General features: G+C 71.2%; 57 protein-coding genes (2 of these 57 only partly in view). 37 read left to right on the top strand and 20 right to left on the bottom strand.

The window, feature by feature from the left end; all coding sequences use genetic code 11:
* The 3 genes in view from G401_RS0109965 to G401_RS44660 are tightly spaced (at most 55 nt apart) and all read left to right on the top strand, a layout consistent with a single transcriptional unit that may run on beyond the window.
* Positions 1-238: the 3' end of an acyl-CoA dehydrogenase family protein gene (locus tag G401_RS0109965; protein ID WP_027342395.1), read on the top strand. The gene continues 914 nt to the left of window position 1, outside the view; the window shows 238 of its 1,152 coding nt (coding positions 915-1,152); its start codon lies off the left edge, out of view; the stop codon is at positions 236-238.
* A 55-nt stretch (positions 239-293) separates the two neighbouring features.
* The gene (locus G401_RS0109960) at positions 294-1,331 is read left to right on the top strand and encodes a zinc-binding dehydrogenase (protein WP_027342394.1); all 1,038 of its coding nucleotides are present in this window, start codon (positions 294-296) and stop codon (positions 1,329-1,331) included.
* Positions 1,332-1,381: 50 nt separating this feature from the next.
* A complete protein-coding gene (locus G401_RS44660; protein WP_034591198.1) occupies positions 1,382-1,825 on the top strand; it encodes an Lrp/AsnC family transcriptional regulator in 444 nt (147 codons plus the stop codon).
* A gap of 168 nt (positions 1,826-1,993) precedes the next feature.
* Here the strand turns inward: G401_RS44660 and G401_RS0109950 are convergent, their stop codons facing one another.
* Both G401_RS0109950 and G401_RS0109945 read right to left on the bottom strand, forming a co-directional pair.
* Positions 1,994-4,396, bottom strand: coding sequence for an ATP-binding cassette domain-containing protein (locus tag G401_RS0109950; RefSeq protein ID WP_034591061.1), 2,403 nt, complete (start codon positions 4,394-4,396; stop codon positions 1,994-1,996).
* Positions 4,397-4,484: 88 nt separating this feature from the next.
* A complete protein-coding gene (locus tag G401_RS0109945; RefSeq protein ID WP_027342392.1) occupies positions 4,485-5,048 on the bottom strand; it encodes a histidine phosphatase family protein in 564 nt (187 codons plus the stop codon).
* 133 nt (positions 5,049-5,181) lie between these two features.
* Here G401_RS0109945 and G401_RS0109940 point away from each other — a divergent pair, with 133 nt between their 5' ends.
* The 4 genes from G401_RS0109940 to G401_RS0109925 all read left to right on the top strand — a co-directional run bounded on the left by G401_RS0109940 (position 5,182) and on the right by G401_RS0109925 (position 7,653).
* Entirely contained in the window at positions 5,182-5,448 is a 267-nt protein-coding gene (locus G401_RS0109940) for a DUF6458 family protein (protein ID WP_027342391.1), read from the top strand.
* A 100-nt stretch (positions 5,449-5,548) separates the two neighbouring features.
* Positions 5,549-5,977 (top strand): MarR family transcriptional regulator, encoded by a 429-nt coding sequence (locus G401_RS0109935; RefSeq protein ID WP_027342390.1) that lies wholly within the window; start codon positions 5,549-5,551, stop codon positions 5,975-5,977.
* Entirely contained in the window at positions 5,977-6,588 is a 612-nt protein-coding gene (locus G401_RS0109930) for a hypothetical protein (protein WP_027342389.1), read from the top strand. The genes G401_RS0109935 and G401_RS0109930 overlap by 1 nt, the downstream gene beginning before the upstream one ends.
* 171 nt (positions 6,589-6,759) lie before the next feature.
* On the top strand, positions 6,760-7,653 hold the full coding sequence (locus G401_RS0109925) for a phosphotransferase family protein (RefSeq protein ID WP_034591196.1): 894 nt from the start codon (positions 6,760-6,762) through the stop codon (positions 7,651-7,653).
* A 145-nt stretch (positions 7,654-7,798) separates the two neighbouring features.
* On the opposite strand, the gene G401_RS0109920 is transcribed toward G401_RS0109925, so the two are convergent.
* Together G401_RS0109920 and G401_RS0109915 are read right to left on the bottom strand one after the other, a co-directional pair.
* The gene (locus tag G401_RS0109920) at positions 7,799-8,392 is read right to left on the bottom strand and encodes a LysE family translocator (RefSeq protein WP_027342387.1); all 594 of its coding nucleotides are present in this window, start codon (positions 8,390-8,392) and stop codon (positions 7,799-7,801) included.
* Positions 8,389-9,111, bottom strand: a complete 723-nt coding sequence (locus tag G401_RS0109915; protein WP_027342386.1) for a metallophosphoesterase — start codon at positions 9,109-9,111, stop codon at positions 8,389-8,391. The genes G401_RS0109920 and G401_RS0109915 overlap by 4 nt, the downstream gene beginning before the upstream one ends.
* 73 nt (positions 9,112-9,184) lie before the next feature.
* Here G401_RS0109915 and G401_RS0109910 point away from each other — a divergent pair, with 73 nt between their 5' ends.
* On the top strand, positions 9,185-9,832 hold the full coding sequence (locus G401_RS0109910) for a CGNR zinc finger domain-containing protein (RefSeq protein ID WP_245601672.1): 648 nt from the start codon (positions 9,185-9,187) through the stop codon (positions 9,830-9,832).
* 33 nt (positions 9,833-9,865) lie between these two features.
* Here G401_RS0109910 and G401_RS44655 read toward each other — a convergent pair whose 3' ends face one another.
* Complete coding sequence (locus G401_RS44655; RefSeq protein WP_034591060.1) at positions 9,866-11,248, bottom strand: KamA family radical SAM protein; 1,383 nt, start codon at positions 11,246-11,248, stop codon at positions 9,866-9,868.
* 199 nt (positions 11,249-11,447) lie between these two features.
* On the opposite strand from G401_RS44655, the gene kdd reads away from it, so the two are divergent.
* The 12 genes from kdd (at position 11,448) to G401_RS44645 (ending at position 24,338) form a co-directional block, all read left to right on the top strand.
* Positions 11,448-12,482 (top strand): L-erythro-3,5-diaminohexanoate dehydrogenase, encoded by a 1,035-nt coding sequence (kdd, locus tag G401_RS0109900; RefSeq protein WP_027342384.1) that lies wholly within the window; start codon positions 11,448-11,450, stop codon positions 12,480-12,482.
* 4 nt (positions 12,483-12,486) lie between these two features.
* Positions 12,487-14,115: an amidohydrolase gene (locus tag G401_RS0109895; protein ID WP_027342383.1), complete on the top strand. Its 1,629-nt coding sequence runs from the start codon at positions 12,487-12,489 to the stop codon at positions 14,113-14,115.
* Complete coding sequence (kamD, locus tag G401_RS0109890) at positions 14,108-15,667, top strand: lysine 5,6-aminomutase subunit alpha (protein ID WP_034591059.1); 1,560 nt, start codon at positions 14,108-14,110, stop codon at positions 15,665-15,667. The genes G401_RS0109895 and kamD overlap by 8 nt, the downstream gene beginning before the upstream one ends.
* Positions 15,664-16,410, top strand: coding sequence for a lysine 5,6-aminomutase subunit beta (gene kamE / locus G401_RS0109885; RefSeq protein ID WP_027342381.1), 747 nt, complete (start codon positions 15,664-15,666; stop codon positions 16,408-16,410). The genes kamD and kamE overlap by 4 nt, the downstream gene beginning before the upstream one ends.
* Entirely contained in the window at positions 16,407-16,793 is a 387-nt protein-coding gene (gene kal / locus G401_RS0109880; RefSeq protein WP_027342380.1) for a 3-aminobutyryl-CoA ammonia lyase, read from the top strand. The genes kamE and kal overlap by 4 nt, the downstream gene beginning before the upstream one ends.
* A gap of 1 nt (position 16,794) precedes the next feature.
* A complete protein-coding gene (locus tag G401_RS0109875) occupies positions 16,795-18,045 on the top strand; it encodes a glutamate mutase L (protein WP_027342379.1) in 1,251 nt (416 codons plus the stop codon).
* Between the two features lie 62 nt (positions 18,046-18,107).
* Positions 18,108-19,763 carry a serine/threonine-protein kinase gene (locus G401_RS0109870; protein ID WP_027342378.1) on the top strand — a complete coding sequence of 552 codons (1,656 nt, stop codon included), beginning with the start codon at positions 18,108-18,110 and terminating at the stop codon, positions 19,761-19,763.
* Positions 19,764-19,861: 98 nt separating this feature from the next.
* The gene (locus tag G401_RS0109865; RefSeq protein WP_027342377.1) at positions 19,862-20,209 is read left to right on the top strand and encodes a YciI family protein; all 348 of its coding nucleotides are present in this window, start codon (positions 19,862-19,864) and stop codon (positions 20,207-20,209) included.
* Between the two features lie 59 nt (positions 20,210-20,268).
* Entirely contained in the window at positions 20,269-21,936 is a 1,668-nt protein-coding gene (lnt, locus tag G401_RS44650; RefSeq protein WP_084556997.1) for an apolipoprotein N-acyltransferase, read from the top strand.
* The gene (locus tag G401_RS0109855; protein ID WP_027342376.1) at positions 21,933-22,727 is read left to right on the top strand and encodes a polyprenol monophosphomannose synthase; all 795 of its coding nucleotides are present in this window, start codon (positions 21,933-21,935) and stop codon (positions 22,725-22,727) included. Before lnt ends, G401_RS0109855 begins: the two co-directional genes overlap by 4 nt.
* A gap of 74 nt (positions 22,728-22,801) precedes the next feature.
* Positions 22,802-23,296: an FxsA family protein gene (locus G401_RS0109850; protein ID WP_027342375.1), complete on the top strand. Its 495-nt coding sequence runs from the start codon at positions 22,802-22,804 to the stop codon at positions 23,294-23,296.
* A gap of 109 nt (positions 23,297-23,405) precedes the next feature.
* A complete protein-coding gene (locus G401_RS44645) occupies positions 23,406-24,338 on the top strand; it encodes a hypothetical protein (RefSeq protein ID WP_051366421.1) in 933 nt (310 codons plus the stop codon).
* Positions 24,339-24,398: 60 nt separating this feature from the next.
* Here the strand turns inward: G401_RS44645 and G401_RS0109840 are convergent, their stop codons facing one another.
* Complete coding sequence (locus G401_RS0109840) at positions 24,399-24,737, bottom strand: RNA polymerase-binding protein RbpA (protein ID WP_027342374.1); 339 nt, start codon at positions 24,735-24,737, stop codon at positions 24,399-24,401.
* Positions 24,738-24,919: 182 nt separating this feature from the next.
* Between G401_RS0109840 and G401_RS0109835 the strand changes: the two genes are divergently transcribed.
* Positions 24,920-26,404, top strand: a complete 1,485-nt coding sequence (locus tag G401_RS0109835) for a peptide MFS transporter (protein ID WP_034591057.1) — start codon at positions 24,920-24,922, stop codon at positions 26,402-26,404.
* Between the two features lie 4 nt (positions 26,405-26,408).
* A complete protein-coding gene (gene aroH, locus G401_RS0109830) occupies positions 26,409-26,795 on the top strand; it encodes a chorismate mutase (protein WP_027342372.1) in 387 nt (128 codons plus the stop codon).
* Positions 26,796-26,908: 113 nt separating this feature from the next.
* Here the strand turns inward: aroH and G401_RS0109825 are convergent, their stop codons facing one another.
* From G401_RS0109825 to G401_RS0109815, 3 genes are read right to left on the bottom strand one after another with little or no spacing between them, the layout of a single operon-like run.
* The gene (locus tag G401_RS0109825; RefSeq protein ID WP_051366443.1) at positions 26,909-27,700 is read right to left on the bottom strand and encodes an ABC transporter permease; all 792 of its coding nucleotides are present in this window, start codon (positions 27,698-27,700) and stop codon (positions 26,909-26,911) included.
* Positions 27,700-29,301, bottom strand: a complete 1,602-nt coding sequence (locus G401_RS0109820; protein ID WP_027342370.1) for an ABC transporter permease subunit — start codon at positions 29,299-29,301, stop codon at positions 27,700-27,702. Before G401_RS0109820 ends, G401_RS0109825 begins: the two co-directional genes overlap by 1 nt.
* A complete protein-coding gene (locus G401_RS0109815; RefSeq protein WP_027342369.1) occupies positions 29,298-30,245 on the bottom strand; it encodes an ABC transporter ATP-binding protein in 948 nt (315 codons plus the stop codon). The genes G401_RS0109820 and G401_RS0109815 overlap by 4 nt, the downstream gene beginning before the upstream one ends.
* 145 nt (positions 30,246-30,390) lie before the next feature.
* Here G401_RS0109815 and G401_RS0109810 point away from each other — a divergent pair, with 145 nt between their 5' ends.
* Positions 30,391-31,503: a sensor histidine kinase gene (locus G401_RS0109810; RefSeq protein WP_245601671.1), complete on the top strand. Its 1,113-nt coding sequence runs from the start codon at positions 30,391-30,393 to the stop codon at positions 31,501-31,503.
* Positions 31,504-31,516: 13 nt separating this feature from the next.
* Entirely contained in the window at positions 31,517-32,188 is a 672-nt protein-coding gene (locus G401_RS0109805; RefSeq protein WP_027342367.1) for a response regulator, read from the top strand.
* Positions 32,189-32,340: 152 nt separating this feature from the next.
* Here G401_RS0109805 and G401_RS0109800 read toward each other — a convergent pair whose 3' ends face one another.
* Positions 32,341-33,348 carry a WD40/YVTN/BNR-like repeat-containing protein gene (locus tag G401_RS0109800; protein WP_245601670.1) on the bottom strand — a complete coding sequence of 336 codons (1,008 nt, stop codon included), beginning with the start codon at positions 33,346-33,348 and terminating at the stop codon, positions 32,341-32,343.
* Between the two features lie 244 nt (positions 33,349-33,592).
* Here G401_RS0109800 and G401_RS0109795 point away from each other — a divergent pair, with 244 nt between their 5' ends.
* Both G401_RS0109795 and G401_RS52545 read left to right on the top strand, forming a co-directional pair.
* A complete protein-coding gene (locus tag G401_RS0109795; RefSeq protein WP_051366419.1) occupies positions 33,593-34,009 on the top strand; it encodes an FKBP-type peptidyl-prolyl cis-trans isomerase in 417 nt (138 codons plus the stop codon).
* A 63-nt stretch (positions 34,010-34,072) separates the two neighbouring features.
* Positions 34,073-34,984 (top strand): GNAT family N-acetyltransferase, encoded by a 912-nt coding sequence (locus G401_RS52545; RefSeq protein WP_051366418.1) that lies wholly within the window; start codon positions 34,073-34,075, stop codon positions 34,982-34,984.
* A gap of 1 nt (position 34,985) precedes the next feature.
* Here the strand turns inward: G401_RS52545 and G401_RS0109785 are convergent, their stop codons facing one another.
* Both G401_RS0109785 and G401_RS0109780 read right to left on the bottom strand, forming a co-directional pair.
* Positions 34,986-35,480, bottom strand: coding sequence for a hypothetical protein (locus tag G401_RS0109785; protein WP_027342364.1), 495 nt, complete (start codon positions 35,478-35,480; stop codon positions 34,986-34,988).
* A gap of 61 nt (positions 35,481-35,541) precedes the next feature.
* Complete coding sequence (locus G401_RS0109780) at positions 35,542-36,981, bottom strand: DUF1996 domain-containing protein (protein WP_084556995.1); 1,440 nt, start codon at positions 36,979-36,981, stop codon at positions 35,542-35,544.
* A 371-nt stretch (positions 36,982-37,352) separates the two neighbouring features.
* Between G401_RS0109780 and G401_RS0109775 the strand changes: the two genes are divergently transcribed.
* The 3 genes from G401_RS0109775 to G401_RS0109765 all read left to right on the top strand — a co-directional run bounded on the left by G401_RS0109775 (position 37,353) and on the right by G401_RS0109765 (position 40,931).
* Positions 37,353-38,783, top strand: coding sequence for an MFS transporter (locus G401_RS0109775; protein ID WP_051366417.1), 1,431 nt, complete (start codon positions 37,353-37,355; stop codon positions 38,781-38,783).
* A gap of 292 nt (positions 38,784-39,075) precedes the next feature.
* Positions 39,076-39,588, top strand: coding sequence for a SigE family RNA polymerase sigma factor (locus tag G401_RS0109770; RefSeq protein WP_027342361.1), 513 nt, complete (start codon positions 39,076-39,078; stop codon positions 39,586-39,588).
* Complete coding sequence (locus G401_RS0109765; RefSeq protein WP_157545530.1) at positions 39,585-40,931, top strand: WD40 repeat domain-containing protein; 1,347 nt, start codon at positions 39,585-39,587, stop codon at positions 40,929-40,931. Before G401_RS0109770 ends, G401_RS0109765 begins: the two co-directional genes overlap by 4 nt.
* Positions 40,932-40,960: 29 nt before the next feature.
* On the opposite strand, the gene G401_RS0109760 is transcribed toward G401_RS0109765, so the two are convergent.
* Positions 40,961-41,392, bottom strand: a complete 432-nt coding sequence (locus G401_RS0109760) for a VOC family protein (protein WP_027342359.1) — start codon at positions 41,390-41,392, stop codon at positions 40,961-40,963.
* A gap of 62 nt (positions 41,393-41,454) precedes the next feature.
* On the opposite strand from G401_RS0109760, the gene G401_RS0109755 reads away from it, so the two are divergent.
* Entirely contained in the window at positions 41,455-42,423 is a 969-nt protein-coding gene (locus G401_RS0109755) for a helix-turn-helix transcriptional regulator (RefSeq protein WP_034591053.1), read from the top strand.
* 12 nt (positions 42,424-42,435) lie between these two features.
* On the top strand, positions 42,436-43,011 hold the full coding sequence (locus tag G401_RS0109750; protein ID WP_027342357.1) for a dienelactone hydrolase family protein: 576 nt from the start codon (positions 42,436-42,438) through the stop codon (positions 43,009-43,011).
* 179 nt (positions 43,012-43,190) lie between these two features.
* Here the strand turns inward: G401_RS0109750 and G401_RS0109745 are convergent, their stop codons facing one another.
* Positions 43,191-43,637 (bottom strand): group II truncated hemoglobin, encoded by a 447-nt coding sequence (locus G401_RS0109745; RefSeq protein WP_027342356.1) that lies wholly within the window; start codon positions 43,635-43,637, stop codon positions 43,191-43,193.
* A 117-nt stretch (positions 43,638-43,754) separates the two neighbouring features.
* Between G401_RS0109745 and G401_RS44635 the strand changes: the two genes are divergently transcribed.
* Positions 43,755-45,032, top strand: coding sequence for a serine hydrolase domain-containing protein (locus G401_RS44635; RefSeq protein WP_034591052.1), 1,278 nt, complete (start codon positions 43,755-43,757; stop codon positions 45,030-45,032).
* A 31-nt stretch (positions 45,033-45,063) separates the two neighbouring features.
* Here G401_RS44635 and G401_RS44630 read toward each other — a convergent pair whose 3' ends face one another.
* A complete protein-coding gene (locus G401_RS44630; RefSeq protein ID WP_051366442.1) occupies positions 45,064-46,323 on the bottom strand; it encodes an MFS transporter in 1,260 nt (419 codons plus the stop codon).
* A 105-nt stretch (positions 46,324-46,428) separates the two neighbouring features.
* Between G401_RS44630 and G401_RS0109730 the strand changes: the two genes are divergently transcribed.
* The gene (locus tag G401_RS0109730) at positions 46,429-46,668 is read left to right on the top strand and encodes a DUF6343 family protein (RefSeq protein ID WP_027342355.1); all 240 of its coding nucleotides are present in this window, start codon (positions 46,429-46,431) and stop codon (positions 46,666-46,668) included.
* Positions 46,669-46,693: 25 nt separating this feature from the next.
* Here the strand turns inward: G401_RS0109730 and G401_RS52540 are convergent, their stop codons facing one another.
* Complete coding sequence (locus tag G401_RS52540) at positions 46,694-47,557, bottom strand: LysR family transcriptional regulator (RefSeq protein WP_051366416.1); 864 nt, start codon at positions 47,555-47,557, stop codon at positions 46,694-46,696.
* 107 nt (positions 47,558-47,664) lie between these two features.
* Here G401_RS52540 and metE point away from each other — a divergent pair, with 107 nt between their 5' ends.
* Together metE and G401_RS0109715 are read left to right on the top strand one after the other, a co-directional pair.
* Positions 47,665-49,815, top strand: coding sequence for a 5-methyltetrahydropteroyltriglutamate--homocysteine S-methyltransferase (gene metE, locus G401_RS0109720; protein WP_027342354.1), 2,151 nt, complete (start codon positions 47,665-47,667; stop codon positions 49,813-49,815).
* 195 nt (positions 49,816-50,010) lie between these two features.
* Positions 50,011-50,661, top strand: a complete 651-nt coding sequence (locus G401_RS0109715; protein WP_027342353.1) for a DUF402 domain-containing protein — start codon at positions 50,011-50,013, stop codon at positions 50,659-50,661.
* A 16-nt stretch (positions 50,662-50,677) separates the two neighbouring features.
* On the opposite strand, the gene G401_RS0109710 is transcribed toward G401_RS0109715, so the two are convergent.
* Together G401_RS0109710 and G401_RS0109705 are read right to left on the bottom strand one after the other, a co-directional pair.
* Positions 50,678-51,883, bottom strand: a complete 1,206-nt coding sequence (locus tag G401_RS0109710; RefSeq protein ID WP_027342352.1) for an ROK family transcriptional regulator — start codon at positions 51,881-51,883, stop codon at positions 50,678-50,680.
* A 125-nt stretch (positions 51,884-52,008) separates the two neighbouring features.
* The gene (locus G401_RS0109705; protein ID WP_027342351.1) at positions 52,009-52,719 is read right to left on the bottom strand and encodes an SDR family NAD(P)-dependent oxidoreductase; all 711 of its coding nucleotides are present in this window, start codon (positions 52,717-52,719) and stop codon (positions 52,009-52,011) included.
* A 105-nt stretch (positions 52,720-52,824) separates the two neighbouring features.
* Here G401_RS0109705 and G401_RS0109700 point away from each other — a divergent pair, with 105 nt between their 5' ends.
* A complete protein-coding gene (locus tag G401_RS0109700; protein WP_027342350.1) occupies positions 52,825-53,301 on the top strand; it encodes a TIGR00725 family protein in 477 nt (158 codons plus the stop codon).
* A gap of 165 nt (positions 53,302-53,466) precedes the next feature.
* Complete coding sequence (locus tag G401_RS0109695; RefSeq protein ID WP_157545528.1) at positions 53,467-53,757, top strand: hypothetical protein; 291 nt, start codon at positions 53,467-53,469, stop codon at positions 53,755-53,757.
* 189 nt (positions 53,758-53,946) lie between these two features.
* Here the strand turns inward: G401_RS0109695 and G401_RS0109690 are convergent, their stop codons facing one another.
* Together G401_RS0109690 and G401_RS0109685 are read right to left on the bottom strand one after the other, a co-directional pair.
* Positions 53,947-54,513 (bottom strand): GerMN domain-containing protein, encoded by a 567-nt coding sequence (locus tag G401_RS0109690; RefSeq protein WP_027342348.1) that lies wholly within the window; start codon positions 54,511-54,513, stop codon positions 53,947-53,949.
* Positions 54,510-55,584: the 3' portion of a sensor histidine kinase gene (locus G401_RS0109685; RefSeq protein ID WP_027342347.1), read on the bottom strand. Its footprint extends 440 nt past the window's final position; only the last 1,075 of its 1,515 coding nucleotides appear in the window; the start codon falls outside the window, past its right edge; its stop codon occupies positions 54,510-54,512. The genes G401_RS0109690 and G401_RS0109685 overlap by 4 nt, the downstream gene beginning before the upstream one ends.

The following is a 55,584-nucleotide window of genomic DNA, read 5'->3' as shown; positions in this document are numbered from 1 at the left end:
CGCCGCGCGGCTCAAGGACGCGGGGCTGCCGTACTCGACCGAGGCGGCCCAGGCCAAGCTGTTCGCGACCGACACGGCGATGAAGGTGACGACGGACGCGGTCCAGGTGCTCGGCGGGGCCGGATACGTGGCCGACCACCCGGTCGAGCGGTACATGCGCGAGGCGAAGGTCCTGCAGATCGTCGAGGGCACCAACCAGATCCAGCGCATGGTCATCGCCCGGGCGCTGTCCCGGTAGGGCACTTGCGGCGTATCGGGGGGATCGACCTGGGTCGACGAAATAGCATGATCCCATGCGCGCTGCCGTGATTCACGGGCCGGTGGACATCCGGATCGACACCGTTCCCGACGCCCGGATCCTCGAGCCCACCGACGCCGTCGTCCGCGTCACCCACGCCTGCATCTGCGGGTCCGACCTGTGGGCGTACCAGGGGGTGGCGAAGCGGCAGCCCGGTCAGCGGATCGGGCACGAGTTCGTCGGCGTCGTGGTCGAGGTCGGCGGCGCGGTCACCACCCTGAAGGTCGGCCAGCCCGTCGTCGCCCCGTTCGTGTGGTCCGACGGCAGCTGCGTCTACTGCCGCGAGGGCCTGTTCACCAGCTGCGTACGCGGCGGGTTCTGGGGTTCGGTCGGTTCGGACGGCGGCCAGGCCGAGGCGGTCCGCGTCCCGTACGCGGACGGCACCCTGGTCGCCCTGCCCGACGGGCTGTCCGACGAGGACCACGTGAAGATCCTGGCGCTGTCGGACGTGATGTCGACCGGGCACCACGCGGCGATCAGCGCCGGTGTCCGGCCGGGGGCCACGGTCGCCGTGGTCGGGGACGGCGCCGTCGGGCTGTGCGGGGTGCTCGCGGCGCAGCGGCTCGGCGCCGGGCGGATCATCGCGCTCGGCCGGCACGCGGCGCGTACGGACATCGCACGGCGGTTCGGCGCGACCGAGGTGGTCCCCGAACGCGGGGACGACGCCGTCGCGGTGGTACGCGATCTCACCGCCGGCGAAGGGGCGCACGCCGTCATCGAGGCGGTCGGCACCGAGGAGTCGATGCGTACCGCCATCCGGATCGCGCGGCCGGGCGGGGTGGTGGGGTATGTCGGCGTACCGCACGGCGGTTCGGCCGGGGTGGACGTCAGCACCATGTTCGACAGCAACATCGGCCTGCGCGGCGGGGTCGCCCCGGCCCGCAAGTACATCCCCGAACTGCTGAAGGACGTGCTCGACGGGAAGCTGGACCCGTCGGCCGTCTTCGACACCACGGTCGACCTGGCGGGCGTCCCCGGCGGGTACGCCGCGATGAACGAGCGTACGGCGCTGAAGGTGCTGGTGCGGCCATGACGCAGGCGGGCGCTGGCGCCTCCGTGCCCCGGACCACTATCGTTTCGGCCGTGGAGGAGACCGACCGGGCCATCGTCGCGGCCCTGACCGCGGACGGCCGCATGTCCTATACGGACCTCGCGGAGAAGGTCGGCCTGTCCGTGTCCGCCGTGCACCAGCGGGTACGCCGGCTGGAGCAGCGCGGCATCATCACCGGGTACGCGGCGAAGGTGAACTTCGAGGAGATCGGCCTGCCGCTGACGGCGCTGATCGCCATCCGGCCGTTCGACGCCGCGCAGCCCGACGACGCGCCGGAGCGGCTGGCGCACCTGCCCCAGATCGACTCGTGCTGGTCGGTCGCGGGGGAGGACTTCTACCTGCTCCTGGTACGCGTCGCGTCGCCGAGCGAGCTGGAGAAGCTGCTCGCCGAGATCCGCACGGCCGCCAACGTGATCACGCGGACCACGGTGGTGCTGTCGACCCCGTTCGAGCAGCGTCCCCCGGCCGTCGGCTGACCCGCTACCGCGCCCGATCCGCTACCCCGCCTGACCCGGCCCGGCCGGGCTGCCGGCTCGCCATGATCCCGTTTGGATCAGGTATATCCACGTAATCTTGGCCCAAGATTCGGGTGATTTCCCTGATCCAAACGGGATCATGGCCGCCGCAACGAGACGTGGCGGGGGCTAGCGGCGCTTGCGGGCAGGCTTGGCCGCCGGTGCGCCCACGTACTCGGCGAGGTGCTCGCCGGTCAGCGTCGACCGGCCCGCCACGAGATCCGCGGGCGTCCCCTCGAAGACGATCCGGCCGCCGTCGTGTCCCGCTCCCGGGCCGAGGTCGATGATCCAGTCCGCGTGCGCCATGACCGCCTGGTGGTGCTCGATGACGATGACCGACTTGCCGCCGTCCACGAGCCGGTCGAGCAGGCCGAGCAGCTGGTCGACGTCGGCCAGGTGCAGGCCGGTGGTCGGCTCGTCGAGGACGTAGATCCCGCCCTTCTCGCCCATGTGCACGGCCAGTTTGAGCCGCTGCCGCTCGCCGCCGGACAGGGTGGTCAGCGGCTGGCCGATCGTCAGGTAGCCGAGGCCGACGTCGGCGAGCCGGTCGAGGATCGCGTGGGCGGCCGGCGTACGCGCGTCGCCGTCGGCGAAGAACTCCTCGGCCTCGGTCACCGGCATCGCCAGCACCTCGCTGATGTCCTTGCCGCCGAGCTTGTACTTCAGCACCGACGCGTCGAACCGCCTGCCCTCGCACTCCTCGCAGACGGACGAGACCCCGGCCATGATCCCGAGGTCGGTGTAGACGACCCCGGCGCCGTTGCAGCCCGGGCAGGCGCCCTCCGAGTTGGCGCTGAACAGGGCGGGCTTGACCCCGTTGGCCTTCGCATACGCCTTGCGGATCGGGTCCAGCAGGCCGGTGTAGGTCGCCGGGTTGCTGCGGCGCGAGCCGCGGATCGCGGCCTGGTCGACCGTGACGACACCGTCCAGCGGGGACACCGACCCGGTGATCAGGGAGCTCTTGCCGGATCCGGCGACGCCGGTCAGCACCACGAGAGCGCCGAGCGGGATGTCGACGTCGACGTCCTGGAGGTTGTGCAGGTTCGCCCCGCGGATCTTCAGGGCGCCGGACGGCGTACGCGTCTTCTCCTTGAGCCGGGCCCGGTCGTCGAGGTGCCGGCCGGTGAGCGTCCCGCTCGCGCGCAGCCCCTCGACCGTGCCCTCGTAGCAGACCGTGCCGCCGCCGGAACCGGCCCCGGGACCGAGGTCGACGACGTGGTCGGCGATGGCGATGGCCTCGGGCTTGTGCTCGACGACGAGGACCGTGTTGCCCTTGTTGCGCAGCCGGATCAGCAGCTCGTTCATCCGCTGGATGTCGTGCGGGTGCAGCCCGATCGTCGGCTCGTCGAACACGTAGGTCACGTCGGTCAGCGACGACCCGAGGTGGCGGATCATCTTGGTACGCTGCGCCTCCCCGCCCGACAACGTCCCCGAGGACCGGTCGAGGCTCAGGTAGCCCAGGCCGATCTCGACGAACGAGTCGAGCGTGTCGCCCAGCGCCGTCAGCAGCGGGGCGACGGAGGGCTCGTCGAGGTCGCGTACCCAGGCGGCGAGGTCGCTGATCTGCATCGCGCACACGTCGGCGATGTTCAGCCCCTTGATCTTCGAGGCGCGGGCCCCGGCGGCCAGTCGCGTACCGCCGCAGTCGGGGCAGGTGCCGAAGGTGATGGCGCGTTCGACGAAGGCGCGGATGTGCGGCTGGAGCGAGTCGACGTCCTTCGACAGCATCGACTTCTGGATCTTGGGGATCAGGCCCTCGTAGGTGAGGTTTATGCCGTCCACCTTGATCTTCGTGGGCTCCTTGTAGAGCAGGTCGTTGAGCTCCTTCTTCGTGTACTTGCGGATCGGCTTGTCGGGGTCGAAGTACCCGCAGCCGGTGAAGATGCGGCCGTACCAGCCCTCCATGCTGTAGCCGGGGATCGTCAGCGCGCCCTCGTTCAGCGACTTGGCGTCGTCGTACAGGGCGGTCAGGTCGAAGTCGCTGACCGAGCCGCGGCCCTCGCAGCGCGGGCACATGCCGCCGGCCCGGGTGAAGTTCTCGCGGGTGGTCGTGGAGTTGCCGCGCTCCACGGTGATCGCACCGGTCGCCCGCACCGACGGGACGTTGAACGAGTACGCGTTCGGCGAGCCGGCGTGCGGCGTGCCCAGCCGGCTGAACAGGATGCGCAGCATCGCGTTGGCGTCGGTGGCGGTGCCGACGGTCGAGCGCGCGTCGCCCCCCATCCGCTCCTGGTCCACGATGATCGCCGTGGTGAGCCCGTCGAGCACGTCGACGTCGGGGCGGGCCAGCGTCGGCATGAACCCCTGCACGAAGGCGCTGTACGTCTCGTTGATGAGGCGCTGCGACTCCGCCGCGATCGTGCCGAACACCAGCGAGCTCTTGCCCGAACCGGAGACGCCGGTGAACACCGTCAGGCGCCGCTTCGGCAGTTCGATGCTCACGTCCCGCAGGTTGTTCACGCGGGCGCCGTGGACCCGGATCCGGTCGTGGCTGTCGGGCTCCTGGGGCGCCGGGGCCTTCTTCGCGGTCATCGCTTCTCCATCCGTCACGTGCCCCGATGCTAAACGGGCGGCCGGCGTACGGGCTTCTCGAATCCTGACCGGCTGAGCCGCCGAGGGGCTACGCGTTCCACTGCAGGAGGGTCGGGGTGTCGCGCTCGTAGCCGAGCACGCTCAGCGTCGCCGTCTCCAGCTTGAACAGCGCCCCGTCCCGCGGCGGCAGGCCCAGCCAGCGCGCCGTCACCACGCGCAGGAAGTGCCCGTGCGCCACCAGGCAGACGTCCGCCGAGGACAGCACCGGGCGTACGCGGTCGAGGACCCGGTCGGCCCGCGTCGCCACCTGCGCCGCCGTCTCGCCGCCGGGCGTCGTGCCGCTCCAGATCGTCCAGGCCGGGTCGTGCTCGCGGATCTGCGCGGTGGTCAGGCCCTCGTAGTCGCCGTAGTTCCACTCCGCCAGGTCGCCGTCGGTGACCACCGGCGCCAGGCCCGCGAGCACGGCCGTTCGCTGCGCACGCGTACGCGGAGAGCACAGCACGAGTCCGAAGGAGCGGCCGGCCAGGCGGCCGGCAAGCAGTGCCGCCCGGCGTTCCCCGTCCGGGGTCAGGTCGAGGTCGGTGACGGACGTGTGCCGGCCGGCGGCGGACCATTCGGTCTCTCCGTGCCGGACGAGGACGATCTCCCGCATGCGTACCAGTGAACCAGGATTGCGGGGGTTCACCCGGATGGATCAGTTTCCTAGGACGCTCTACGGGGTGTGAGAGCCGACCGGATCGGGTAGAGGCACCGGCAGAAGAGGACCCCCTCAAAGGAGACTTGCCGTGGGTATCGGAGCCAGCATCTTCCTGATCGCGCTCGGTGCGATCCTGACCTTCGCCCTCGACGTCCACGTCGGGTGGCTGGACCTCGACGTGGTCGGCTGGATCCTCATGGCCGCCGGCGCGGTCGGCCTCATCCTGACGATGACGGTCTGGAACAGCCGCCGGACGACCCGGGTCGTGACGCAGCCCGCGCCGAACGCGTACCCGGCCCAGCCGGCCGAGTACGAGGTGGAGGAGCGGCGGGACATCGTGCCGCCCCGTCCGTGAGTGACTGGGCTGTCCGGCTGCCGCGGCCGACCCGACCGCGGCAGCCCGCTGTCATTTCGGGGACTGCGGTGATTTGCCCGCCCGCCTTAGGGTGTGCAGGATGAACAACACTCCTGAGCAGGTCGCCCGTCGTCTGGGCACCTCCCGGCGGCGGGTCGTCTCCGCCGCGCGGCGGCTCGGGGTCGGCCGGATCGCCGCCGGCCAGTGGCTGTTCTCCGGCCCCGACTTCGAGCGGCTGGCGGCCGAGCTGGGCGTGGACGTCGGCGGGCCGCTGCCGAGGGCGCAGATGCGCGTACTCGCGGAACTGTCATTGCGGCCGCACGGCCTGGTGTCGGCGCGGGCGGTCGCGGTGGCCTGCGGTCTGGCCCCGGCGACCGCCAGTGCGGCGCTGAAGGCGCTGGTGGCCGACGGGCTCGTGGTGGTACGCGACGCGGTGTTCCACGTGGATGTGCTGCACCCGCGGTGGCTGGAGCTGCGCCCGTCCGTCCGCCAGGTACGCCAGCCGGTGCCGGACGCGGAGGCCGCCTGATGGACCGCCTCCCGCCGTGGCTGCGCGACGTGCTGACCATCGAGCAGGCGCGCCGGTGGCGGGTGCTGGCCGCGACGCCGGACGAGACGGGGGAGCGGCCGATCGTGGCGGGGCGCAGCGCCCTGGTCGCGTTGCTGCGCCATCGGGTCTGCGACGAGCTGACCTTCGCGGCCGAGGGCGATCCGCTGCTGCGCGAGCCCTCGACGGTGTGCGGTCTCCCGGTCGAATCGCTGGACGACGCGGTCGCGCGCGTCCTGGCCGCCCTGCCGTACGCGACCGCCGCCGAACTCCCGCCGCTCTTCGGCGACCTGGCCGCGGTGGAACGCCTGACGCCGCTGCGGGTCGAAGAGGGTCTGATCCTGCTCGGACTCGCGTACGACCACGTCGACCCGGCCGCCGTGGTCGACACGTTCGCCCGGGCCGGCGACGACTACTGGCTGCGCCGGCTGCCCGAACTGCGCGCGTCGCTGGTCAACCGCGGCTACGTGCACCGGACGCCGGGCGGCCCGCCGGGGGCCAGGGCGCTGACGATCGGCACCGACGGCCAGGTCTGGGTGCCGCCGCATCAGCGCGACGGCCACGAAGTCGGCGGCTACTGGCGCCGCCGCTGACCCCATTCCCACGTCCGTCCCACCCCGCCCCACCGCCCGGTCCAAGATCCCGTTTGGATCAGGTTTTCGCACGTAATCTTGGCCCAAGATTCGGGTGATTTCCCTGATCCAAACGGGATCATGCCGTGCCTGGACCGGCCGAGCGCGGGGGTGGCGCCTACGATCCAGGGCGTGACGGTCGCGTACGGGTTCGGGATCGAGGACGAGCTGCATCGGGTACTGCGCGGCCGGCCGCCCGCCGACGCGCTGGCCTGGGTCGAGCAGCAGCTCGGTGCCCGCGTCGAGCAGGTCGAGCCGCTCGAAGGCGGCCGCTCCGCGGCGGTGCACCGCCTCTTCCTGGCCGGCGGCCGCGAACCGGTCGTGCTGCGCCGCTACGTCCGCGACTGGGTACGCGACGAACCAGAGATCCCCGTCAACGAGGCCCACGTGCTGCGCTTCCTGACCGGGCACCCGGCCATCCCGGCCCCGCACCTGCTCGCGGCTGATCCGCTGGGCGCGGAGACGGGCGTACCGACGACGGTCATGACGAGCGTGCCGGGCTCGGTCGTGTGGCATCCCGACGACCTCGAATCGTGGCTGCGGCGGCTGGCCGAGCTGCTGCCGGTCATCCACGGTGTCCGCGTACCGGCCGACGCGGGGCTGGCCGAGTGGGCGCCCTACGGACCCGAGATCCCGTTCCCGCCGCCGTGGTCCCGCCATCCTTCCGCGTGGCAGGCGGCGTTGTCCGCGTACGAGGGGCCGCGGCCGGAGTTCGAGCGGGTCTTCGTGCACCGCGACTACCACCCGGGCAATCTCCTGTGGACGGACGGCGAGATCACCGGAGTCGTGGACTGGGTGTCGTCCTGCGTCGGTCCGGCCGAGGAGGACGTCGCGCACTGCCGGATCAACCTCTGCTACCAGTTCGACATGTCGGTGGCGGACCGGTTCCTCGATCTCTGGCTGTCGGTGACCGGCCGCGACTCCTGGAACCCCTACCACGACCTGGTCAACGCCGTCTCCATGGTGGAGAACGACCCCGACCCCAAGGCCGACGAGTTCATCGCCGCCGCCATCCGCAGGTCCTAGATTCAAGATCGAATTCATGTCCCGGGTTCGTCGATCTCACCTCCGCTCCTCCCGCGGGAGACCGTTCCGGCCCTGGGGCCTCCACTGCCAGGTGAGTGGGGCGACGCATCGTCCACCGTCGCCCAGTCGCCCTCACCATGACACGTCAGGTGGTGGCGGCGCGGAGGCCCAGGACGATGAGGATCGCGGCGGTCGTGCGGCGTACCCAGACGGTGAAGGTCGCCGAGCGGATCGCGTGGCCGACGCGGACGATGACCGCCGTCCAGCCGAGCAGCCAGACCGCGATGAGCAGCGCGTGCGCCGTGGCCAGGAGGAAGATCTGCGGTCCGAGCGGCCGGCGCGGGTCGACGAACTGCGGAACGAGGGTCAGGTAGATCGAGGCGGCCTTCGGGTTGAGCACGTTGCCCAGCAACGCCTGCGGGTACGCGCCCCGTGGCCGCCACCGCGCGCGAGGGGCTGGCCGGGGCGTACGCAGGGTCCACAGGCCCAGCGCGACGAGGTAGATCGCGCCGGCGACGCGTACGGCGGAGAAGAGTTCGCTGGAACGCATGACGATCGCGGAGAGGCCGGCGACGGCGAGGGTGGCGTGCAGGTAGAGGCCGGTGACGGTGCCGAGGATGACCGGCAGGCCGTGCCGCGCGCCGCCCGGCGCCACGCGCTGCGTGAGCAGGGCGAGGCTGGCGCCGGGGGTGGCGATGACGGGCAGGACGGCCAGCAGGAAGCCGGCGACGTTCCTCATCGGACGATGCGGAAGTGGGTGATGAGCTGGTCGCCGTCGAGCAGGTGGAAGGCGACGGCCGGGTCGGCGTCGAGGTCGGCCAGGCCTTCGCCTTCGAACGGCAGGCGCAGCGTCCAGGTCACGGCGGGGGAGACGATCAGCGGGCGGCCGTGGTAGGTCGTGGCGGCGGCGGTGTGGGCGTGTCCGGTGAGGATCGCCGCGACGTGCGGGTGGTTGTCGAGGATCCGGTCGAGGTCGGCGGCGTTCTGCAGGGTGCTGCCGTCGGGGATCGGGTGGCCCACCTTCACCGGCGGCTGGTGGAAGGCCAGCAGCGCGGGCCCGTCGGCCGCGGCGAGCTGCTCGTCCAGCCAGGACAGGGTCTCGGGGGCGAGGAAGCCGGGATCCTCGCCCGGGATCGACGCGTCGATCATGAGGATGAGCGCGTCGCCCACGCGGTGCGCGCTGTTGACCGGCGCGTCGCTCGCCGCCTCGTTCAGCAGCCCCTTCCGGTACGCCGGCCGCGCGTCGTGGTTGCCCGGGCAGTGCAGGACGGGGAACGGCAGGTCGAACAGCGCGGCCGCCTCCTCGTACTCGGCCGGGGAACCGGTGTCGGCGATGTCGCCCGTGACGAGCAGCGCGTCGATCGGCAGGCGGCGCAGGTACGCCATGGTCCGCCGGGCGCGCTCCGTCGCGCGCTCGGTGCCGTCGAGGTGCAGGTCGCTGATCTGGGCCAGCAGCATCGGGATCTCCTGTGGGGTGACTAACGGTAAAGAATGCATTTGCCGTTAGGGACCGTAGCGTATCCTCGGTCCCGTGATCAAGTCCGAATCGATCGCGGAATCGACCGTGGAGCCGCCGGTGGAGCCGCCCGCGGAGCCGCCCGTGCCGGGGCTGGCGCTCGCCTTCGCGTCGACCATCCGGCACGACGGGCACGGCGGTGTCGCCGACGACCTCGCCGACCCGGCCGCGCTGCCGGGCTGGGCCGCGGGGGTCGGATTCGACGGCGTACCGGGGTCGGCGGAGGCCCAGGCGGCCGTGCTCTCGATACGCGCCGGAACCCGGGCCCTGTTCGCGTACGCGGTGCGGCCCTGGCCGGCCAGCCGGGCGGACGCGCACCGGCTGCTGCCGCTGGCCGAGGCGGTCGACCGGATCAACACGGCCGCCGCGCAGGTCCCCGTGACCGTGCGGCTGGACTGGGACGACGAGCGGCCGGCGAGCGTACTGGAGGGCGGCGCGGCCGATCCGGTGGTCGCGTTGACGGCGGCGCTGGCCCGGGCGACGATCGCGTTCCTGGCCGGTCCCGACCGGGAGAATCTGCGCGCCTGCCAGGCTCCGCGCTGCGTGCGCTACTTCGTGAAGGGGCACGGGCGGCAGGAGTTCTGCAAGCCGTCGTGCAGCAACCGGGCCCGGGTCGCCCGGCACTACGCCCGCCACCAGGCGGAGGGACAGGTGGACGAATAGAAGAGGGGCGGCCCGCCGGGCCGCCCCTCTTGCTCACGCGTTCTGTTCTTCGGCCTGCTTGCGCCACCACCGCCGGCCGGACTCGGGCAGCGTGTCGATCGGGTCGTAGTACGCGTACCGCTTGGTGAGCGCGTCGGACTCCTCGGCCTCGATGGACGTCCGGTAGTTCTTCGTCCAGTACGAGATGCCGTTCTCCCGGTCGTACTCGGTGACCATGTGCACCCACCGCTTGCCGACGAACGGGACGTCGCAGACGATGCGCGGGGTCGCGTACCCGGGCAGGTAGCCCATGATGTCGTGCTGCAGGCGCTGCGCGTGCGCGACCGAGACCCGCCAGTGCTCGGCGTGCGGGATCATGTCGCACATGTAGAAGTAGTACGGCAGGATGCCGGCCTCGCCCTGCAGTGCGAAGCACAGGTCCAGCAGGTCGTGGGTCTGCGCGTTGACCCCGCGCATGAGCACGCCCTGGTTGCGCACGTCGCGTACGCCGACCTCCAGCATCGTGCGGGCGGCCTTCGCGACGATCGGCGTCAGCGAGTTGGCGTGGTTGACGTGCGTGTGGATGGCCAGGTTGACGCCGCGGCGGCGGGCGGTGCGGGCGACCCGCTCGACGCCCTCGACGACGTCGGGCTGCAACCAGTGCTGGGGCAGGCCCATCAGCGCCTTCGTGGCCAGCCGGACGTCGCGGATCGTCTCGATCTCCAGCAGCCGCATGAGATACGCCTCGAGCTGCTTCCACGGCACGTTGGCCACGTCGCCGCCGGAGACGACGACGTCGCGTACACCGGGGTGGGCCTTCAGGTACGCGATGTGCGCGTCGTACCGGTCGACCGGCTTGAGCTCCAGCTTGAGCTTGCTGACCGCGGGGGTGGAGTTGCCGACGAGGTCCATGCGGGTGCAGTGGCCGCAGTACTGCGGGCAGGTCGACAGCAGCTCGGCGAGGACCTTGGTGGGGTAGCGGTGGGTGAGGCCCTCGGCGACCCACATGTCGTGCTCGTGCAGCGAGTCGCGGGTGGCGTGCGGGTGCGACGGCCAGTCGGCGAGCCGGTCGGAGGCGACCGGGATCATGTAGCGGCGTACCGGATCGGCATAGAACGCATCGGTGTACGTCTGTCCCTCGGGCGCTCCGTGCGGGACCATGGTGTTGAGCATCTGCGGCGGGACGAGCATCGACATCGTCGCCAGGTTCTGCTGGTCGGTCTCGAGGTCGGCGTAGAACCGGTCGTCGACCAGGTCGCCCAGGACCGCGCGCAGCTGCCGGACGTTCTTCACGCAGTTCACCCGCTGCCACTGGGCGGACTCCCACTGCGCGGCCGTCACGTCCCGCCAGCCGGGCAGCCGCGTCCAGTCGGGCTCGACGAGCGGCACGCGGCGGTACTCGTACGGCTGGCCGGCGTCGGTCGGCACCTCGGACATCGGAACTCCTGTCTGCGCGGCGGGGCCCTGGGTGTGGAACCCCTCGGGGTGGCCTCTGGGTGACGGAGCCACGTTACTGGATTATTTTTCGTCTAGGAACTATTCTGCCGGAGAATTTCCTTTGCCGCATGTCGAACACAGGCGGTTGTCCGAATCATGAGCGCCCGTCCCGCGAGCGCCCACAGCTAGGGAGTCCCGCATGACCTCGCCGGTCGGGCTGCATCGCGTACTGGAACCGGGCGGCGTGCTGCCCCAGGCGGCCTGGCGGCTCTCCACCGACCCCGAGATCGGCCCCGACGAGGTACGCATCGCCGTCGAGAAGCTCAACCTCGACGCGGCCAGCTTCCGTCAGCTGCTCACCAAGCACGACGGCGACGGCAGCGCGGTACGCGACGAGGTGCTGGAGATCGTCGCGACCCGGGGCAAGATGCACAACCCGGTGACGGGCTCGGGCGGCATGCTCATCGGCACCGTCGAGGCCGTCGGACCGCGGTCGCCGCTCGGGCTGGCGGTCGGCGACCGGGTCGCCACCCTGGTCAGCCTCACGCTGACGCCGTTGGCGATCACCGACGGGCTGGCGCGCTGGGACGGGCTGAGCGAGCAGGTGCCCGCGACCGGGCACGCCATCCTGTTCGGGCGGTCGATCGCGGCGAAGCTGCCCGACGATCTCGACCCCGAGCTGGCCCTGGCCGTGCTCGACGTCTGCGGCGCCCCGGCCCTCACCGAGCGCGTCGTCGCCGGCTACGTCACCGGTGATCCGGCCCGCAGGCCCGTCGTGGCGGTGCTCGGCGGCGCGGGCAAGTCCGGCTCGCTGTCGCTGGCGGCCGCCCGCCGGGCCGGTGCCCAACGCACGATCGGCCTCGTCCCGAACGAGCTGGAGGCCAAGCGGCTGGCCGAGTCCGGCCTGGCCGACGTCGTCGCCGTCGCCGACGCCCGCGACCCGGTCGCGCTCGCCGAGGCGGTCGGCCGCGCCGACGTCACGGTGGTCTGCGTCGACGTGCCCGGCTGCGAGCACGGCGCGATCCTCGCCACCGCCGACGGCGGCACCGTCGTCTTCTTCTCGATGGCCACGAGCTTCGCCGCCGCCGCGCTCGGCGCCGAGGGGCTCGCCGCGGACGTCACCATGATCGTCGGCAACGGTTACACCCCGGGCCACGCCGCCCTCGCCCTGGAGCTTCTGCGTACCGAACCCGGCGTGCGCGGAATGTTCGAAGCCCGGCTCGCGGCAGACTGAGCACATGACATCTCACGCCTCTCTGTACGTGAACGCGGCGATCCGCACGCCCGCCCTCCCCTCGCACGCCACCGAGAGCGCGCTGCTGGTCCGCGACGGCGTCGTCGCCTGGGTCGGCAGCGCCGCCGACGCGCCCGCCGCCGACGAGGTGATCGACTGCCGGGCGATCGCGGGTGACGACGCCCTGCTCGCCCCGGCGTTCGTGGACGCGCACGTCCACGCCACCGACACCGGGCTCGCGCTGCGCGGGCTCGACCTGTCCGGCGTACGCTCGGCGGAGCAGCTGCTCGACGCGGTCTCCGCGTTCGCCGCGGGGCTGCCCGACGCCGCGGTCGTGCTCGGGCACGGGTTCGACGAGTCGACGTGGCCGTCCCTGGAGCAGCCGCCGGCGGCCGAGCGGCTCGCCCGGGCGAGCGGCGGCCGGGCGGTCTACCTGTCCCAGGCGTCCATCCACTCCGCCCTGGTCACACCCGACCTGCTCAAGCTCGCCGAGGGTGCGCCCGGCTACGACGAGTCCGGCTGGGTACGCCGCGACGCCCACCACGTCGTCCGCGAGGCCGCGTTCGGGCAGATCACGGCCGACCAGCGGCGTACGGCGCAGCGGGCCGCCCTCGAACACGCGGCGTCCCTCGGGATCGCGGCCGTGCACGAGTGCGGCGGCCCCGGCACGTCGTCCGAAGAGGACTTCACCGACGTCCTCTCCCTGAGCGGGGCCGGGCTGCCCGAGGTCTACGGCTACTGGGGCGAGCTGGGTGGCGCCGCCAAGGCCGTCGAGCTGGGCGCCGTCGGCGCGGGCGGCGACCTGTACGCCGACGGCGCGCTGGGCTCGCGTACGGCCCACCTGTCGGCGGACTACCTGGACGAGCACGGCTGCGGCTTCGGCTACGTGACCGCCGAGCAGGTCCGCGACCACCTCCTGGGGTGCCACGCCCTGAGACCTCGCGATGAGCGCTCGCGCGAAGAGCCAGGAGTTCATTCCGCCCGGCCTTTGCAGGGTGGCTTCCACGCGATCGGGGACGCCGCGATCGGCACGGTCCTCGAAGGCTTCGCGATGGCCGCCGCCAAGCTCGGCCACCTCGGCGTCAGCGGCGCGGAGGTGCTGCGCGAGGCCCGGCACCGCATCGAGCACGCCGAGATCGTCGACAAGGCGATGATCGGGAAGTTCGTCGAGTACGGGATCACGGCCAGCATGCAGCCCGCCTTCGACCGGCTGTGGGGCGGCGAGCACCAGATGTACGCCCAGCGCCTCGGCGTCGCCCGGTCGCTGGCCAGCAACCCGATGGGGCAGATGCACGCGGTCGGCGTGGCCCTGGCGTTCGGCTCCGACTCACCGGTCACCCCGCTCGACCCGTGGGGCTCCGTACGCGCCGCCGTCAACCACTTCAACCCCGTGCAGCGGATGAGCGCGAAGGCGGCGTACGCGGCCCACACCCGGGGCGGCTGGCGGGCGGTGCACCTGGACGACGACGGCGTACTCGCGCCCGGGCACGCGGCCACCTTCGGGATCTGGTCGGCGCCCGGCGGACTCGTCGGCACCCTGCCCGCCCTGCTGCCCGAACTGCCGGACGAACCCCTGCCGGAGCTGCCGGTCTGCCGGCGTACCGTCCTTCGTGGAGAGAAGATTTATGGGTAAGTTGCACCTCGACAACGACGTCGTGGCCAAGGCCCGGGCCCTCGCCGAGCGCGCCGGCCGGCCGGTCGTGGACCTCGCCCGCAGCCACACCACCGTCTCGGTGGAGCGGGCCGTCCTGCGGCTGGCCGGGATCTCCGGCGCCGACGCCGAAGGCATCCCGTGGGCGAACCGGCTGGTGGACGCCGTGCGTACCGACATCGGGCTCGGGCACGGCGTCGCGTCGCCGGTCTTCGACGCGATGCTCACCACCGGCGAGTCAGATCTCACCGTGCTGGCCCAGAAGGCCGCGGCGGGCAGCGTGCGTTTCCGCGTACCCGAGAAGAAGGACGCGACGGCGGCGAGGCGGGCCGCGGACCGGGCCGTGAAGACGGGCATCGCGACGATCGACCGCAACCGGCGGCAGCGCGACCAGATGATCAAGAAGTACGGGGACCCGAAGCAGCGGCCCTGGATCTACCTGATCGTGGCGACCGGCGACATCTACGAGGACATTCCGCAGGCGCAGGCGGCGGCGCGGGCCGGCGCGGACGTGATCGCGGTGATCCGCTCGACCGGGCAGTCCCTGCTCGACTTCGTCCCCGAGGGCGCGACCCGCGAGGGCTTCGCCGGCACGTACGCGACGCAGGAGAACTTCCGCCTGATGCGGGCGGCCCTGGACGAGTCGTCGAAGGAGCTCGGCCGCTACGTACGCCTCACCAACTACGCGTCCGGCCTCTGCATGCCGGAGATCGCGGCGCTGGCCGGCCTGCAGCGGCTGGACATGATGCTCAACGACTCGATGTACGGCATCCTGTTCCGCGACATCAACCCCATCCGCACCTTCGTCGACCAGCGGTTCTCCCGGCAGGTCCACGCCCGCGCGGGGATCATCATCAACACCGGCGAGGACAACTACCTCACCACCGCCGACGCGGTCGACGAGGCCCACACGGTGACCGTGTCGCAGCTGCTCAACGAGTACTTCGCGCACGAGGCGGGACTCGCCGACTGGCAGCTGGGCCTCGGCCACGCGTTCGAGATCAACCCGGACCTGCCCGAGTCGTTCCGGCTGGAGCTGGCCCACGCGCTGCTGGCCCGGGAGCTCTTCCCGGACGCGCCGCTGAAGTGGATGCCGCCGACCAAGCACATGACCGGCGACGTGTTCCGCGGCAACCTGCTCGACGGCTTCTTCAACCTCGTCGGCACGATGACCGGCCAGGGCATCCTGCTCGTCGGCATGATGACCGAGGCCGTGGTGACCCCGTGGCTGTCCGACCGCGACATCGCCCTGCAGAACGTCCGCTACGTGCTCAACGCGTGCCGCGGCCTGCACGAGGACTTCGTCCCGGCGCCCGGCGGGTTCATCCAGCAGCGCGCCCACCAGGTCCTGGACGAGGCGACCGAGCTGCTGGAGACCATCGAGCGCAAGGGCCTGCTGACCGCCATCGCCGAGGGCGCCTTCGGGATCATGAAGCGCCCCGCCGACCGGGGCAAGGGCCTCGACGGCGTCGCGAAGCACGAGGACGGCTACTACAACCCGGCGACCGTCCTCCTGGAAGGAGCGGCGCAGTGAGCACGATCGTCCGCCCGTACGGGGACATGACCGGCGACGGCATGGTGCAGACGTCCTTCACGCTGCCGATCCCGCACGACAAGAAGGCCGAGGGCGCCGCCCTGCAGCTGGCCGCGAAGATGGGCCTCGACCCGGCGATGCTGGTGCACGCCAAGCAGATGGGGGAGGGCTTCACCTTCTTCGTCGTCTACGGCCGGGTCAACCACCTCGTCGAGCTGGACAAGGTCCAGGTGGTCGAGCGCGACTTCCCGCTGCTGACCGCGAAGGAGGTCAACACGCTGGTCAAGAAGAAGCTGCGGCGCAAGCTGTCCGTCGTCGGCGCGTGCATCGGCACCGACGCGCACACCGTGGGCATCGACGCGATCCTCAACGTCAAGGGGATCGCGGGCGAGAAGGGCCTGGAGTACTACCGGGAGCTGAAGGTCGTCAACCTCGGCGCCCAGGTGACCGTGCCCGACCTCGTCGAGGCCGCCCGCAAGGAGAAGGCCGACGCCGTCCTCGTCTCGCAGGTCGTCACGCAGCGCGACGCGCACCTGCACAACACCCGCGAGATGACCGCCGCGTTCCGCGAGGCGCTGCCGGCGCACAAGCGGCCGCTGCTCATCGTCGGCGGCCCCCGCTTCGACGAGCTCATGGCCGACGAGCTCGGCGTCGACCGCATCTTCGGCCGGGGAACGACCCCCCGCGAAGTCGCCTCGTTCCTGGTGCACAAGATCATCGAGAAGGGCTCGGAGAAGAAGTGACCGTCGGACTGTCCGTCACCCACCGCCGCTACGTCCCCTACAGCCACGCGCACTACGCGGGCAACCTCGTCGACGGTGCGTACGCGCTGGGGTTGTTCGGGGACGTGGCGACCGAGGTCTGCATCCGCACCGACGGCGACGAAGGGCTGTTCGCGTCCTACTCGGACGTGCAGTTCAAGGCTCCGATGCGGGCGGGCGACGTGCTGGAGGTCACCGCGACGATCACGCGGATGGGCACCCGCAGCCGCACGATCGACTTCACGTGCGTCGTGGTCTGCCGGGGGCGTACCGACCTGGGGGAGTCCGCGGCCGAGGTCCTGGCCGACCCCATCCTCGCGGTCAGCGCCACGGGCACGGTCGTCGTCCCCGCCAAGGCCTCCTGACGTGCTGGTCGCCTGTGTCGACGTCGGCTCGACCTACACCAAGGCCGCCCTCGTCGACACCGGCGGCGGGCTGGTCGCGACGGCCTCCCATCCGACCACCATCGGCACCGACGTCCTGCGCGGCCTCGAAGCGGCCGTCGACGGGTGGGCCTACGACGAGATCCGCGTCTGCTCGTCGGCCGGCGGCGGGCTGCGGCTCGCCGTCCTCGGCTACGAAGCCCTCGTCACCGCGACCGCCGGGCACAAGGTCGGACTCTCCGCCGGGGCCAAGGTCGTCCACGTGGGCGCGGGCCCGCTGGCCTCGCTGAAAGACCTCCGCGCCGCGCGCCCCGACGTCGTCCTCCTGGTGGGCGGCACCGACGGCGGCGACGAAGAGACGATCACCCACAACGCCGGGTTGCTCGCCCGGGCCCGCTTCCGCGTACCGGTGGTCCTGGCCGGCAACGCCGAGGTACGCGAAGCCCTGCACTCGCTGCTGTCCAGCGCCGGAGTCCCGGTCGTCTCGACGGCGAACGTGCTGCCGCGCATCGGCGTACTGGAGCCGGGTCCGGCCCGCGCGGCGATCCGCGAGGTGTTCCTGAAGCACGTCATCGGGGGCAAGAAGCTCTCGCGCGGGCCGCGGTTCGCCTCGCTGGTGCGCATGGCGACCCCCGACGCGGTGCTGCGCGGCGTCGAGGTGCTCGGCGACACCCTCGGTGCGGACCTGCTCGTGCTCGACGTCGGCGGGGCGACCACGGACGTCTACTCGGTGCTGACCCCCGACGCGGCCCGGGCCGAGGTGGCGGGAACGTTGTGGCGCAGCCGGACCGTCGAGGGCGATCTCGGGATGCGGTGGAGCGCCCCGGGCGTCGTGGAGGCCGCCGCCGCGGAACGGATGATCCAGCCGTCGCCTTCGCTGCTGGACGGCGCTTGCGCTCGGGCGGCCGATCCCGCCTTTCTCGCCCCTCCCGGCGATCCCGACGAGGTGGAGATCGCCACCCTCGCGGCGAAGATCGCGCTGCGCCGGCACGCCCGCAGCGGCCCTGATCTGCGCGACGTCCGCCTCGTCATCGGCTCGGGCGGGATCCTGCGGCACTCGCCGCCGGAGGCCGCCCGGCAGATCCTCGCGGCCGCGCTGACCGACACGGCGGGGGGCTGGGCGTTGCCGCGGGCGCCCCGGGTCGCGGTCGACTCGGCGTACGTGCTGGCGGCGGCGGGACTGCTGGCCGACGATCACCCGGACGCGGCGGTCGCCCTGCTGACATCAGTGTGACGTATCGCCCCTTGCGTCCGGCTTGAGTGTTCGTTCCGGCGGGCATGGGTAAGGATCGGGATATGCCGACGAGTCCCTCCACCCTGATCGCCGACCGCTACCGTCTCGTCCGCCAGCTCGGCCAGGGCGGCATGGGGCGCGTCTGGCTCGGCACCGACGAGGTGCTCGGCCGCGAGGTGGCGGTGAAGGAGCTCGTCCCGCCGGCCGGGATGACCGAGGCGGAACGCCAGGACCTGCGCGCACGCTCGATGCGCGAGGCCCGCGCGGTCGCCCGGCTCAACCACCCCAACGTGGTACGCATCTTCGACGTCGTCGCCGAACCGGACGGCGATCCCTGGATCGTGATGGAGTACGTCTCCGGGCACTCGCTGCAGGACGAGAAGCTGATCAGCCCCCAGCGGGCCGCCGAGATCGGGATCGGCCTGCTCGGCGCGCTCGGTGCCGGGCACCGGGCCGGGATCGTCCACCGCGACGTGAAACCGGCCAACGTGCTGCTCTCCGACGACGGGCGCATCCTGCTCACCGACTTCGGGCTGGCGACCGTGCCCGGCGACCCGTTCGTCACGCGTACCGGGGCGGCGATGTTCGGCACGCCGGCGTACATCGCGCCGGAACGCGTACACGACCTGGACGTCGGGCCGCCGTCGGACCTGTGGTCGCTGGGCGCCACCCTCTACGCGGCCGTCGAGGGCCGGGCCCCGTACGCGCGCTCGACCCCGATGGCGACGCTGACGGCGCTGGCGACCGAGCCCCTCCCGCCGCCGGTCCGCGCCGGTGCGCTCGAACCCGTGCTCAGCGGGCTGCTGCGCAAGGACCCCGCCCAGCGGATGGGCGCGGCCGAGGCGGAGCGCCTGATGCGCGCGGTCCGGGCGGGAACGGCGCCGACCCGGCCGATGACGATGCCGATGCCGGTCGCGGGATCCGCGCCCCGGCCCGCGACCGCACCGCCGACCCGCGTCACCGGCAACGCGCCCGTCTCCCCGTACGCCGCCGGGGTCGCCCGCCCGCCGGCCCGCCCCGCCGAGCGGCCGGTGACCGTGGTGCCGCCACCCCCGGCCCGGCCGAAGAAGACCTCACCGCTGGCCTGGCTCGCGGTCGCGGCGGTCGTGCTCATCGTCGGCGCGCTCGTGCTGGCGGCCCTGCACCCGTGGACCACGCGGACGCCGACCGGGCAGCCCGGCGCGACCAAGTCGCCCGCCGCCGCGCACCGGTCCTCGCCCGCCCGCAAGCCCTCGGCCTCCCCGTCGCCGTCGCCGGTGGTGCAGAGCCCGAGCTTCCAGGTGCCGCCCGGCTGGCAGCTGGTCAGCGACGACAGCGGCTTCTCGATACCCGTGCCGGACGGCTGGCAGGAGGGCCACGACGACGGCGGCCGCCCCTACTGGAAGGGCCCGGACGGCACCTTCCTGCTCGTCGACCAGACCCGCCACCCGAAGTCCGACCCGGTCAAGGACTGGGAGAACAACGAGAAGGCCCGCGCCGACGACTACACCGACTACGAACGCGTACGCCTGGAACGGGTCGACTACTGGGTCAAGGCGGCCGACTGGGAGTTCACGTACACGGCCGACGACGGTCCGCGGCACGTGCTCAACCGGGGGTTCGTGACGGCGCCGGACCAGGCGTACTCGATCTACTGGAGCGCGCCGGCGGACCGCTGGGACCAGCACCGCGCGGACCTCGACGTCGTCTTCCAGGGGTTCGTACCGGCCCGCTCCTGAACCCGGAAGAATTTTTCCGCGCGACCTGTCCGGTACGCGTCCGGCCGATCGTCACCCTGGTGAGATTCCGAATGAGGATTCCGCATGAGGAGGCACCGATGAAGTACATGATGTTCGTCTGCGTCGACGGCGAGCCGGACACCGACACCGCCGACGAGCCCGACATCGACGTGTGGGTCGCCGAGAACAACGCCAAGGGCCGCCGCCTGCAGGGGCACGTCCTGGGCCCGAAGAGCGCGGCGACGACGGTGCGCGTACGCAACAAGCAGCTGCTCATCTCGGACGGCCCGTTCGCCGAGACCAAGGAGCTGATCGTGGGCTACGACGTCATCGAGTGCGCGGATCTGGACGAGGCGATCGAGGTCGCCCGGACGCACCCGATGGCCCGCGGCGGGCGGATCGAGATCCGGCCGTTCGCCGACTTCGAACAGGACAACCCGCTGTAAAGAGCCCGGAACGGGGGGCGGGCCGCGGTGGGGGCGCCGCGGCCCGCGTACTCTCCGTCATGCGTCCAGGGGCGCCGGGTAGGGTTTCGGCCGTGACCGCAGCCGTTGCCCCGCCGCAGGCGCCGACCCAGGAGGCGTCCCCGCCGCCCGCCGCGCCGCGACCCGTGCCCTACTGGGCCGGCCTCGCCCTGTCGGTGCTGGCCGGGGGCGCGCTGCTGCTGTCCTTCCCGTCGTACGGCCTGTGGTGGCTGGCCCCGGTCGGCGTCGCCGCGTTCGCGCTGGCCACACACCGGCGCCGGGCGCGTACGGGGGCGCTGTTCGGGCTCGTCACCGGGATCGTGTTCTTCGGGCCGCTGCTCGACTGGACGAGCACCAACGTCGGCCCCGGCCCGTGGATCCTGCTCGTCGCACTGCAGGCCGCGTTCTTCACCCTGCTCGGGTTGGCGCAGGCCGTGCTCAGCCCGGTCGTCGACCGCCGCCGGTGGAGCTGGCCGCTCGTGCTCGGCGTGCTCTGGGTCGCCCAGGAGGCGCTGCGCGGGCGTACGCCCTTCGGCGGCTTCCCGTGGGGACGGCTCGCGTTCAGCCAGGCGGACTCCCCGGCGCTGCGGCTGGCCTGGCTGGGCGGCGCCCCGCTGGTGTCGTTCGCCGTGGCGGTCGCCGGCGGCCTGCTCGTCCTCGCGATCCACTCCGCACGCCGGCCGGCCCTCGCGGCCGGCACGGTGCTCGGCGCCGCCGCCGTGCTGGCCGCCGGGTACGCCGTCCCGCTGAGCGAGCCCGGGACCACCCCGGTCACCGTGGCGATCGTGCAGGGCAACGTGCCCCGGCTCGGACTCGACTTCAACGAGCAGCGCAAGGCGGTTCTCGACAACCACGTGCGGGGCACGGTCGAACTGGCGAACCGGGTCGACCGCGGCGAGCAGCCCCGGCCCGACCTCGTCATCTGGCCGGAGAACTCCAGCGACATCGACCCGCTGACCAACCCGGACGCCGCCGACGCGATCGACCGGGCGGCGCGGGCGATCGGCGTACCGATCCTGGTCGGGGCGGTCATGGCCGGCGCGACCGAGCACACCGCCCGCAACGTCGGCCTGGTCTGGGAGGCCGGCCGCGGGGTCACCGGCAGCTACCAGAAGCAGCATCCGGTCCCGTTCGCGGAGTACCTGCCGATGCGCTCGATCGTCGAACCGATCGCCGAGCTCATCACGAGCAAGGCCGGCCTGCTGAGCTCCGACTTCCAGCCCGGCGACAAGCCGGGCGTGCTGACCGTGGGCCCGGCCCGGGTCGGCGACGTGATCTGCTTCGAGATCGCGTACGACGGGATCGTGCACGACACGGTCACCTCGGGCGCGCAGCTGCTCGTCGTGCAGACCAACAACGCGACGTTCAACGTCGACGAGGCCCGCCAGCAGCTGGCCATGGTCCGGCTGCGGGCCGTCGAGCACGGCCGCGACTCCCTCATGGCCTCGACGGTCGGCATCTCCGGCTTCGTGGACACCTCCGGGCGCGTACACCAGGCCTCGCAGTTCTTCACGCCCGACGCGATGGTGCGTCAGCTGCACGAGTCCACCGCCCAGACGCCGGCGACGCGGCTGTCGTTCTGGCCGGAGGCGATCTTGAGCGCGGTCGCGGCGGGTTTGCTGCTCGCCGCGGCCTTTCGACCGGTTCGCGGCCGTCTGCGGCGGTACGCTGACCGGCGTCGTACGGAGTCAACGGAGGAGATCGGGTGAGTGGGACGGAAGCCGGCGGATACCCCGGCGTCGGACGGGTCGTGGTGGTCATCCCGACCTACAACGAGGCCGACAACGTCCGCCTGATCACCGGCCGCGTACGCGCGGCGGTCCCGGACGTCGACATCCTCATCGCCGACGACAACAGCCCCGACGGCACCGGTGCCATCGCCGACGAGCTGGCCGCGGCCGACCCGAACATCCACGTCCTGCACCGCAAGGGCAAGGAGGGGCTGGGCGCGGCGTACATCGCCGGGTTCGGCTGGGCCCGCGAACACGGCTACGACGCCGTCGTGGAGATGGACGCCGACGGCTCCCACGCCCCCGAGCAGCTTTCCCTGCTGCTCGACGCGCTCAAGGACGCCGACGGCGTGATCGGCTCCCGCTGGGTCTCCGGCGGCAGCGTCGTCAACTGGCCGCTGCGCCGCGAGATCCTCTCCCGCGGAGCCAACATCTACACCCGGATGGCCATGGGAATGCCGGTCAAGGACGCGACCGGCGGCTACCGCGCGTACCGGATGGAGCTCCTGGAGAAGATCGACCTGGGTTCCGTGGCCTCGGCGGGCTACTGCTTCCAGGTGGACATCACGCGGCGCGCGCACCGCGCGGGCTTCAAACTGACCGAGGTGCCGATCCGGTTCGCCGAGCGTGAGCACGGCGTCAGCAAGATGAGCGGCAACATCGTCGGCGAGGCGCTGTGGCGGGTGACGGTGTGGGGCGCCCAGGACCGCACCGCGGCGGTCAAGCGCCTGTTCACCGGCAAGCGGGCCGGCGCCGAACAATGGCCGTGACGGCGGCCACCGCTTCGCTGTGGGCGCAGGCCCGTCCTCGGCTGACGGTGGCCTGCCGAAGGTAGGCTTGGGCCGTGCGATCTCGTTGGCGTTTCGTCCCGCTGGCCCTGCTGCTCCTGGCGGCGGTCGAGATCACCGTGTTCGTCCTCGTGGCGCAGTGGATCGGCGTGCTTTGGGCACTCCTGCTCGCGATCGCCTTCACCGCGGCCGGCCTGTTCCTGCTCGGCCGCGAGGGACGCCGCGGCTGGCGACGCTTCCGTGACGCGGCCCGCGGCGGCACACCCGCCGGCCGGGAAGCCGCCCACGGCCTCACCGGGGTGTTCGCGGCGCTGCTGCTGATCATTCCCGGCTTCGTGTCCGGCATCACCGGCCTGGTCCTGCTCATCCCGCCGGTCCGCCATCTCGCCGCCGGCCGCGTCCAGGCGGCCACGGAGAAGCGGGTCTCGCCCAGCATGGCCGGTGACCTGTTCGGACCGCGGCAGGTGCGGGTCCAGCGGCCGCCCAAGCCGGGTACGCCCGAAGCGGCCAGCACGCCGGACGAGGTCATCGAAGGCGAGATCGTCGACTGATCCCGGCCGACTTCACCGGTCGACTGAGGACGGTCAGGCAGATGAGATGACCGCCCGCGGGTGACCCGTGAATTCGGACAAGTGTTACTTGCTTCGTTAGTGTCGTCCGATGCAGCAGTGGGAGACGAAGCTCGGCGAACGACTGACGCGCCGTCAGCGCATGGACAAGTACGGCGGCGGCGAGCAGGGCGGTATTGAGCCGTCCGCGCAGACTCCGAATGTGTTCGTCTACTCAGACCCGCCCAAGGGCCTCAAGTACGGCTACACCGATGGCTGGGACGTCGACGACGACCTCTTCCTGTACACCGGTGAAGGAAAGCACGGGCCGCAGACGATGACTGACGGCAACAAGGGGCTCCTTCAGCATCATGCGGCGAAGAGGGCTGTGCGGTTGTTCGTCGCCGACGGCTACGTGGACGGCACCAAGACCCGGCTACATCGCTATATCGGTGAGTTCGAAGTCGATCAGACGCTGCCCTACACCATGGGGCGAGCCCGGGACGAAGACGGGGCCATGCGCGACGTCTTCGTGTTCCGCCTTCGGCCGGTCGGGGACACCGAGCTTCGTGCCGAAGACCGTAGCGTCGTGATCGACCGTTCGACCCAGTCCGAGGTGGTACGCGTACCGCTCGAGGCCGGCAACGTCGGGTCCTATCCCGTGGCGGGCTCGGCGCCTACTACTGCGGAGCGGCGGGAACAAGCCTTAGTTGAGCGCTACGAGAAGGCACTCACCTCGATGGGGAATACCGTTGGCCGGTGGAGCATCACTCTGCCTGGGCGGCACAACGCCCTGTACACCGATCTGTATGACGAGACCGAGAACGAGCTCTACGAGGCGAAGGGCACCGCCTCCCGCAACGATGTCCGGTATGCCATCGGTCAGCTGTTCGACTATCGGCGGCACGTGAAGGATGCGCAGAAGTACACGGTATTGCTCCCGGTGGAGCCTTCCGCTGACATTCTGGATCTCATCACGAGCGCAGGCTATGGCTGCGTCTTCGAGCGCGTGGCGGGCAGCGGCGATTTCCAGCGGGCAGCGTAATCACGAGCACACGACAAAGCCCCCGGGCGGACCCGGGGGCTTGACGCGTGAAGGCGACCCTCAGCGGCCGCGTCGCGTACGGACCTCCTGGAGGCGCTCGTTGAGGATCTCCTCGAGCTCCTCCATCGAGCGCCGCTCCAGCAGCATGTCCCAGTGCGTACGCGGCGGCTTGACCTTCTTCTGCTCCGGCTCGGAGCCGTCGACCAGCCGTGCCACCGTGCCGTCGAACTTGCATTCCCAGGTGATGGGCACCTCGGCATCGACGGCGAACGGCACCTCGAACTGGTGGCCGTTGGCGCACAGATATTCACGGGTCTGTCGCGGAGCCAGCTCGGTATTGCGGTCCGACTCGTAGCTGACGGCGCCCAGACGGCTACCGCGCAGCATGCGCTCGCCCATTTCGGCTCACCCCTCGAAGTGTTGAGAATTCCTGCTCAAGTGATGCAACGATCACGTGCGCACCGGAGATTCCCACAAGGGTACCCGTACCGGGAATCAGGTGACCGGCCTCACCCCGCCCACCAATTCCGATACTGTCCCTTTTACCGGTTTTTGTCCGTAAGAGGGGCGGGGGATTCGCGATGTCGATCACGCAGACGCCGTCGGGCGCGCCGGGTTCGGCACCCGGTGACGAGGCGACCTTCTTCGGGCATCCCCGGGCGTTGTCGACGCTCTTCCTGACCGAGATGTGGGAGCGTTTCAGCTTCTACGGCATGAAGGCGATCCTCGTCCTGTTCCTCACCGCGTCCGTCGCCAACGGCGGTCTCGGCATGGCGGAGGGCTCGGCGAACGCGCTGTTCGGCGCGTACGCGGGACTGGTCTATCTCACCGCGCTGCCCGGCGGCTGGATCGCGGACCGGCTGATCGGGGCGCGGCGCTCGGTGCTGTACGGCGGCATCGTCATCGCGCTGGGCCATTACGTGATGGCGGTACCGGCCGACTGGAGCGTGTTTCCCGGCCTGATCCTCATCGTGCTGGGCACGGGCCTGCTCAAGCCGAACATCTCGACGATGGTCGGCAACCTCTACGAGAAGGATTCCGTACGCCGCGACGCCGGCTTCTCCGTGTTCTACATGGGCATCAACCTCGGCGCGTTCGTGGCGCCGCTGGTCACGGGGTGGCTCGCCGACCACGTGAGCTACCACGCGGGCTTCGCCGCGGCCGCGATCGGCATGACGTTCGCGGTGGTCCAGTACGTCATCGGCAGCAAGCGGCTGAAGGAGAACGGGGCCGCGCCGACGCATCCGCTCGTCGGAGCGGAGCGCAAGCGGACCTTCCGGTCCATCTGGATCGGCGTCGGCGTGGCGGCCGTGGTGATTTTGATCATGGCGTTGCTCGGCTGGCTCAGCGTCAACTCCGTCGTCGACCTGCTCGCCTGGTTCACCGTCGCCGTGGCGGTGGTCTACTTCGTGCGGATCTTCCTGGACAAACGGCTCACCGAGGTCGAGCGCAGCCGGATGAAGGCGTACATCTGGCTGTTCGTGTTCGCGGCGTCCTTCTGGCTCATCTACGACCAGGCCGGCTCGGTGCTCAACCAGTTCGCCGACAAGAACGTCGACCGCACGGTCGGGAACTTCACCTTCCCGGCGGCCTGGCTGCAATCGGTCAACCCGATCCTCATCATCATCGGCGCGCCGCTGGCCGGCGCGCTGTGGGTCAAGCTCGGCCACCGGGTCTCCACGCCGTGGAAGTTCGCCGTCGGTCTCATCTTCAACGGTCTGTCGTTCATGCTCATGGCCGCGGCGGCCCAGGCCGCGGTCAGCCACCTGGTCTCACCGCTGTGGCTCATCGCCGTGTACGCCCTGCAGGTCGCCGGTGAACTCGCCATCTCGCCGGTCGGGCTGTCGATGACGACCAAACTGGCCCCCGCCTGGTACGCGAGCCAGATGCTGGGCCTGTGGTTCGTCTCGACGGCGGTCGGCGACGCGATCGGCGGGCAGGTCGCCAAGTTCTCCGACGGCGGCCCGTCCTACTTCCTGATCCTGGGCGTGGCCTCGGTACTTCTCGGTCTCGGCGCGTTCGGGTTCACTCGCCACATCAAGGCGCTGATGCGGGGCATACACTGACGCAGTGCCGATCCGGGCTGTACGCGGGGCGACCCAGCTGGACGTAGACGAGCGCGAGCACCTGCTGGAGCGGGTGGCCGAGCTGGTCAAGGAAGTCCTGCACGCCAACGACCTCGCCGACGAAGACTTCATCAGCGCCATCTTCACCGCCACGCCGGACATCCACGCGGAGTTCCCGGCGTACGCGGCCCGGCAGATGGGCATGTCCAACGTGCCGTTGATCTGCGCGCAGGAGCTGGACATCGCGGGCGCCATGCCGCGGGTGATCCGGCTGATGGCGCACGTCGAGACGGACCTGAGCCGCGACGAGGTGACGCACGTGTACCTGCACGGCGCGGCGGCCCTGCGGCGGGACCTGACCCACGTCTACGCCAAGTCCGACGACAACTAGCCCGTCAGGCTCCAAGATCCCGCTTGGATCAGGTTTTCGCACGTAATCTTGGTCCAAGATTCGGGTGATTTCCCTGATCCAAACGGGATCTTGCCTGGCCGCACGGCGGGCGGCTACGCGTCGCGGAGCTGGAAGAGCAGCCAGCCGATCAGCGCCAGCCCGCCGGCGTACGCGGCCAGCACCCCGACGCCCGCCCACGCTCCTATGTGGAGGTTGGCGAAGTGCGTCGTGGACTGGATCGCCAGGCCGGCCTCCATCGGTGAGAACCGCTTCAGCCGGTGCGCCCAGTGCGGGTCGGAGACGAACATCGCGGCGAGCGTACCGGCGAACAGGAACGCGAACACGCAGCCGACCGCCGCGCCGGTGTCCCTGATCAGCAGCCCGATCCCGGCCGCGGCCACCACCACCAGCACCAGGTAGAGCACTGAGCCGATCGCGGCCCGCCGGGTCAGCCCGTCGCCCAGCGACAGCAGGTGGTAGCCGTTCGCGGCGGTGAACCCCTTGTGCGGCAGCAGCCACCGGCCGATCAGGAGCGACCCGCCGACCCCCGTGGCGGCCGTGGCGGCCACCAGCCCGGCGAGCACGACCAGTTTGCCGACGAGCACCATCCACCGGCGCGGGACCGCCGCGAGGGTCGGCCGGATCGTGCGGGTGCCGTACTCGGCCGTGACCGCCAGGACCCCGAGGACCGCCACGGTGACCTGGCTGAGGCGGACGCCGGAGAGCGTCAGCTGCACGATGTCCTCGGTGCAGCCGTCGTGGCACTCCCGGACGTTGAGCGCCCCGGCGGCGATCCCGGCGAACCCGGCGAGCAGCCCGGCCGTGCCGAACAGCAGCCAGAACGTGCTGGGCAGCGTACGCAGTTTGGTCCACTCGGCGTACACGGACCGGAGGAGGGCCGTCATCACACGTCCCGGGTGCGCGTACGCCACCAGGCGAGCCCGATTCCGGCGGCCGCGTACGCGAGTGCCACGCAGATCGCGGTCCACGGCCCGATCATCGACCATGGCGAGGCCAGAAGGTTCGTCGGCGGGTCGGCCCGCAGGGTGGCCAGGCCCCCGGCGAGGGTGGTGTACATCAGGAACTTCGGGGAGTCGCCGGGCAGCAGCATGCCGGCGATGAACGGCACCACGAACAGGACGACGGCGACGGTGATCGCCGCGGCGCCGTGCCGCAGGAACATGCCGACCCCGAGCGCGAACACCGCCACGGCCGTCATGAACAAGGCGCTGAGCAGCATCACCCGGACGACGGCCGGATCGGTGAGATGCGGGGTGACGAACGCGGGCGGGGTGAACCCGTGCTTGCGCAGCAGCGGCTGGGCGACCAGGAACGCGGTCACCACCGAGACGAGCGACAGGACGTAGGAGACCGCGCCGAGGACGAGGACCTTGGCGGCCAGGACACGGCCGCGCCGGGGCTCCGCGGTGAACGTCGTGCGGATCATGCCCTTGCGGAACTCCGCGGTCGCGAACAGGACGCCGACCGGGATGAGGGTGAGCAGGCCGGCGAGGACCCCGACGAGCGACCCCTCGACGATGTCGTCCGCCGGCCGGCGGGGACCGATCTCGCCGCTGCCGACCAGCGTGTACCTGTCGCCGGTGACCGTGAGCCCGTCGGCGCGCCGCTCCGGTGCGTGGCCCCGGTCGCCGGAGCCGCCGCCGGACCTGTCGCCGGACTTGTCGCCGGCCGAGCCGTCGGCCGGGGCGTCGGCCGACTTGCGCCCCTCGGCCATCGCCTTCTCCAGGTCCAGCTCGGACGGCATCTTGATCCTGGTTTCCTGCCAGGTGCCGGTGCCGGCCGGGTCGAGCGCAGGATGGTCGAACACGGCCTCGCCCTGACCCGGTTGGCCCGCGAGCGAGGCGCCGCCCATCCCGCGGGACCACGCCATGACCTCCGCGGAGGTGGTGTAGAAGCCGGCCTCGGCGGTGGCCGGCAGGTGCGCCGGCGTCATCGTGCCGATCTTCTGCCAGGTCGTCCCGTCCCCGGACTCGTAGCCGGTCACGGCCGTCCCGGTCCGGGTGAGCCGCAGCCACCGGCTGGTGTCGCCAGTGCTGCCCGCGATGTCCCGGGCGAAGTCGGACTGCATGTGCACGCCCTGCGTCGCGTTGATCAGCACGGCGACGTAGGAGGAGCCGGACGTGGTGCCGTCCTTCATCATCACACCGCCCGCGGTGCCGGTCCACTTCGTGTCGGGCACGGGTGTCATCCCGCCGTCAGGGCCGCCATCGCGCATCGTGACCAGGCCCTTCACCGAGTCGACGTGCACGGTGACCGTGGCGTCGCCGGTGATCGTCTGGTGGGCGAACTGCAGCGAGTCGGCCACGGGGGTGCCGTCCGGGCCGGTCACGAAGTTGCGGTGGTCGTTGGCGTCGGTGCCGGAACCCGAGGCGACCAGGCCGCTGAGCCCGATCGTCAGCACGGCCACGAAGCCGAGGGTGATCATCCATCGGCGTACGGTGCGCAGTTTGGTCCACTCGGCGAGCAGCAGGTTGCCGAAGCTCATGCCGCACCCCCCTGTGTTCCGGAGGGCGTACCGGCGGGGACCGCGAACTCGACGGCGCCCCGCGTCAGCTCCATGTACGCCTCTTCCAGCGTCGCCCGGTGCCGGCGCAGTTCGGAGAAGGACAGCCCGGCCTCGCTCAGCAGCGGTCCGACCCGGTCGCCGGGCAGCCCCTCGACGATCACGCCCTCGTTGCCGGTGATGCTGCACGTGGCGCCCGCGTTGGCGAGCACCGTCATCACCTCGGTGCGCTGGGCGGTGCGTACCTCGACGCGGTCCTTGGACGCCGCCGCCAGCAGCTTCGCGACGCTCGTGTCGGCCACCAGCTTGCCCCGGCCGACGACGACAAGGTGGTCGGCGGTGTCCTCCAACTCGCTCATCAGATGGCTGGAGACCAGCACGACCCGGCCCCGCGCCGCCAGCGACTTCATCAGCCCTCGTATCCAGATGATGCCGTCGGGGTCGAGCCCGTTGACCGGCTCGTCGAACATGAGCACCGGCGGGTCGCCGAGCAGCGCGGCCGCGATGCCGAGCCGCTGGCGCATGCCGAGCGAGAAGCCGCCCGCCCGCCGCTTGCCCGCCGAGGCCAGGCCGACCTCGTCGAGCACCTCGTCGACGCGCCTCTTCGGGATGCCGTTGCTGTACGCCATCCACAGCAGATGATCACGTGCCCGCCGGCTGGGATGCACCGCCTCGGCGTCCAGCAGGGCACCGACTTCGCGGAGCGGGGCGCGCAGGGTGGCGTACCGCCGGCCGGAGACCAGGGCCTCGCCGGCGTCCGGTGCGTCCAGGCCGAGGATCAGCCGCATCGTGGTGGACTTGCCGGCCCCGTTCGGGCCGATGAAGCCGGTGACCTCGCCGGGCGAGACCGTGAAGGTCAGCCCGTCGACCGCGACCGTACCGCGGTAGCGCTTCTGGACGGCGCGTACGTCAATGGAAGGTGGCATGCTCAGCAACCTATTCGCGGTGGGGGCCGGCGGTCGTCACGCCGCAGCGTGGTCTGTCCGGGACCCGGCGTCCCCCGCGCGGGGGAGTAGCTTACCCCTGGTGCGATGGACGACAGCCGCGTCGGAGCAGGTCAGAATGGCTGGCATGAGGTGGGTGCCGTTGGCCGCGCTGGCGCTGTCCGCCATCGCCCTGTTCGAGGTCACCGCCGACGGCCCGCTGGAGCCGGATCAGGCCGTGCTCGCGTCGCTCCTGGCGCTCGGCATGACCGCCCCGCTTGCCCTCGCCCGGCTCTGGCCGCTGGTCGCCGCACTGCTGAGCGGGCTCGCCGCGGTCGCCACGCTCACCGTCGGCGACCAACCCCCGGTGGCCGGCGCGCTTGCCCTCGTCGCGCTCTACACCATCGCGGGAGTACGCCGAAAGCTGTGGACCCTCCTGCTGCTCCTGCTGCCCCTGGCCGTGTACGCGCTGATCTCGGCCCAGGCGCCGGACGGCGGCAACCGGACGACGGCCGGGTTCGTGCTGACCGCGGCGGCGCTCGGCGGTGCGGCCGGGGCGGCCTGGCGGTTGCGGGCGGAGCTGCGGCGCAGTTCCGCCGTCGAACGGGCGGCCCAGGACTCCTACCTCGAACACATCGCCCGCGGGGAGCGGGCCCGGATCGCCCGGGAACTCCACGACGTCGTGGCCCACCACATCTCGATGATCGCCGTGCAGGCCGAGGCCGCCCGGCTCACCACGCCGGGCCTGCCGCCCGAAGGGGCCAAGCGGCTCGTCGCGATCGGGGACACGGCGCGTACCGCGCTGACGGAGATGCGGCGGCTGCTCGGCGTACTGCGCGAGGACGCGGACGCCGCCGTCGAGCCGAACCGCCGCCCCCAGCCCGGCCTCGGACAGCTCAACGACCTCCTCGACGAGGTACGCGCCCTCGGCCAGGGCAGTACGCGCCTCATCGTCAGAGGGGCCGTGGCACCACTGGATCAGGGAATCGAGCTCACCGCGTACCGGATAGTGCAGGAGGCGCTGACGAACGCCCGGCGGCATGCCGCGGGGGCCGCCGTCGACGTGGAGCTGCATTACCGCGACGACGCCCTGGTCGTGCGGGTACGCGACAGCGGGCCCGGACCGGGCGTGCAGGGCAGCGGCCACGGCCTCGCCGGGATGCGCGAGCGGGCGACGATGGCGGGCGGCTCGCTGGAGACCAGAATGGGGCCGATGGGCGGCTTCGTGGTGGAAGCCGTGCTGCCGAAGGGAACCGTATGAGCGGGGGAGCGGCATGAGCCCGACCCGGATCGTGGTGGTCGACGACCAGGACGTGGTACGCGCGGCGTTCGGCGCGCTGCTGGCCACGCAGCCGGACTTCGCGGTGGTCGGCGACGCGGCCGACGGCGCCCAGGCCGTCGGGGTCTGCCGCGACCGGCGCCCCGACGTGGTCCTCATGGACATCCGGATGCCGGTCGTGGACGGGATCGAGGCGACCCGCCGCATCCTCGCCGAGAACGGCCCCGACGGACCCCGCGTCCTCATCCTGACCACGTTCGACCTCGACGAGCACGTCTACGACGCGCTGTCCGCCGGGGCGAGCGGATTCCTGCTCAAAGACGTCACCGCCGAGCGGCTGTTCGACGCCGTCCGGGTCGTCGCGGCCGGGGAGGCACTGCTGGCCCCGACGGTGACCCGGCGGCTGGTGGCGGAGTTCGCGAAACTGCGCGTACGCCGCCCGGCTCCGGCCGTGGAGTTCTCGGCGCTCACGCCGCGGGAGACCGAGGTGCTGCGGCTCATCGCGGCCGGACTGTCCAATCAGGAGATTGCCGGCCGGCTGGTGGTCGGCGAGGAGACCGTCAAGACCCACGTCAGCCGGGTGCTCTACAAGCTCGGCCTGCGCGACCGCATCCAGGCCGTCGTCCTGGCCTACGAGTCCGGCCTCATCACCCCCGGCGACCGCTGACCCCCGTACCCCCGCGCCCCCGCGCCGCCCGCGCCGCCCCCGCCGTGCGCCACCCCCTCTTGCGACGATCTTGCGCGAATGTCCGGGCTATTCCGGCATAGCGGACGAAATTCGGGGCATTCGCGCAAGATCGTCGGAACTCAGGGGGGGGGTCAGAGGGTGAGGCGGGTTACGCGGCCGGCGGCGCCGGACGCCCAGCAGGCGCCGTCGCGGGTGCAGTCCACCCCGTGCAGGCTGCCCGTGTCGAAGCCGTGCCAGGTCTGGCCGCCGTCGTAGGTGATGTCGCTGCCAGTCGGGCCGACCGCGATCGCCACCCCGGCGATGTTCGTCCACGCCACACCGCTGCGGTACGCGCCCGGCACGGTCCGGCCGACCGTCCAGGTACGCCCGCCGTCCCGGGAGACCGCGGCCCCGTCGGGAGCGGAGTCCGGAGTGGTGTAGTCGCCGCCGACGATGATCCCGTGGCGCGGGTCGCGGAAGGCGACGGAGTAGATCCCGGCGCTGGCCCCGGACGGGACCGGCGTGTCCGTGACCGACCAGGTACGCCCCCGGTCGTTCGACCGGTAGACGCGGGCCGCGCTGCCGCCGCCCGAGGCGAACCAGGCGTGCTCGCCGCCGGACACGGTCAGGCAGGTGCCGCTCGCCGCGAAGGCGAACTCGCCGGCCAGCGCCGCGGGCATCCCGGTGTCCGGCGCGACCGCCCAGGTACGCCCGCCGTCGCTCGTCGCGAGGATGCGGAACTTGCCGTCCACCGGGTCGGACAGGGCGATGCCGTGCCGGCGGTCGAAGAAGGCCATGCAGTCGTAGAACGCGGCGGCCTCGGTGTTGCGGAACGTCTCGGTCCAGTGCGCGCCGCCGTCGCTGGTGACGTAGAAGCGGAACGCGTCGGTGGTGTCGCCGATGGACATCAGGACCGCGTGGTCGGCGTCGAACGCCTCGATGTCGCGGAACTGCAGCTCGGCGGTTCCCGGCGGCCCCACGTGCGACCAGGTACGCCCGCCGTCGAGCGTACGCAGGACCTCGCCTTCGCTGCCGCTGGCCCAGGCGACCCGGCGGCTGACCGCGGACAGGCCGCGCAGGCTGCTCGCCGAGCCGGTGCTGAAGTCCTGCCAGGAGGGGACGGGGGTGGGGTGGGCCTCGGCGGGCGCGGGGGAGATCACGACCACGAGGGTAGCCGCGGCCAGTACGGAAAAGATCGTCGATAGACGGCTCATGAGGTCCGAACATACCGTTTCCGGCCCTGGACGGCAGAGGTGTCCGAATCGACGCCGGCTCCCGGCGCCCGGCGGTCCGCGCCTGTACCCTCGCGGGGTGCGGATCATTCAACGCGTCCTCGCCGGGCTGGCGCTCGGCGGACTGCTCGCAGCCGGAGTGGCCGGCTGCGGTGGCGGCGGGGACACCCAAATGAAAGGCGGAGGTGGCGTGAACGTCAGCACTGATCTGTCCAAGAAGCCGGAGATCGCCTTCAGCGACGCGGCGGCCAAGCCGTCGACGCTGCAGGTGACCGACATCGTGGAGGGCAGCGGCCCGGCCGCCAAGGACGGCGACGCGGTGTCGGTGCAGTACGTCGGCGTCTCCTGGTCGTCGCAGAAGCAGTTCGACGCCTCGTGGGACCGTGGCGCGCCGTTCACGGTGTCGCCGCTCGGCCGCGCGCGCGTCATCGACGGCTGGAACCAGGGTCTGGTCGGGGCGAAGGCCGGCGGTCGCCGCCTCATCGTCATCCCGCCGAACCTGGGCTACGGCGCGGCCGGTGCCGGCGGCGTGATCGGCCCGAACGAGACGCTCGTGTTCGTGGTCGACGTGGTGTCCATCAACGCCTGAGGCTGCCCGCGACGATCCCCGCCCGGCGTCCCCGGGCGGGGATCGTTTTGCTATAGAGAGACCGTGCAGAACCGCCCGTACGCCGACGCCGATCTCGTGACGCTCCAGGACACCGTGGCCGGCTGGATCGCCGCCGCCGGGCGGTGCGCGTACGACCATGTGGGGGAGCTGCCGCACCGGATCTACGAGAACCTGCGCGGCCGGCGACCGGTCGGCGAACTCGTCCAGGTCTTCGAGGGGGGCGGGCAGGTCCTCGGGATCTCCATCGCGCTGCGGTTCGGGTGCGCCTTCGACGTCTTCGCCGCGCCCGCCGTGCGGGGATCCGAGGCCGAACTGGCCATGCTGCGGCACGCGTACGCGGTCACCGACGCGTACGCCGATCCGGCCGAGGAGCACGTCCTGACCGACGCGTACGACTGCGACGGCGTACGCGGGGAACTGTTGCGACGCTTGGGTTTCGAGCGCTTCCGAACGTGGGACGACGTGACCGAGGTACGCCTGGGTGCGAACCCGGCCGAGACAGCTCCGGCCGAGGTGATGCCGGCCGGGTTCCGGATCCGCTCCGCGCGCCTGGCGGACGCCGGCGGCCTGGCCGAGGCCCGCAACGCGGCGTTCGGCGCGTTCTGGACCGGCGACGCGTACCGGGAGGTCATGACCGGGCCGGGCTTCGACCCCGCGCGGGAGATCGTGGCCGAGGCGCCGGACGGCCGGATCGCCGCGTTCGCCGTGTACTGGACCGACCTTCGCAACCGGCTCGGGCACTTCGAACCGGTCGGCACCCATCCGGACTTCCAGCGCCGGGGCCTCGGCCGGGCCGTGCTCGCCGAGGGGCTGCGCCGGATGCGGGCGGCCGGCATGACGACGGTGTCGGTGAACCACGACGCCGACAACGCGCCCGCCGCCGGGCTCTACCGGTCGCTCGGCTTCGCCCCTGTCACCCGGACCTCGGGCTACCGGCGTCGCCGCGACCGGTGACTCAGCTGTTCTCGGTCCAGCAGTGCATCACCGTCGTGACGATCGACAGGGCCGCGCGTACCTTCGTGATCGGCGGATTGCCGAACTTGTCGGGCAGGGCGCTGACGTCGGCGTACAGGACCTTGGCGTCCTTGCGCAGGTAGATCGACCCGTCGGCGACCGAGAACGCCGCCTCGCCGATGCCGGGCAGTTCCGTGCGAGCGGTGGCCGCGTTCCGGCGCTCCTCGTAGTACGCCGTGGCCGCCGCCTTGTCGGGCAGTTCCCGGATCGTCAGCGTGAACCGGCCGTCGGGGTACGCGTACACGCAGGTGTAGGTGGGCGGGGTCCACGTGCCCTGCGGCTGGGCGTCGACCCCGAGGGCGGCGGCGAGTTCCTCGCGCACCTCCTGCTCGCAGACCATGCGGGTGAGGGCGTCGGGACCGGCCGGTGGCGCGGGGGCGGGGCTGGAACAGGCCGCGAGGGCGACGGCGGCGAGGACGGTGAGCAGGCGGCGCACGGTTACTCCGGAGAGGAGGGAGCCGCCGCACCGGCGTGCGGCGGCTCGATCGATCGGTCGGTTACGGCAGCTGGTACTGGGCGTTGAGGACGGCGCCCTTCTCGGGGTGCTCCTGGTCGTAGCCGTGCGGGTCGCACTGCAGGCCGCCCACGATGCAGTGGGTGACCATCGCGGCCAGGGTGGCCGGGTCCCAGGCGTTGAAGAAGTCGTAGTGGAACGAGTAGCCCCGCCCGCTCGACAGCCGGATCTGCGACAGGTCGGTGCCCGCCGGGAAGGCCATCTTGAACTCGATCATCGGCAGCGCCACCGGGTGCGAGATGGTGCAGCGCCCGTTGACCGGGTACGCCATGTGCCCGATGTGGTCGGGGGTGTCCAGGTACTTGCCGTCCCAGCAGCTCGGTGCCTGCAGGCGGATGTTGACCTGGGTGCCGGCCGGGCAGCTGAGCGGGAAGTCGGCGTTGTGGTAGCTCTCGCCGCACTCCCAGCCCTCGACCACGCCGGGGAAGTTCATGAACTCCAGGGCGTTGGTCTTCGGCGTGTTCACCACGTAGCGCAGGCCCAACGGGAACGTGCGCACGCTGGTGTAGTCGATCAGGTTGGTCTTGTAGTAGATGACCTGCGGCCCGACCGGCTCCACCGCGGTGCTGCCGTTGTACATGGTGGGCATCCAGTACGCGGCCTTGTCGCCGGGGGCCAGGCACGACGTGGACGTGGCCGCCTGCAACGACGCCAGCGTGCTGTTGGCGTTGGTGCTGGTGTTGCCCATGAACGTGTGCATGTGGGACGCGCCGGGCTGGCCCGGGAAGACGATCGGGTCGTCCGGCAGGTCCTTCACGACCGAGCAGTTCGTCTGGAATTCGTGGAAGTACGCGTGCGGCGGGTTGGCCTGGGACGCGGTCGTGGTGACCTGCGGGTTGGCCAGGACCCAGCCGGACGTCGGCAGGGCGACGTAGGAGCCGTAGACCTGGAACTCCCACAGCGAGTAGCCGTAGCCGGTGCCGCGCTGGGTCAGGTTGAGGCGGACGAAGCGGCCGGTGCCGGTCACGTTGAGCGTCTGCACGCCGCCCGGACCGGCCGTGGTCGTGTACGCGTTCGTCCAGGTCAGATCGTCGGCCGAGGTCTGGATCTGGAAGGACTTGCCGTAGGCGTTCTCCCAGCGCAGGACGACCTGGGTGATGTTCGCGGAGAAGCCCAGGTCGACCTCCAGCCACTGGGCGTCGGTGGGCTGGCTGGCCCACCGGGTGGCGGTGTTGCCGTCGACCGCCGCGTTGGCCGCGGTCCCGCCGTTCTCCAGGGACGACGCGTACGTCGGCCGGTCCTGGGACAGCAGGACGGAGGCGGCTTCGGCGTGGGTCGCCGGGCCGATCACGGTGGCGGTCACGAGCGCGGCCGCGAGGACGGCGGCCGCGCGCTTGAAGGTCGTGCTGAATCTGTCGGCGGCGAAGCCCCGACGGGCGGGGTCCGCCGTCCGGGCAGGGTCGGAGAGAGGCACGGGTGTCATGAGTCGACTCCTCGGGCAAAGAGGCGTACAGGGTGACGTGGTGCGAGCGTGGAGAGCGCTCTCCGGATTAGGTACCTTTGTACGCTCGCGATGTACGGGCGTCAATCCTGTTGCCGCAGTCGTTGCCATCGCGCCGGCGCTCAAAATGACCATCAAAGGTGTGAATCGCTTCTCGAGCTCCGTGCCATCCTGGCCGGAAGGCCCCTTCTTTCGACGTTGATTGGAGAGCGCTCTCCATTCTCGTGCTCCCGGCGGCTCCGAAGTTCTCGAAGAAATCTCGGCGGCCGGTGTCGGATCGGGCCGGACGCGTTCGTAGTGGGGGACGAGAGGCCGCCCAGGAGCGGCGCCCCGGTACGGAAGGACGTTCCACCATGACTGCCACGACGCAGCCGCGCACAGTGGTCACACCCCGCCCCAGCCGCCTGATCTGGGCGATCCTGGGGCTTGTCCTGCTGGCCGACGCCCTCGACGTGATCGATGCGACCGTCACGAACATCGCCGCCCCCACCATCGCCGCCGACCTTCACGGCGGCGAGAGTCTGATCAAATGGCTGGGGCCGGCGTACATGCTCGCGATGGGGGTGCTGCTTCTGGTCGGCGGGCGGCTGGGCGACAAGTTCGGGCAGCGCCGGCTCTTCCTGATCGGCATGGGCGGGTTCACCCTGGCCTCGGCGGTCGCCGGCTTCTCGCCCGACCCGACCCTGCTCATCGCCGCCCGGGTCGCGCAGGGCGCGTTCGGGGCACTCCTCCTGCCGCAGGGCATGGCGATCATGGCGAAGACGTTCGACCGCGACATGCTCGCCAAGGCGTTCGGGCTCTTCGGCCCGGTTCTCGGTCTGTCCAGTGTCGTCGGCCCGGTCCTGGCCGGCTTCATCATCAGCGCCGACCTGTTCGGACTGTCCTGGCGCCCGATCTTCCTCGCCAACATCGTCCTCGGCGCCGTCGGACTGGTCCTGGCCGCCCGGATCCTGCCGCGGGACGACGACGGCGACCGGTCCACCGTGGTCGACGGCTGGGGCTCCGGCCTGCTGGCGGTGACCATGATCGGGCTGCTGTACGGCCTGATCGACGGCTCGACCAACGGCTGGAGCGCCCTGCCGGTCGGCTCGGTCACCGTCGGCGTCCTCTTCCTCGCCGCCTTCGCCTACCGGCAGCGGACCGCGGCCCACCCGCTCATCAAGGCCTCGCTCCTGAAGAACCGGGGCTTCACCTCCGGGATGCTCGTCGGCCTGGTCGCCTTCGCCGCCGGCACCGGCCTGATCTTCGTGCTGTCGCTGTTCCTGCAGGAAGGGCTGCACGCCGGCCCGCGGGACGCCGCGCTCGCGCTGGTCCCGCTCACCCTGGGACTCATCGGCGCCTCGTTCGCGGCCATGGGCGGACTGGTCGCCAAGCTCGGCCGCAGGCTCGTCTTCCTCGGTCTCACGGTCGTCCTCGCCGGTTGCGGCGGGGTCCTGGCCCTCGTCGAGCACTCCGGGACCGACCTGAGCCTGTGGGCACTGGCCCCGGCACTGCTCGTCATCGGCGTCGGGCTCGGACTCTGCTTCACCACGATCCCGACCGTCGCCCTGGGCGACGCGCGGCCCGACGAGGCCGGCAGCGCCAGCGGCTCGCTCAGCTCGATCCAGCAGCTGTCCTCGGCGATCGGCTCGGCCGCCGTCACGTCCGTCTTCTTCCAGGCCGCGACCGCCGGACCGGCCCACGCGATGAGGGTCACCCTGCTCGTCGTCCTCGCCGCCACCGCGCTCAGCATCCCGGTCGCCGCGCTGATGCCCCGCCAGGCGGCGCAGGAACCGGGCCACTGACCGGACTTTCCCTGCCCGGCGCCACCCTTCCGGCGCCACTGATCCACCGGCCGGCCGACGGCGTGTTCCCCCCACCCGCCGGCCGGCCGGTGCCCGGTCGGGCGACGCAGAATTCGTTGCCCTCCGGGTCGGCCATCGTCACCCAGGTGTGCGGCCCCTGGCGTCCCTCCCACAGCCGCGTCGCCCTGCGGGCTACCGGCTGATCGGCTTCAAACAAGCGACCCGGCCGCCCCTCCAATGGACACCTTCGGCGCGTGTATCTTCCTGTGCCAGTGATTTCGATGTGCCAGTGATGACAGCCGGTCCTGCGGATTCGTTCCGGGAGTATGTGCACGCGCGCCTGGGGGTGCTCGTGCGTGCGGCGTTCCTGCTGACAGGCGACTCGTATCTGGCGGAGGACCTGGTCCAGCAGACGTTGGCCAAGGTCGCTTCCCGCTGGGAGCAGATCGTCGCGGAGGGCAACCCGGACGCCTACGTGCGGCGCGTCCTGTACCACCAGCATGTCTCCTGGTGGAGAAGGTGGCGACGGGAGCCGCTGCCGGTCGCCGCCGTGCCGGAGGTCGCCGGGGCGGACCCGCACGGGCCGGCGACGACGGCGATCGCCGTTCGTCAGGCGCTGGCCAAACTGGCCCCCAAACAGCGGGCCGTGCTGGTGCTGCGCTACTTCGAGGACTTGACCGAAGCTCAGGCGGCACAGGTCCTCGGTGTATCGACGGGCACCGTGAAGAGCCAGACCCGTGATGCGCTGGCCCGGCTGCGTTCCATCGCCCCAGAACTGGCTGACCTGCAGGAGGTGTCGAGATGACTGCAACGCTGCATCGAGCTCTGGTCGATCTCGCCGGCGAGGCTCCCGACATGCGTATGCCGGAAGACCTCTGGCGGCGCGGACGTCGCATCCGCCGGCGGCGCCGGGCCGCAGGGATTCTCGCCTGCCTGTTGGTGAGCGTGACCGCGATGTGGCTGCCGTGGCCGAACGCGACCGGGTCGCGGTTCGCGGGTACCGACGACCGTACGCTGCCGACCTGGGTCGCTCAGCCGTACCTGTGGCAGCAGACGTTCAGCGAGGATCCGAACGGGCCGGCGAAGCTTGTGTTCGAGACAGGGCACAGTCTCGATCTGGAGCCGTCACTGGTGGTCGTGGGCCAGGACGACTCCTTCCGGCTGATCTATCACGACCCCGGCGAGTGGACCGGCAGTTTGTCGCCGGACGGCCGCTACTTCCTGGGCGACAACCTTGTCGACCTGGTCACCGGGCAGTCCCGCAAGCTCAGTCCTGCCGTTTCGTCGGCCTGGCCGGCCGTGTGGTCGCCCGACAGCCGAAGCGCCGTGGCCGTTGTCGGGAAGGACGACGTAGTGCCGACCACCGGCCCGACCGGTGAGCGCATCAACGATCCGACACGCTTGGACAACATCGTCATCGTCAGCGTGCCGGACGGCAGCCTACGGGTCGTCCACGTCGCTGAGGCAGACGTCTTCCGGGCGGCGTTCTCGCCTGACGGCACCCGGCTCGCCATCACCGTCGGCCGTGACCGACAAAACCAGGAGTTGCTGATCCTCGACGTTGCGACCGGCACGGTGCAACGTACGCTGCCGCTCGGCGAGCGGCAGCAGATCGCGGGCAGCGCCGCCTGGTCGCCGGATGGCAGACGACTGATCCTCACCTTCACCGAGGGATGCCCGACGTCGCCGTCCTGCGACGGGTCCATCCCCGAACAATCGGCCCTGCAGCGGTTCCACCTGCAGTATCTCGATGTCGACACAGGAACGGTCACGGACGAGGCGGTCCGTGGCCGGCCGGATCGGCCGGAGCTCATCGCGTGGCGGCAAGGCGCTCCGGTCCTGTCGGTGACCAACGACGTCGACAACTCCTGCGCCATCGTGCGTCTCCCGGACGGTGGGAGCCCCGAGGCTCTTCCATTGCGGGCAGCGGGGTACGGGTGCCCGCAGTATCCCCGCAACGCACTGGAACAGTGGCCCCTCGACGGCCCACAGCTGAGGCCGTCGCCGTGGCAAGCGCAGAACTGGGCGTACATCGCGCTGGGGCTCGTCGTACTGGCCTGCGTGGGGCTCGTTGTGAAGCTGCGCCGGCGGTGGAGACGGCGGTCGACGACATGGCGTGCCAGGATCGCCCCTGATCCGCCGCGATAGCCTGGGCCGACCCGGCCGGGCCTCAGATATCAGGCCACGCAGAATTCGTTGCCCTCCGGATCGGCCATCGTCACCCAGGTGTGCGGCCCCTGGCGCCCCTCCCACAGCCGCGTCGCGCCGCGGGCGACCAGCTTGGCGACGACCTCGTCCCGGTCGTCGTCCCCGATGCGTACGTCGAGGTGCATCCGGTTCTTGACCGTCTTGCCCTCCGGCACGAGCTGGAACAGCACGCGCGGCGCGGTGCCGAGCCCGTCGGGATGCCGGATCGCCTGGCCCTCGCGCCACACCAGGACACCGCCGTGCGTCGTGGTGTCCGCCTCGCTCGCGTGCCCTTCGGCGACCATGCGCCGGATGAAGTCCTCGTCGGACGGCTCGACCTGCCAGCCGAGCGTCTCGGCCCACCAGTCGGCCTGGTCGTGCGGGTGGGCGCTGTCCTGAACCACCTGGAATGTGTAAGCCATGACCTCACCATAGGGCGGATTGCGGTCAGTTCCGGTCCGCTATCCGTGGCACGATCGAAATCGTGCTCACCACCTCGGCGCGACTGCTACGCCTGCTGACCCTGCTGCCGACCCGACCGGAGTGGGCCGGACCCGAGCTGGCCGGGCGGCTGGAGGTCACCGAGCGCACACTGCGCCGCGACATGACCCGGCTGCGCGATCTCGGCTACCCGGTCGCGGCCAGCCGGGGCGTCGGCGGCGGCTACCGGCTCACGGCCGGCACCGCGCTGCCCCCGCTCGCCCTCGACGACGAGGAGGCCGTCGCGCTGGTGCTCAGCCTGCGCTCGGCGACCGGCCTGGCCGAGCCCGCGCAGCGTACGCTGGCCAAACTGGAGCGCATCCTGCCCGCCCGGTTGCGGCGGCGGGCCCGGGCGGTCGGCGCGGCCACCGAGGCCCTGCCCAACCCGGCGGCCGCCATCGACGGGGAACTGCTCGCGATCCTCGCCGAGGCGTGCGAGCACCACGAGCGCCTCGGCTTCGGGTACCGCGACCACGGCGGCACGCTCACGGAACGGACCGTCGAACCGCACCGCATCGTCCACTCCGGACGCCGCTGGTACCTCGTCGCCCGCGACCTCGACCGCGACGACTGGCGTACGTTCCGCGCGGACCGGATCAGCGGCCCGCGCGGCACCGGCGTCCGCTTCACCCCGGTCGACCCGCCCGACGCCGCCGCGTACGTGGCCGACTCCATCACCAGCGGCCCCTACCGGCATCAAGCCACGATCCAGGTGTACGCCCCGGCGGCGGCCGTCGCCGCGAAGGTGCCCCCGACGGTGGCGGTCGTCGAGGACGTGGACGGCCGTAGCTGCCTGCTGCGCATCGGTGCCGACTCGCTCGGCCTGATCGCGCTGCACATGGCGCTGCTCGGCCCCGCGTTCCGGGTCCTCGGCCCACCGGAGCTGGTCGCGGAGATGACCCTGCTCGCCGATCGCCTCCAGGACGGGGTGAACCGATCGCGGATCCCGACGGAAGATGTCGGGAATTCGTGAAAAACTCGGCCCATGGCTGACGTACTCCTGTTCCACCATTCCCTCGGCCTCACCCCCGGCGTGCGCGCGTACGCCGAGGCGCTGCGCGAGGCCGGGCACACCGTTCACCTGCCGGACCTCTTCGACGGGCAGGTGTTCCCGACGATCGACGAGGGCATGGCGTACCTGCGCGGCAAGGGTTTCGGCGAGATGATCGGCAAGGGCGCCGCGGCCGCGGAGGGGCTGCCCGACAACCTCGTGTACGCCGGGTTCTCCTTCGGCGTCATGGCGGCGCAGCTGCTCGCCCAGACCCGGCCGGGCGCGCGGGGTGCGCTGTTCTACTACTCCGCCGCGCCGCCGTCGGAGTTCGGCGGCGACTGGCCGGCCGGCGTACCGGTGCAGATCCACGCGACCGACCAGGACCCGTTCTTCGTCGGCGAGGGCGACATCGAGTTCGCCCGGCAGATCGTCGAGCAGGCCGCGGACGGCGAGCTGTTCCTCTACCCGGGTGAGCACCACCTGTTCGCCGACAGCAGCATCGACCAGTACGACGAGAAGTCGGCCGCGCTGGCGCTGGAGCGATCGCTCGCCTTCCTCGACCGGATCTAGACCGTCTCGTCATTCAGAACGCTGCTGAAACCGCGCAGCGCCCGTGCGGCCGCCCCAAGATCCGGTTTGGATCACGGTTTTCACCCGAATCATGGCCCAAGATTCGGGTGATTTCCCTGATCCAAACCGGATCTTGAGGCGGGTGCGGGTGCGGGTGCGGGCGGGGAAGGTGGGGTGGGTCAGGGTTGTAGGCCGGTCCAGGACCAGCGGGGGAGCGGCAGTCCTTCCGGGACGTCTTCGGCGGGGTCGTGGTACCGGTTCATCGTGGTCGTGGTCGCCCACGCGAAGTAGTCGTGCAGCACCTGGCGCAGCGGGTCCTCGGTGATCCCGACGTCCGTCAGCGCCTCGTCGAAGCAGGCGATCGCCCGCCGGTCCATCTCCGTGTGCTCGCCGTTGCCGCTGTGCCTGCGCACGACCGACGACTCGTCGCCGTAGACGCCCGTGTACGCGACCGGCCCGCCGAGCGCCTCGGCCCAGTATGCCGCCAGCCGCTCGGTGTGATCGGGCTTGAACCCGTGGTGGAACGCGTGCGCGACGACCTCGTCGGCGAGGACCCGGCGATGCCACGCGTCGGCCAGCCGGAGCATGCCCTCGGTACCGCCGGCCGCTTCGAAGACGGTCTCCATGAAGTCAGCATGCCATCGATCGCCGGGGACGACCGCCCCGACGACAATCCGGAATCGCGGGTCTTGCGACCTTTGCCGCTTTTACCATCGTGGAGGGTCACGACGGAAGAGGGTGCGATGGGCGAACGGCGTACGCGGGCGGTCGTGGCGATGGCCGTTCTGGGTGCCGGCCTGCTGCTCGGCCCGGCGATCGTCCACACGGCACCGACGCCGAAGCCGACGCTGGCTCCGGCGCCGGCATCGCCAGGCCCGGCGTCCGCCGAGGCCGCCCGGATCGCGTCGATGATCCGGGGAGCGATGGCCGGCAGTTCGCTGAGATCCTTGCTGGTCAAGGTGACCAGGGGCGATACGGTCGTCGTCGAGCGGGCGTTCGGCGAGTCGCTGGACGGCGTACCGGCGACGACGGACATGCGGTTCCGCAACGGCGCGGTGGCGTTCGCGTACATCGGGACGCTGCTGATGCTCCTGGTCGAGGAGCACGCCGTCGGCCTCGACGACACGATCCGGCGCTGGGAGCCGAATCTGCCCGAGGCGGACAAGGTCACGCTGAAGATGCTCGCCAACCAGACGTCCGGCTATCCCGACTACGAATCCGACCCCCGGTGGCTGGCCGACTTCAACGCCGATCCGTTCCAGTCGTGGAGCTACGAGCGCCGGCTCGCGTACGCCTTCCGCCGGCCGGTGGTGTTCCCGCCCGGCACCGGCTGGAGCTACGCCCACACCAACTTCATGATCCTCGGCGAGATCCTGGCCAAGGTGGGCGGGAAGCCGCTCGACCGACTGCTCCGGGAGAGAGTGCTGGTGCCGATGGGGCTCACCGGCACGACCGCTTCGGACACCGGGTCGGTGCCGGAGCCGGCGCTGCACGCGTACAGCTCGGAGCGGCGCTCGGCCCTGGGCGTCCCGGCGACGCGCGGCTTCTACGAGGAGGCCACCTACTGGAACGCGGACTGGGGTACGCCCACCGGCGCCAGCGAGACGAGCACGATCGACGACCTGGCGACCACGGCCGTCGCGGTGGGCACCGGGAAGCTGCTGACCTCCGAGAGCTACCACGCGATGACCGACCCGCTGCTGATGGGCGTCGGTCGCAAGCAGGCGAACTGCGTACCGTCGTGCTTCACGCAGCAGACCGCGTACAACTACGGGCTGGGGATCGTGCGCTCGGGCGACTGGATCCTGCAGAACCCCCTCCTGGGCGGGTACGCGGCGACCGAGGCGTACCTGCCGCAGGAGGGGATCGGGATCTCGGTGGCGGTGACCTTCCTGCCGGGCGCCTTCGACTGCCAGGGGAACTATCCGAACGCGAGCGACACGGTGTTCCGGGCGATCGGCCGGTATCTGGCGCCCGGCGATCCGCCGCCGGCCGTCCCGCCGTTCCACAAGAGCTGCTGACCGGTCCGGACGGCGGGGATCAGGCGGTTCGTCAGGCCGGGGCGGTCACTTCCCCGAGCGGCCGCATGTCGCGTACGCCCTTGCTGAAGGTGGCCGCCACGGCGGAGACCGCGAGGATCGCGCCGAACGCCAGGACCGTCCCGGGGCCGCCCCACCACTGGACGAAGAGGCCGCCGAGCAGCGAGGCGAGGCTCGCGAGGCTCATCGCGAGCAGCATGATCACGGACATCACGCGGCCCTGGAGCCGGTCGGGCGTGACCGCCGCCTGGTAGCCGAAGAGCGCGGCGTTGCAGGCCGGTCCGAACGCGATGGCCAGGGCGATCGGCGCCGCGACCAGGATGGACCCGGTGAGCAGCGCGGCGACCGCGAACAGCGCGACGCCGATCCAGCAGATGCCGAAGACGAGCCAGCGCAGCGGGACACGACGGGCCAGGGCGGGGGCGAGCAGCGCACCGGCGAGCAGGCCGACCGCGACGATCGTCTCGGTGGTGCCGATGAGCGCCGGGGACACGCCCTGCTGCTGCAGGATCACGATGATCGCGAACAGGATGCCGTTGAACGCGAGGTTGATCGGCGGCGCGATCAGCAGCACCGAGCGCAGGAACGGCTGGGTGAGCGTGAACCGCACACCCTCGATCATCTCCCGTACCGGGTGCTCGCGCGCCTCGGTCCGCTCCTGCTGCATCGGGCGCCGGATCAGCGCGATCCCGATGAAGGACAGCAGGTAGGACACCGCGTCCGCGAAGAACGGGACCGCGCGGCCGGCCGCGTACAGCAGGCCGCCGATCGGGGGTCCCACGAGGGACACGGTCGCTTGGCGGGCCTCGTTGCGCGCGGTCGCGTCCGGCACCTGGACCAGCGGCACGACGTTGCGGACCGCGCTGAACTGCGCGTTCTCATGGGCCACGTTGAACACCGCCACCAGGGACGCGGTGATGACGATCCACGCCAGCGTCACCCGGTCGGTCACCACGGCGAAACCCAGCAGGGCGTACGCGAAGAGCCGCACCGCGTCGCAGATCAGCATCAGCCTGCGCCGGTCCATCCGATCCGTGAGTACGCCGGCCGGCAGCTGGCAGGCGAGGCGTACCACGGCGGAGGCGGTCCCGACGACGCCGGCCTGGATCGGCGAGCGGGTGATGCCGAGGGTGAGCAGCGGCAGGGCAAGGTTCGACATGGCCGAACCGAGGCCCGACAGCGCCTGGCTGGTCCACAGCAGATTGAAGGCGCGGTTGCGCCACAGGCTCGGCGGTGGCGGGTCGGCGATCTCGACGGTGGGGGTGACTGTCATGATCACTAGTGTGATGTCATGAGTGATGTCACGCAAGACGTCTTTCTGACATCATAGATGGACGGAGAGTATCGGCGGAGGCGTATCGGGGGAAGAATGGGGGGCATGACCGAGCCGCGCGACGCGCGGAGCGCGCTGAACCTCCGCCTGGTGTTCGCCAGCTTCGGGCTGATCCTCAGCCTGCCGCTGGCGGTGTGGGCCGCCTTCGCCGGCTGGGTGGTTCCGGCGATCCTGCTGGGCGTCCTCGCGCTCATCGCCCTGGTGGACCTGTTCGTCATCCAGCACCGGCGGCGGCAGCGCTACCACGAGGAGCCGAAGGGCACGCACCACTCGCTGTTCGAATGAGCCCGTCGCCGTTCGAATCAGCAGCTCAGATGGTCCGCAGCATCTCCTGCACCGCCTGGACCAGCGCGACGACCTCGGGACCGGCCCGCTCGGGCGACCAGGCCAGCCCGAACGTGAACGCCAGGTCGACGCCGTCGAGCCGGACGAAGGCGAGGTCGGGCCGGCGTACCGTGTCGGCGGTCAGGCGGGGGACCGGCAGCAGTCCACGCCCGGCGGCCACCAGGTCCAGGCCGGCGCTCACGTCGTCGCCGACCGCCACCAGGCGCGGATGCTCGACGGTCCGGCTCGCCCGCGGCCACAACGGCTGCGGGATCAGCAGCTCGTGCTGGAAGAGCTGGGCCGGGCGTACGCCGGTGGACGTGGCCAGGGCCGACGCGGCGGGCACGGCCAGATGCGTGACCGGTACGCGGAACCGGGCGGTCGACGCGAACCCCGGCGGGAACGGCGTGTGCAACAGCGCCGCCGCGACCTCGGCCCGCTGGAGCGCCTCGGCGGCGGCCGTCCCGCCGAGCGGCACGAGATCCACCGCGACCGCCGGTTTGCGCTGGGACAACCGCCGGGCCGTCCGCGCGGCCAGCGTACCGACGAGGGGTGCATAAGCGAGCCTGATACCCGACGGTTCGGTCGTCGACCACCGGGCGGCCTCGGCCGTGAACGCGGCGACCTGGTCCAGCACCGCCTCCGCCGGACCCAGCAGCGTACGCCCGGCCTCGGTCAGCTCGACCGTCCGGCTGGTCCGGTGCACGAGGCGTACGCCCAGCTCGCGTTCGAGGCGCGCGACGGCCTGGGAGACCGCCGGCTGCGTGACCCCGAGCTCGACGGCCGCCCGCGAGAAGCTCGCCCGCCGCGCCACCGCGGCGAACGCGGCGAGATCCGGCAGCGTCGGCACAGCTGTCCATCCTGCCGTACCGGCCATAAGGGCCGCTGATGGATCCCACGCGCGCCAGGCGGTGTCGGGCAACCTGTGGACCCACACCGGACGCAAAGGAGAGTTCCATGTACGGCAGCACGGTCCTCGGCTACCCCCGCATCGGCGCGCGGCGCGAGATCAAGCAGGCGCTCGAGGCGTACTGGTCAGGACGGACGGCGAGAGACGCGTTGCTGGCGGCCGGCCGTGACGAGCGCCGCCGCACCTGGCTGCGGCTGGCCGAGCTGGGCCTGACCGCGCCGCCGTCGAACACCTTCTCGTTCTACGACCAGGTGCTGGACACCGCGGTGCTGGTGGGCGCGGTGCCGGAACGCTTCCGCGGCCTCGACCCGCTGGACGCGTACTTCGCGATGGCGCGGGGGAACGGCACCCTCGCGCCGTTGCGCATGACCAAGTGGTTCGACACGAACTACCACTACATCGTGCCCGAGCTGGACGAGGACACCCCGTTCGTCCTCCACCCGGACAAGCCGCTGTCCGAGTGGGTCGAGGCCCGCGACCTCGGCCTCGACACCCGGCCCGTCCTGCTCGGCCCGGTCACCTTCCTCCTGCTCGCCAAGGGCTCGCCGCTGCACCGGCTGCCGGAACTCCTCTCCGTGTACGCGGACCTGCTCGGCCTGCTCGCGGCGGCCGGAGTCCGCTGGGTGCAGTTCGACGAGCCGGCCCTCGCCGGTGACCGGACCGCCGAGGAGATCACGGCGGCGCAGGAGGCGTACGCCGTCCTGGGCGGGGTGGCGGACCGGCCGCGGATCGTGGTCGCCGGCTACTTCGGAGAACTGCGCGAGGCCCTGCCGGCGTTGGCGCGTACGCCGATCGAGGGCCTGGCTCTGGACCTGGTCCGCGGTGACCTGCCGGCGGACCTGGAACCGTTGCGGGGCAAGACGATTTTCGCGGGCGTGGTGTCCGGCCGGGACGTGTGGCGCACGGACCCGGCGGTTGCCGCGACGCTGGCGCGGCTGGCCGAGGTGGGCGAGGTGGTCGTGTCCAGCTCGTGTTCGCTGCAGCACGTGCCCTACGACCTGGACCTGGAGCCGGACCTCGACCCGGAACTGCGCGACCGGCTCGCGTTCGCCGAGCAGAAGGTCGCGGAGATCGTCGCCCTGTCCCGGGGGGTCGCCCTCCCGCCCGTCGTCTCGGCGCCGCCCTCGGTCCCGTCGCCCTTCGTCCCGCCGGTGCGAAGCCCCTATCCCGTACGCGCCGCGGCCCAGGCGGCGCGCCTGCAGCTGCCGCCCGTGCCGACCACGACCATCGGCAGCTTCCCGCAGACCGACGACGTTCGCCGGGCGCGCGCCGGTCTCGCCGCCGGCCACCTGTCGGCGGACGCGTACACGCAACGGATCCGGGCGGCCATCGCCCGCGCCGTCCACGTCCAGGAGGACCTCGGCCTCGACGTGCTCGTGCACGGCGAACCCGAGCGCAACGACATGGTCCAGTACTTCGCGGAGAACCTCGACGGCTTCGCGGTCACCCGCAACGGCTGGGTCCAGTCGTACGGCTCCCGCTGCACCCGCCCGCCGATCATCCACGCCGACGTGCGGCGGCCCAAGCCGATCACGCTCGACTGGATCTCCTACGCGCAGTCGCTGACGGCCAAGCCGGTCAAGGGCATGCTCACCGGCCCGGTCACGATCGTCGCGTGGTCCTTCGTCCGCCGGGACCTGCCCGTCCGCGCGGTCGTCGAGCAGGTCGCCCGCGCGCTGCGCGCCGAAGTCGACGATCTCGTCCGCGCCGGGGCCGCCGTCATCCAGGTCGACGAGCCCGCCCTGCGGGAACTGCTCCCACTGCGGGTGTCCGAACAGGACGCGTACCTCGCCTGGGCCGTCGACGCCTACCGGTACGCGACGGGCGGCGTACCCGACGACGTCCAGATCCACACGCACCTCTGCTATTCGCAGGTGGAGGACATCCTGGCGGCGGTGGAGATGCTCGACGCCGACGTGACCACCGTGGAATCCGCCCGATCCGGAGACGTCGTGCTGTCGGCCGCCTCGTCCTTCAGCCGCGGGCTGGGACCGGGCGTCTACGACATCCATTCGCCGCGCGTACCGGGGGTCGCCGAGATCACGGCACGGCTGTCGAAGGCGGTCGCGGGCCTCGGCGGGGACCGGGCCTGGGCGAATCCGGACTGCGGCCTCAAAACCCGCACGTACGCGGAGGTGGAAGCGGCACTGGGGAACCTGGTGGCGGCCGCCCGCCACATCCGCACGACCCTCTCTTGATTCCGTTTGCTTGATCCCGTCGGCTTGATCCCGTCGGCTTGATCCCGTCGGCTTGATCCCGTCGGCTTGATCCCGTCGGCTTGATCCCGTCGGCTTGATCCCGTTTGGATCAGGGAAGTCACCCGAATCTTGGGCCAAGATTACGTGGCGATCCCTGATCCGAACGGGATCAAGAGGGCGGGGGATCATGGTGGGATGACGAACCCCTCGACCCGCTTCGCGCCCGGGCAGTCGATCGTGCGGCGCAACGTCCGGCCGAACGGGCGCATCTCCGCCGTCGAAGCCGCCCTGGTCGTCGCCGACGACGGCCACGACGTGCTGGCCTTCACGGCCGCCGGGAGCGACGCGGCCGTGCGTACGATGCTGAGCGGCGACTCGATCCGCAAGATGCCGCTGGGCCGTCGGCTGTCCATCCCGACGATGCTCACCCCCGGACACTGGCGCGGCACGAGCATCCTGACGTTGACGCGTACCGGGGCGGCCCATTCGGTCTGGTGGTTCTTCGGGCCGGACCTCGCCTTCCTCGGCTGGTACGTCAACCTCGAAGCCCCGGCCGTCCGCTGGTCCGGCGGGCTCGACACCCGGGACCACGCACTCGACATCTGGGTCGAGCCCGACGGCACCTGGCGCTGGAAGGACGAGGACGAGTTCGCCGAGCGTACGGGCCAGGACGGATTCTGGAGCCGGGACGAGGCGGCGGAGATCCGGGCGGAGGGGGAGCGCGTGGTCAAGCAGATCGAAGCGAAGGAGTACCCGTTCGACGGGAGCCACGTGGGTTTCCGCCCGGATCCGATGTGGACGCCGGCCCGGTTCGGCCCCGACTGGGATCTTCCCCGGCCGCTCTGACGTCCGCAAGGGACGGTCAGCAGGGGGCCGACAGCAGGGACGCGAAGCCCAGTTCCGCCGCGCCGATCAGCGTCGTGTCGTCACCGAGCCCGCAGCCGCGCAGCGCGACTCGTTCCCGGGACACCGGCAGCACGTTCTGCGCGACGCGGCGGCGTACGTGCTCGGCGGCGGCCGGCCAGACATCCTGGAGCATGCCGCCGAAGACGACGACGCCGGGATTGAACAGGTTGATCAGATTGGCGACGCCGATGCCGAGCCAGTCGCCGATCACTTCGACGGCGTGCTGAGCCCGGGGATCGCCGGCGCGGGCCGCCTCGGCGACGGCGCGTACGGCGTCGCGGCCGTATTCGCCGGCGGGGCGGCCGGCCTCGTCGAGCAGCGCCCGCTCGCCGGCCTCCGCTTCGAGGCAGCCGGCCGAGCCGCACAGGCAGCGCCGGCCCTGGAACGGGTTGACGATCATGTGCCCGAGCTCGCAGCCGTACCCGCCGTCGCCGCCGAGCAGTTCACCGCCGACGATGATGCCGCCGCCCACACCGACGTCCCCGTGCAGGTAGATCAGATTCGGTACGCCGACCCCGGCGCCGCGCGCGTACTCGGCCAGGGCGCCGAGATGGGCTTCGTTGCCGACGGCGACCGGCAGGCCGAGCCCGAGCCGCCGGCCGAGTTCGGTGCCGAAGGCCTGGTCGACCCAGCCCATGTCGGGACCGTAGCGGACCATGCCATCGCCGGGGCGGATCATGCCGCAGTAGGCGGCCCCGATCCCGGCGCACCGGGCGTCCCGCGGAGCCGCCCCGTGCAGGTCGCGGCCGAGCGAGGCCAGCGTCTCGACGACGTACGCGAGATCGGCGCCGGCCCGCGTACGCGGCGCGGAACGGCGGTCGAGGACGCGCCCGCCCAGACCGACGCGGGCGGCCGTGAGCCGGTCGACGGCCACATCGAAGGCGAGCACGTAGATGCGTTCGGATTCGGGGCGTACCACCAGTGAGCGACGGCCCGCCGAACCGCCGGTGTCGTCGGGCAGCTCCTCGCGGACGAGTCCCGCGGAGGCGAGTTCGGCCGTCAGACCCATGATCGTGCTGCGGTTGAGGCCCATCCGCTCGGCCAGCGCGCTCCGGGAGGCCGGACCGCCCAGGTGCACGTGCCGCAGCAACCCGCCGAGGTTGCGCCGTCGGATCTCCTCCTGGGCCAGCCCGGCCTCCGGCACGGCCCGGATCTTCAACATCCCTCGGCTTCCCGCTGGTCGGTCGATCCGCTGGTCGGTCGATCAGGAAGCCAACATACTGCGTACACCTGAATCTCAGCCAGCCGGCGGAGAGGGCGCGCCTCTCCGCCGGGGCCTGGCGTCGGTCAGCTCGCGAGCGCGGCGAACTCGCGCTCCAGAGCCTTCATCCCGCTCGTACGCCAGCCGTCCGCCGACTGCGCGGACAGCGGGTCGGGGAAGATGTCCTCCTCGCCCTTCTCGACGCCGTCGAAGATCGCCTGGGCGACGGCCGCCGGGGTGGCCTTCGGCACCTGGAACTCGCGCGACATGTCGGTGTCGACCGGGCCCGTGAGGACCGCGTGCACCGAGACGTCCCGGCCGCCCAGGAGCGCGCGCAGCGACTGGGTCAGCGAGAACGCGGCCGCCTTCGACACCGAGTACGCCGGCACGAACGGGATCGGTGCGAGGGAGTTCATCGAGAGGTTGTTGACGATCGCGCCCTTCGCGGCCGTCAGCTGCGGCAGGAAGGCGTGGATGACGGTGTGCGGGCCGAACAGGTTGACGTCCAGGTGCCGCTGGATCGTCGCGGCGTCGCTGAGATCGTCGAACTGGGCGATGCCCGCGTTGTTCACCAGGATGTCCAGCTCCGGGATCGTCTCGGCGGCGGCGCGTACCGCGTCGGCGTCGGTCACTTCGAGGGTCAGCGGTACGACCCGGGGATCGCTGTGCGTGAACGGCGTACGCGTGCCGGCGTACACCCGGCGGGCGCCGCGGGCCAGCGCCTCGTCCACCAGCGCGCGGCCGATGCCGCGGTTGGCGCCCGTGATCAGGATCGTGCTGTCGGCGACGGTGGCCATGGGGGATCCCTTCTTACGGCACTTGCGTGATGCAAGTGCTACCGGGCCTCACGGTAACCGGTGGTGCTTGCATCATGCAACCCCGAGTTGCGTTACGCTCTCCCCATGCCACTCCAGGTCGCCGTCTGCGGCCCCAGCGCGTGTACGCCGGCCGAAGCGGAAGCCGCCCGCACCATCGGCCGCCTCCTCGCCGACGCCGGAGCGATCGTGATCTGCGGCGGCGGTCCTGGCGTGATGGAGGCCGTCACCGAAGGAGCCCGCTCCCACAACGGTTTCGTCATCGGCGTACGCCCCGGTGGTGACAAAGAGGACGCGGCGCCCGATCTGTCCGCGGTGATCGTGACGAACCTCGGCGAAGCGCGGAACGCCATCATCGTGCGTTCCGGCGACGTGGTGATCGTCGTAGGTGGATCGTGGGGCACACTGTCCGAAGTGGCCCTCGCCATACGCGGCGGTACGCCGGTCGTATCGCTCGGCGGCTGGCGAATGACCGATGCCGCAGGCGATCCGGTGACCGGTGTTGTCGAGGTGGCCACGCCCGAGGAGGCGGTCGAGGTGGCGGTTCGGCTGGCGCGCCCTTGATCTCCTATGTCCACAGTGGTTTGTCGGCCATGTGGCCACGCTGCGTATACATCGCCGCTATAGAAAAACTGTAGGGAACGAATGGCTCGCCGATCTCTCCTAATGACGAGACGGTTACGACTACCTATAGGAGGGTTTGAGATGGCGTTAGATATGGATGGCGTCATGAATTTTCTTGTAGACGGTCGAGCTCCCAATCTTCCGGCAACCGCGTTCTCCGACCTCTTTACGAGACTTTCTTGGATGATGGAAGACAATGGATCGGAGATCGAGAAGGTCACTCGCGAATGGCTCCGCACCGGAGATGAGTACAAGGCCGAAGTCGCGCTTAACATAACCGAGGTCGCTCCGGCCGACTCGATGTCCGAATTGGTTAATTTGATGAACGATGTTGCCGACAGATTTCCGTCTCTGCGCGGCGTGGCGCAGCAATGGAGTGCGCGCTACGTCGACTGACGTCAAGCGGATTGCGGCGTTGGGGCGATACTGAGCTCTCGATCAGGAGGCCATCCCAGTGCCGTCAAGTGTGGATCTTGATGGATGTCCAGAAAGTGATGTCACGTCGGCCAGAGTGATGTTTCTTTCCCAACATCCGTCAAGATTAAGTCTGCATCCAAACGAGGCTTTTGGGCAGACCGAGGCGTCCTATTTCGTGTCGATGAGGTCGGCGTAATCCGCCCTCGTCAACGGCAGGTCCGACAGTGACAGATCCCCCCGGGGCACCTTCACCGTCTCCCCACCGGACCGGAAACTGACCGCCGTCACCCCCGGCTGCGTCGTGAGAGTACAGACGAGCTGCCCGTACGCGAGGACTTCGTCGTTGCGTACCGTGCCCTCGACCGGGACTGTGATCTCGACGATGGCGTAGCCGCCTTCGACGGTCACGGTCCCGACCTGGTTGGTGCCGACCAAGGCGCTGCCGTAGCCCTTGTTCCGTTCCGCTGTGGACGGTCCGGCGACCAGGTCGGTGACGAGTTCCTGGACGCTCGGGGTCTGGGCGAGGTGGCGTACGACGGGGGCGAGCAGGCCGTCCTTGGTCAGGTAGAGGGTCTCCGGCATCGCGCCGGTCGGGTCGGTCGCCGGGGTGGGGGAGGCCAGCGCTTGGAACGGCCCGTGCGGCGGGCTGATCGGGCGCGGTTCGGTCTCCGGGCGTACGCCGCATCCGGCCAGCGCGAGCAGGGCCGCCAGGAGAACGAGAAGACGGCGGTTCACGGGCGCCTCGGCAGGGTGACGCGGAACCGGGCGCCTCCGCCGGGCCGGTCGAGGACCTCGGCCTGACCGCCGTGCGCGGCCGCGTGCTGGGCGACGATCGCGAGGCCCAGGCCGGTGCCGTCGGTGTCGCGGCGGGCGCCGGCGGTACGCCCCCGGACGAACCGACTGAAGATCTGCTCCCGGTCGGCGGGCGGTACGCCGGGACCCTCGTCGTCGACCTCGATGACGTGTTCGGTGGCGGTCGACCTCAGGCGGATCGCGGTGGGGCCGCCGCCGTGCCGGTCGGCGTTGTCGATCAGGTTGGCGAGCACCTGCTCGATCCGGCGCCGGTCCACCAGCCAAGATTCGTCCGGCTCCGCCACGTCCGGCTCCGCTCCCGCGCCGGACTTCGCAGCCGCAGCCGTGCCGGACTTCGCAGCCGCAGCCGCTCCCGCGCCGGACTTTGCAGCTGCAGCCGCAACCGCGCCGGAGCCTGCGGCCGGGTAAAGCGCCGCGTCAGTTGCGGTAGCGGCGGAGCCGGCAGGCGCGAACACCGAGGACGGAAGGGATCGGGAGCGGCACACCTGGCGTACAAGATCATGTATGTCGACCGGTTGGAGGTCGGCGGGCTGGTCGCCGCGGGCGAGTTCGAGCAGGTCGGTGACCAGGCGCTGGAAGCGGTCGACCTCCCCGCTGATGAGGGTGACCGCGCGGCGGGAGCGCTCGTCGAGGTGTTCGCGGCGGCGTTCGAGGACGCTGACCGCGGCGGCCAGGGTCTGCAGCGGCGAGCGTAGTTCGTGGCTGACGTCGGCGGCGAACCGGCGGTCGCGTTCGAGGCGGCTGGCCAGCTCGCCGACCATGTGGTTGAAGGAGGTGCTGAGCTGTTCCAGCTCGGGCTCGGCGGCCGGGTCGAGGCGGGCGGCGAGGTCCCCGGCGGCGATCTCGCGGGCGGCGGCGGTGACCGAGGTGAGCGGGCGCAGGACGCGGCGGGTGGCGTAGATGCCGGTGCCCGCGCCCGCGGCGGTCATGCCGGCGGCGACGAGGGTGAGCACGAGGCCGAGGATCTGCAGGGTGCGTTCGAGTTCCTGCAGC

Source organism: Hamadaea tsunoensis DSM 44101, assembly GCF_000428945.1.
Lineage (GTDB): Bacteria > Actinomycetota > Actinomycetes > Mycobacteriales > Micromonosporaceae > Hamadaea > Hamadaea tsunoensis.
Note: the sequence above shows the minus strand (reverse complement) of the source record. Positions and strands in the feature narration are given on the sequence as shown.

Excerpts from the sequence above, each read along its gene's own strand:
- G401_RS0109960 (WP_027342394.1), top strand. The coding sequence starts at position 294 with ATGCGCGCTGCCGTGATTCACGGGCCGGTGGACATCCGGATCGACACC.
- G401_RS0109950 (WP_034591061.1), bottom strand. The coding sequence starts at position 4,396 with ATGACCGCGAAGAAGGCCCCGGCGCCCCAGGAGCCCGACAGCCACGAC.
- G401_RS0109945 (WP_027342392.1), bottom strand. The coding sequence starts at position 5,048 with ATGCGGGAGATCGTCCTCGTCCGGCACGGAGAGACCGAATGGTCCGCC.
- G401_RS0109935 (WP_027342390.1), top strand. The coding sequence starts at position 5,549 with ATGAACAACACTCCTGAGCAGGTCGCCCGTCGTCTGGGCACCTCCCGG.
- G401_RS0109930 (WP_027342389.1), top strand. The coding sequence starts at position 5,977 with ATGGACCGCCTCCCGCCGTGGCTGCGCGACGTGCTGACCATCGAGCAG.
- G401_RS0109920 (WP_027342387.1), bottom strand. The coding sequence starts at position 8,392 with ATGAGGAACGTCGCCGGCTTCCTGCTGGCCGTCCTGCCCGTCATCGCC.
- G401_RS0109915 (WP_027342386.1), bottom strand. The coding sequence starts at position 9,111 with ATGCTGCTGGCCCAGATCAGCGACCTGCACCTCGACGGCACCGAGCGC.
- G401_RS44655 (WP_034591060.1), bottom strand. The coding sequence starts at position 11,248 with ATGTCCGAGGTGCCGACCGACGCCGGCCAGCCGTACGAGTACCGCCGC.
- kdd (WP_027342384.1), top strand. The coding sequence starts at position 11,448 with ATGACCTCGCCGGTCGGGCTGCATCGCGTACTGGAACCGGGCGGCGTG.
- G401_RS0109895 (WP_027342383.1), top strand. The coding sequence starts at position 12,487 with ATGACATCTCACGCCTCTCTGTACGTGAACGCGGCGATCCGCACGCCC.
- kamD (WP_034591059.1), top strand. The coding sequence starts at position 14,108 with ATGGGTAAGTTGCACCTCGACAACGACGTCGTGGCCAAGGCCCGGGCC.
- G401_RS0109870 (WP_027342378.1), top strand. The coding sequence starts at position 18,108 with ATGCCGACGAGTCCCTCCACCCTGATCGCCGACCGCTACCGTCTCGTC.
- G401_RS0109865 (WP_027342377.1), top strand. The coding sequence starts at position 19,862 with ATGAAGTACATGATGTTCGTCTGCGTCGACGGCGAGCCGGACACCGAC.
- lnt (WP_084556997.1), top strand. The coding sequence starts at position 20,269 with ATGCGTCCAGGGGCGCCGGGTAGGGTTTCGGCCGTGACCGCAGCCGTT.
- G401_RS44645 (WP_051366421.1), top strand. The coding sequence starts at position 23,406 with ATGCAGCAGTGGGAGACGAAGCTCGGCGAACGACTGACGCGCCGTCAG.
- G401_RS0109840 (WP_027342374.1), bottom strand. The coding sequence starts at position 24,737 with ATGGGCGAGCGCATGCTGCGCGGTAGCCGTCTGGGCGCCGTCAGCTAC.
- G401_RS0109835 (WP_034591057.1), top strand. The coding sequence starts at position 24,920 with ATGTCGATCACGCAGACGCCGTCGGGCGCGCCGGGTTCGGCACCCGGT.
- G401_RS0109825 (WP_051366443.1), bottom strand. The coding sequence starts at position 27,700 with ATGACGGCCCTCCTCCGGTCCGTGTACGCCGAGTGGACCAAACTGCGT.
- G401_RS0109820 (WP_027342370.1), bottom strand. The coding sequence starts at position 29,301 with ATGAGCTTCGGCAACCTGCTGCTCGCCGAGTGGACCAAACTGCGCACC.
- G401_RS0109815 (WP_027342369.1), bottom strand. The coding sequence starts at position 30,245 with ATGCCACCTTCCATTGACGTACGCGCCGTCCAGAAGCGCTACCGCGGT.
- G401_RS0109810 (WP_245601671.1), top strand. The coding sequence starts at position 30,391 with ATGAGGTGGGTGCCGTTGGCCGCGCTGGCGCTGTCCGCCATCGCCCTG.
- G401_RS0109805 (WP_027342367.1), top strand. The coding sequence starts at position 31,517 with ATGAGCCCGACCCGGATCGTGGTGGTCGACGACCAGGACGTGGTACGC.
- G401_RS0109795 (WP_051366419.1), top strand. The coding sequence starts at position 33,593 with ATGAAAGGCGGAGGTGGCGTGAACGTCAGCACTGATCTGTCCAAGAAG.
- G401_RS0109780 (WP_084556995.1), bottom strand. The coding sequence starts at position 36,981 with ATGACACCCGTGCCTCTCTCCGACCCTGCCCGGACGGCGGACCCCGCC.
- G401_RS0109775 (WP_051366417.1), top strand. The coding sequence starts at position 37,353 with ATGACTGCCACGACGCAGCCGCGCACAGTGGTCACACCCCGCCCCAGC.
- G401_RS0109770 (WP_027342361.1), top strand. The coding sequence starts at position 39,076 with ATGACAGCCGGTCCTGCGGATTCGTTCCGGGAGTATGTGCACGCGCGC.
- G401_RS0109765 (WP_157545530.1), top strand. The coding sequence starts at position 39,585 with ATGACTGCAACGCTGCATCGAGCTCTGGTCGATCTCGCCGGCGAGGCT.
- G401_RS0109760 (WP_027342359.1), bottom strand. The coding sequence starts at position 41,392 with ATGGCTTACACATTCCAGGTGGTTCAGGACAGCGCCCACCCGCACGAC.
- G401_RS0109750 (WP_027342357.1), top strand. The coding sequence starts at position 42,436 with ATGGCTGACGTACTCCTGTTCCACCATTCCCTCGGCCTCACCCCCGGC.
- G401_RS0109745 (WP_027342356.1), bottom strand. The coding sequence starts at position 43,637 with ATGGAGACCGTCTTCGAAGCGGCCGGCGGTACCGAGGGCATGCTCCGG.
- G401_RS44635 (WP_034591052.1), top strand. The coding sequence starts at position 43,755 with ATGGGCGAACGGCGTACGCGGGCGGTCGTGGCGATGGCCGTTCTGGGT.
- G401_RS44630 (WP_051366442.1), bottom strand. The coding sequence starts at position 46,323 with ATGACAGTCACCCCCACCGTCGAGATCGCCGACCCGCCACCGCCGAGC.
- G401_RS0109730 (WP_027342355.1), top strand. The coding sequence starts at position 46,429 with ATGACCGAGCCGCGCGACGCGCGGAGCGCGCTGAACCTCCGCCTGGTG.
- metE (WP_027342354.1), top strand. The coding sequence starts at position 47,665 with ATGTACGGCAGCACGGTCCTCGGCTACCCCCGCATCGGCGCGCGGCGC.
- G401_RS0109715 (WP_027342353.1), top strand. The coding sequence starts at position 50,011 with ATGACGAACCCCTCGACCCGCTTCGCGCCCGGGCAGTCGATCGTGCGG.
- G401_RS0109710 (WP_027342352.1), bottom strand. The coding sequence starts at position 51,883 with ATGTTGAAGATCCGGGCCGTGCCGGAGGCCGGGCTGGCCCAGGAGGAG.
- G401_RS0109705 (WP_027342351.1), bottom strand. The coding sequence starts at position 52,719 with ATGGCCACCGTCGCCGACAGCACGATCCTGATCACGGGCGCCAACCGC.
- G401_RS0109700 (WP_027342350.1), top strand. The coding sequence starts at position 52,825 with ATGCCACTCCAGGTCGCCGTCTGCGGCCCCAGCGCGTGTACGCCGGCC.
- G401_RS0109695 (WP_157545528.1), top strand. The coding sequence starts at position 53,467 with ATGAATTTTCTTGTAGACGGTCGAGCTCCCAATCTTCCGGCAACCGCG.